The sequence below is a fragment of the uncultured Shewanella sp. genome, assembly GCF_947501225.1.
GTDB lineage: Bacteria > Pseudomonadota > Gammaproteobacteria > Enterobacterales > Shewanellaceae > Shewanella.
Window position 1 is genome coordinate 288357 of record NZ_CANMUW010000004.1, and the last position, 57671, is coordinate 346027.

Sequence of the window (57671 nt, forward strand, 5' to 3'; positions counted from 1 at the left end):
AGCTAAAGACTAATTCTAAAATTCATTCAATTATTTCATTAACTCCCATTAAGCTTTAATCTGCGATTTCGACGACCAGACAGTCACTCCCTCTCAGCTGATAACAGCATAAACGCTTAACCACTGCTCAATGCATATGACAAACTTGCTATAGAGTGAACTCCGCATTCAATTTTGCCGATTTACCGAAAACTCAAACTTCGCTTTTATTATGAAACTCGACACAAGCAAATTTGATTAGAGCACGGCAAAATGATATTGGGTTGGAGAGCTATATTGAGGTAGTACTGAGGTCAGCCCGATTTAGGTGGGATTATGATTTGATTTGTGTCCACATTGGTCGTCTCTATGCCATACTTAAGAGCTACCAATGCTTGCTGTACAAAGAGCCTTTTGAGCACAACATAAAATACAATGTTAAAGTTGAACCCTGAGACAAGGTAACACTGATGGTAACACTTTAATTTTTCATCCATGACAGAGCGTTTAATAACAACAAGAAAGCCATTAGGTTCGAGCCCCGCCGCCTCCACCAATTCAGAAAAAAGGCCAACCTTAACGGGTTGGCCTTTTTTTATCTCATCAATAGAGTGTGGGAAATTGCAGTTAATATCTGGCAGCAATCAACAAATCATGAGTGAACCAGCCAGCTAAATGAAAGAGTACAGCCAACTTCCCAGCCTATAGATGTCATAGATGAAATAACAGAGAAACAGGAAGGCGCATAGCTGAAATAGTTTGTCTCTCCAGTCAATTTTCAGCAGAAAATCTTCGACATCTTCTCCTATAGACTCCTGTGCTCTGCCTGTAGCCTCCCCCATTTCATCGACTGATGCTTTTTCCTCGGCCTTTGACTCCCCTGTCGCTTTCAGGGCGAGGTTATCTCTTCTTAACTTTTCATTCTCCAACTGCAGAAGGTTCATCTTTCTCCTCTGCAGCGAATACCCAAGGATACCAGCGGCCGGAACAGAGACTAGCGTGATAACAAACCAGATGATTTCAGTATTCATATCTATCGCTTCATGTTAACCAGAGGCGTAATTTGGTGACTAATCTTATGTGAGTGGCACGCTATCTTTCTCGCACACGCTTAACACAAAAGACGTCGCTACTGTCTATAAACGGGAGAGCCGCATATTTGATTAAGCTGAAATACTGCTTACCCTTCGATACCTTCCATTCTCAAAAAGATACAGAATATATTTTAATTTAGTATAGAGCTCTAAAATAAATATACGCGTTAAACCAAGCTGTTCTGTAAAAAAATCAGCTTCCTCTTGCACGATACACTCTAGCTGTACCCGGTAACTCTGTCGCCCCCATAAATCCGGCAGCCCCTACGATATAAAGCTAAAAATACCGAGGTAGAGTGACAAGCTGATGCTATTCTGCGAGATTGATATAAAGACCGCACGCCAGAGGCTGCGCTAAAACTATCAGATAGCCATATAAGGAGATATGCATGACACAGTTAATACTTGGAATGGGGCTGTTTATCGCCATCCACCTACTCCCCAGCCAGATATCCTTCAGACAGAACTTAATAGATAAAATGGGAAGAGTTCCCTATCTGGCGCTGTTTTCGCTCATTTCGGTTATCGGATTTATCTTGATTGTTAACGGCTTTGGCATGACCTCAAAAGAGCAGCTCTGGCAGCCACAAACGTTCGCGCGTCCATTGGCTCACGCCATCATGCCACTGGTGTTTATTCTGCTTATTTCCGCCTATCTCAACACACATATCCGCGCCAAACTCAAACACCCAATGCTGATAGCCACCAGCTTATGGGCCCTGGTTCACCTGCTGGCAAACGGCGATCTGGCCTCCGCCATTCTCTTCGGTGGCTTCCTCCTCTATGCTTTGGCCGATATGTTACTGGTAAAGCCCAGAGAGAGCTTAGTACCAAAGGGGCAACCTAAGGCTAAGTTCGATGTTATCGCAGTGGTGGTAGGAGTGATGGTCTATGCTTTGGTGCTGCGTGGCCACCAGACACTGTTTGGTGTCGCCGTGATCGGCAGTTAAACGGGGGCTACAGCCCTTTTATCGCTTGAATCCGACGACCTAAGTTCGGGGGGCTGTCGAAGTGATATGTAATCATATCGAACGCTCTAACAACCATCAGTCACGATCTGATAAACCGGTGCGGCCTTTGGGTCATCCTGGCTACAGCTGGCGGGGTTGATTGTACCGTAGGCTTGTTGGTACATGAAATAGCATTGCCCGGACTTAATATCGCTTTGACCGAAGCCAAAGTAGACCTTATCGACCCCCTCATACTCGAAGCCTATGCGATCGTCGCTATAGTTTAATCTCTTGGCGACATCGGTATTGTCCAGATAACCACATTTCAGACGGGTTTCGAATACCCCGTCACCATCCACATCAACATCGGTAAGGTCGCCGCGCCCGGATACCGGTTTGGCCCGATAACCGGGAAGTTTAGATAAGATATATATCTGCTTATTGGCTTCGATGACTGAAGCGCTGAACTGCTGTAGCACCGCATCCCTGGCATCGCCACTCAGACTGATAAATTTGGCGGAGGCCGTCACAGCCAGCAGCCCCAAGATCACAATAACAACAACCAGCTCAATGAGGGTAAATCCCCGTGCCGGTGAGAAGCGCTTCGAGTCCATCCAGGTAACCAACAAATTCCAGTATTTTCAGGTGGCTAGATTTTGCACATGATAACGGGAGAGTTCAAGCTAAACAGATGACGAGAAAAGTAAAGTCTGCTCTTGCTCTACTCTTTACCTTACTCAAGGCCGGATAAATTCACCATCATCTGTTTTTTGCCTTCGACTCTTCACCCGAGTGCCCCGCCAGTACAAGCAGCCCAGCAAAGATCCCGAGGTTTTTAATGAAGTTTTGCATCTCATGGGCAGCCTCTACGCCGCTGAAGTTCCAAAAATCGTGCAAACTGATATTTATCACCACCACAAGCAGTGCCAGCAGTATCGATACCAGCGCCGTATAGCGATCAATCAGCAGCGCGATGGCGGCAAGGATCTCAAATATTGCCGCCGCAGCCAGAAGTAGCGGGATCATGCTCATCCCGTGCTTCTCCATTAAGGCAACATGCATATCCCAGCTGACAAACTTCATTATGCCGGGCAGCAAGAAGTAGAGCGCTAATATCACCCGCCCCACAGTTACAAGCTTATGATTCATATTCTTTCTCTCAAGAGCCACTATCTGACAGCCTTACCATATTGATAACCTAAACAATACATTCAGTGCAAATGTGTTGGCCAGATCTCCTCACTCACAACCGTTAGCGCCACTTGAATATTGTTATGCACCGCATCTGTGTATTGGCTGACCTGTTATTCATCTCTCACTATGGCGCCGGTAGCGTTTGAGCACCTTAACGACCTGGCCTACTGCAGAATCAGGATGTAAGCAGGGAGTCTCTTTCGCTCAGGTGAACGGTGAAGCCAGCACGCAACAGACAGCCTTGATGCAAGACGCTGAAAAAGTTGAATTCTATGCTCATGCCTTCTCACTTAACGGTTTCAGGCTTGTGTCCGGACAGCTGCTCCGCTGAGGCGATAGTCTATACTGAAGTGTGATCGGCCTGGCCTAATACAAAGCGTCACATCAATTCTATTGAAGAGTTTTCAGGGATCTGTTTATGCTCAAGGAAAGTTTTATATTACTTGCTGTCCTTTATTGGAGCTGAATATGAACTATCAAGTTTCAAAGTGTTTTATCGGTACCTCCTTTCTCCTCCTCATCTCTCCCTGGGTAGATGCGGGCCAATGGCACCTACAGGTCGACAATGACTTTATCTTCAAGGACGACGGTAACTATACCAATGGCTTAGTCCTGGGTTGGGAGAGTGATCCTATGCAAAGCCTGAATGACAAAGCCCTCCCGATCCGTTGGCAAAGTTTAGCGAGCTTCAAGCAGAACGATGCACAGCGAGCCTGGGGAGTGAAACTCACACAGCAGATGTGGACTCCGGGTGATATCAAGAGTGAGGCTCCGCAACCCTACGATCGTCCCTACGCCGGTTACTTAGCGCTCGAGAGTCACACCGCAACCTATGGAGAGAGATGGGCCCAGAAAAACTGGTTATCTATTGGGGTACTGGGGCCCGCTTCCCTTACCGAACAGCTACAGAAAATGTTCCATAAGATCACACCATCATCAACCCCCAATGGTTGGCAACATCAGATTGAGAACCAGTTAACCCTTCAGCTTGCCTATGAGATCGATGCACTTATTGTACGCCAGAATGCATTTGATAATGCATTTATGGGTCAGACTCAATGGGAGCTTAGCGGGCTCAGCCATACACAAGTCGGTAATTTTCGCAGTGAAACCGATCTCGGGTTAACCCTCAGATGGGGGACAAACTTAGCGGAGTCATTTGGTCGCCTAAGCCTGCATAGTGGCCAGCTTGGCAACATCTCAGCCACGACTAAATCGGGGAGCTGGATGCTCTTCGCCCGCGCTTACCTGGGCTATCGGTTCAATGACCAGACAATAGACGGCTCCCTTCCCTATGACTCCCACGTTGAGGTTGAAAACAATCAGGCAGGGATCACCACAGGCTTCATCTGGACTCAGCCCTCATGGTCTCTTGCATGGAACTTTAATGCCTACACAAGAGAGCAACAGAGTAACCCCAACAATTGGCATGGCTACGGCACGCTGATCGTCACCTGGCGGTTTTAATCGTTAACTATAGTTATCCCCCACTACAGTGTAATTGCTGTGATTACACCGTTAGACTCAAATCGGTCGATTAAGGGGCTGAGTGCCGGTAAGTGCTTGCCCGCTTTTTCCACAAGAAAGGTCAACAAGCCCGCTTGAGTCCGCGTTATCATTCAGGGTATTGAAAAAATCGTATAAACTTTCGAGTATCGCCCCAAGCTCTGCACTCACCATCTGTGTGTCGCCCTGTGTCTCCTCCAGCTTCAACGACGTTTGATCGGCAAGGGCCATCAATTGCTTCTCCTGATCCTCCTCCAGGCCTAACCCAAAGAGCATCCCCTCCAACTGGTTGACCATATTGTGCATGATCTGCTGCGAATTTCTGTCGTGTACAAATAGACGCTCGGCCGTCAACTGCAACTGCTTCTCAGCAACGGCGATGACCTGAGTAAAGATAGCCTGCCTCTGCTCAACCATCTCCACACGTGTCTTTAGGTTAGCCAGATGAGCACCAGCAATGTCCATCAATACGGCGATATGATCCCTGAACCTTCCGCAGCGTTTCTCATCGTCCAGTGGCATATCTTTTATCAGCAAGACAATATGAGGTGCTCGGATAACGGTACGGATCCCAACACTTAAAATTCGATCCGAATGCTCGACAAATCTTGAGAGCACCTTGGCTTCCACACTGTCTTCGCCGCAACCTATATACTCTGCAGTTCCGATATCGACTCTCACCGCCGCATGCATCCCAAAACGCTTGAGAATTACCATGATAGCAAGGCCCACATCCTCAACCTTTTCAATGGATTGTACATCCCTGATAAACTTGACCACCTGCCCTAACTCACTACTGACGGTCATGGCCTCCATGGCGATCTCGGTCGCCTCTAACGCCGACTGCTCGGCATTAAACACCTCCATATGGCGCTCGATGCAGGCTTCAACCTTTGCATTGAGCACTTCAGGCTCGGCCGGTTTTACAATATATTCATCGGCTCCGGCTTCGAATCCGGCCAGGCGTTCCTCTACCGTATCCAGGGCTGAAACAAAAATTATGGGCAGATTGGCCGTTGCAGGCTCCTTCCTCAGAGCCACGCATACCTCATAACCGGTTAAGCCGGGCATATCGACATCGAGCAGTAACAGATCGGGAATCTCCTGTTTTACCATGGCCAGGCAGGTTTCACCGTTTTCGGCCTCTCGAACTTCGTACCTATCCTCCAGCATCCCCCTGAGCAAGATACGACTGACAGCTGTGTCGTCAACGACTAAGATATTAGAAACCCTCTTCATCTCACTAACTCCCTGTAAAATCATATTTAACTGCTTTCGTCTGTTAAACTTTATAAGAAAGCACTAAATTGAGTGTCATTGAAACTTGTCAGCAACGCCTATTCACCACAACTTAAATCTATCGCTGCGCGCTCCACTCTGTTTCTTCCCATCTCTTTGGCACGATATACGGCTTCATCGGCCCGAGCCAACAGCTGTTCGAAGTTCTCCTCATCGGGCCTGAGTTCAGCCACTCCGAAACTGCCGGTGACGTGGATCCCCACTGGCATCAATTGCTCAATTTTATCCCGCAACATTTCAGCCTTTGCCTCGGCACTGTCAATTGAGCAGTGCTCAAAGATGGCAACAAACTCCTCTCCCCCGAAGCGGGCTACTACATCTCCCTTGCGATTACTCTGCGCCAGAACATGAGCTACGGCCTGCAGCACGCCATCTCCGGCCTGATGACCAAACTGATCATTGACCTGCTTAAAATGATCTATGTCCATCATCAATATCGACAGTGAATTGTTATGTCTCACTGATTCGGCAATTTTTTGATTGGCGGCTTCGAGCAGAAAGTGACGGTTATATAACTGAGTCAGTTGATCATGAAGCGCCATATTACGTAATTCATCGCTCTTCTGTTTCAACATGATCTGGGTATAAACTCTTGCTGTCACGATAGCGGGACGAATAGGCTTAGTGATGTAATCGACCGCCCCAAGCTGCAAGCCATACTCCTCCTCATCGTCGCTGTCTCTCCCCGTGACAAATATGATAGGTATATGCTGTGTGAGGGGATTAGCCTTGAGCCTCTTACACACCTCATAGCCATCCATTTCAGGCATAACCACATCAAGCAGGATAAGATCGGGCTGTGGGGATGCCTGCGCCAGCTCGAGGCAACGTTGACCATTCATCGCAATTTTCAGTTGATAGTCTTTTTTCAAACAGCCGGCGAGCAGCTGAATGTTGGTTCGTGAATCATCCACTATTAAAATTGTCGGCAGGTCAGTCATTAACCAACTCCTTGGCGGGTTTCGAATTGCTGTCTAGCTGTAATTGTGTAAGTTGTCTTAATGTCTCTTTTGCTTCTGAATGCTCAAAATCGGCCAGTTGACCTAAAAGCCGATCACACAGGTTTTGCCCCACTGTATCTTTGGTAGCACACTGCAGGGCGGAGAAATCATCCACATCGATATAACTTCCATCATCGAGCATATTACCGATATCCTCCAGGACACGACTTAACTCCTCCCCGGTCATATAACTATCCTGCTGTGACTGAGAAGGGCAGTTATCCAGAAAATCTTCAATACAGCTCTTTAATTCCTTGTAGGCCTGAATTAAGGCCGGCATATCGAGCTTAACCGAATCGATATCAAAAACTTTTGCTGCAGATTCAATTCTCTCGGCCTCTTTTCGTAGCATCTCAGCCCCGACATTGGCCGCAACCCCTTTAACTGTATGAGCCGATAGCCTGATCTGTTCGATATCTTCATCTTCAGCTGCCAACTTGAGCGCTTCTATCCGGGCGGGAATATCTTCCATAAACAGAACAAGGATTGAGTTAAAGAGTGACGCCTTCCCCATGGCACGCTTCATCAACCCCTGCCTATCCCAGACCTCAACTTCACCCGCTTGCGGTAACTCCTCATCAAGTATAGGACTCTTTACTTCAATGGGAGGAGAAAGTGGTGTCGATTCATTCCCCAGGTTTTCATCTCGATTCAACTTAAGCCATTGATTTAACTTTAGCCGCAACTTATCTGAATCTATGGGTTTAGAGAGGTAATCACTCATCCCGGCATCCAGGCATTTCTCCTTATCTCCCATCATGGCGTTCGCTGTCATCGCCACGATAGGAATATCCAGATATTGCTCACCCGCCGCCCCGGCCCTGATCCGCCTGCTTGTCTCATAACCATCGAGCTCCGGCATTTGACAATCCATTAAAATAAGGGAGTATGGCTTGCTATCGGCCTGACTCAGCAGCTCCAAGGCCGACACTCCATTATCGGCAACATCAGCCGACAAACTGAAATCTTCTAAAATCCCCTTGGCCACCAGCTGATTAACATAGTTATCTTCGACCAGAAGGATATGAGAGTCTTCAGGCCATAATTGCGACTCCTCCCCGTTATCATGACTAAACGATTGAAGATAATGGTGTGTCACCAGAGGCTGCGCCTCTTGCAGAGCCAGCCCCCCTTCGGAAACTATCGCTAAGGCATCGAAGAGATCGGATGTCGTTGTGGGCTTAGGAAAGTAAGCACTGAAACCGAGCTCTGCGAAGAAGCCAGCGTCACCAATTTGTGACATGGAGGTCATCATCACCAGTTTAATGGCTTTGAATCTGGCATCGGCTTGCATTAATCGACCTAGTTGAGCCCCATCCATATCGGCCATCTGCATATCCAGAAAAGCGACATCAAATAGTTGCTTATCGGGGTCTTCAAAATAGGTTTCACAAACCTGAAGTGCCTGCGGGCCGCTGTTTGCTTCAACCACATTGGCCCCCCAATATTCGAGCTGTCCCCGGATCACCTCACGGTTAGTTTCATTGTCATCGACAACCAGTAAGTTTAGTGCCGATATATCAACCTTAGGGATCACCAGCTGAGAGTTTTCACTCCGTCTGAGCATCACCTCGAAGCGAAAACAGCTCCCTCTTCCCTCTTCACTCTCAACAGAAACCCCGCCTCCCATCAGGCGGCACACCTTATCGACAATAGCCAGCCCTAAGCCAGTCCCTCCGTACTTCCGGGTAGTAGAGGCATCCACCTGACTGAAGGAGTCAAACAATGAATCAATTTTATCCTTGGCAATGCCGATCCCTGTATCTGAAACCGAACATTTGAAACACCATAGTGCCTCATCATCACAGGGAACAAGCTCGGCCTTAATTACCACCTCCCCCTCAGTGGTAAACTTAATCGCATTACCCGTCAGGTTGGTCAGTGCTTGCCGCAGACGGCCGGGATCACCATTGACAATCGACTGCTCGACCCCTTTTACATCGAGAATAAGCTCAAGATTTTTATCCTGAGCCTGATGGGCCATGCCTTCGGCAAACTCCCCCAGCATCCCCCTTAGATTAAAATCTAAGTTTTCCAGCTCGAGCTTACCCGCATCTATCTTCGAATAATCGAGAATATCGTTGATAAGTGTCAGCAAAGATTGAGCACTGGACTGAGCGATACTCACCCTGCGACGCTGAAAATCTGATAACTTTGTATTGAGCAGCAACCCCAGCATCCCCAGCACACCGTTCATCGGGGTTCGTATCTCATGGCTCATACTGGCTAAAAACTCGCTCTTGGCTTTTACAGCCAGCTCAGCCTCCTCCTTAGCCTGCACCAACTCACTGCGAGTCCTCATGCTTTCGGTTACATCGCGAAAGCTCCAAACCCGGCCAAGTACCTCCCCCTTTGAGAGCATCGGGAGTGAAACACGTTCAAACACCCTGCCATCTTTAAACTCCAGGGTATCGAACAGCTCCAGCTCCGGCTCCCTGTAGAGCCGCTCAATCCCCTTTATAAATGACTCAGAATCGACAAGCTGAGAACTGGCATGATGGGCAAGTTCGGCGTCATCGCTCCCAATCAGGCTATCATCAGTTATTCTCCACAACTCCATGAAGCGAGCGTTGACCTGCAGAACCTTGCCTTTAATACTGGTAACCAGTATGCCGTTATCTGTAGATTCGAGTACCGAGTGCATCAAAGAGAGAGCTTCGGTCGCCTTGATCGATGCATTCATACGCTCGGTGATATCGGTACGAATTGCGATATAGCTATGGGGCTGCCCCTCTGCGTCTTTAAGTGGCACAACTGTAGTATCTACCCAATATAAAGAGCCATCTTTGGCACGATTACAGATCTCGGCGTTCCACACACCGCCATTTGAGATAACTTCATACATCTGCTTGAAAAAACCACGGGGGTGGTGACCCGAATTGAGAATTCGATGATTTTTGCCTATCAACTCCTGTGAAGAATAACCACTGATCTCAGAGAAGCGCTTATTTGCATAGGTAATTGTGCCCTTAAGATCTGTCACCGCGACAATGGAATGCTGATCGAGAGCAAATTTTTGTCCCTCCAGGCTATCCAAAGCCAATTTAGTCTGCTCGTTAGCCTTGTACAGCGCCTGTTCATGAGCCTTTTTCGAAACCATCATAGAGTTAAACGCATCGGTCAACTGACCAATTTCATCGTGACTCTCAAGCTTTATTTCGTCGACCTCGCTGCCGGAGGCCATCTTCAGACTCGCAGCCGCTAACACCTTAATCGGATGGGTGATCTTCCTGGTTATATAGATAGCCGATATGCTCACGACTAATGCTGTCAGCATAGTTAAAAACATGGTTATCTTGCCTAACCAATTGATTGCCGATAAAGCTTCATCCCTGTCTACCTCGCTGATAAGTAGCCAGGTCACATTGGCTAATTTGACCTCCTGATGGATGCCGATCACCTCCTGAGCATCGGGGCCAATATACTCTGAGGCCGACTCTTTTATGCTCGTTTCATCCAGACTCCTATTCAGGCTACTGCCATCATCAGCTCTGTGTTTGTCACGCCATAATTGAAATTGAAAAGTATCAATTTTTCTTTGAAGCACTTCACTCCAGTTATCTTTTATCGGTGTTCTCAATGTGCCGTCTTCGGCGACAAGGTAATGTGATAACGAGCTATCACTCTCTATGGCCGAACGAAGGAGGTTTAATATTTTCTCAAATTTCAACTGGATAACGAAAGCACCTATAGGTTCTCCAAACTCATCGAAGAGGCGTGTACTGATGAAGCCCGCAAGTGGCTCAGATGAAAATTGATACCGCTCCAAGCCTGAAAACCTGGCATCTCCGGATTCAAGGGTTTGACGTAAAGCCGCTGCAAATAGTGAGTCAGAGAGCTCGCTACTGAAGATATTTCTTCCCAGGTCCTCCTCTTTGGCTACTGTATATAGAATCTCACCCCGTTTATCGATCAGATACAGATCGCTGATATAGTCATATTGCAGGCTCTTAGTCAGAAGCTCATGCTGGTAGGTATCGACTATCAATGCCCAATCGGCAGATTTTACATACTCACCGGCACTTAATTGACTTCGGTCCAACCCGGCAATGAGTGACTGCAGTAAAAGTGAGTTATTGGGAGAGACCGACTCTACGCTCAAATCGACCATGCGATATTGAAACCAATTCTGAATGGCTTGTGTACTCAGCAAAGAGGACTGCCTCAGCTCCTTCTGTGACACCTCTAGCAGGCTCTGTTTAGCTTGCTCGTAGCTAAACCAGGAGACGCCCGCCAGAGGAAGTAGGGAGAGCATAAGAAACCACAAGATCAAACTAAGACTCAAAGAGCCATACTTACGTTGAATGAGGCTATCTTTCATGTTGGGCTTTTCGTCCATATTCACCTTTTAACTATCACTCTTGATTATTCTTATAACTTTCTTAATGAAAACAAGATTGAATTCAGCTTAGTAGAGGTGATGAAATAATTCACGAAAAATGGAAATAGAACAGAGACAAGGGAGAGGAGGCAGAAGATGGGAATAGGGGCATTGACACGTTAGATTGAATTACCACTCAAGTGAAGCTTGTGTGACAGGCTTGCCCTTAAGAGGAAACGGCAAGCCAGGTTGGAACCTTCAACAAATAAAGAAGCTCAACACCCTGAGTCGATGAGTTCAAAAATAACCGCATCTCCCTCTGCATTTATCCCCGAATATTGCAAATGGCACCCGGAATCGACAGAAAATCCTCTGGGCACAAAATTGACAAACCTGTCGGTACCATGAATAAATATGCCCCACTGACGAGTCACGACCGAGGACTCATCCTTGAGGTGCTCAGCATCTAATGCAAGAATCTGAGTAATACTTGCGTATACTTTTGTGCCGCTATCAACACTATCTTGGTTGCTTGTGCTGCCTTTTAGCGCCATAGGTAAAGCGGAGGGAATATGACCGTAGGTCAAAACTGCACTGCCTATATCGGCTCCCAGCTGAACATCGGCCACCGCCTGATGCTCTTTTCCCTGTAACGAAGCCTTAGAGTAGACCAGCTGATTGGCGCTTGAAACCGCCCACTTCATGCCATGTAATACCGAGCGGTGGGCATCGCTCTTTAAGTTGATAAACTTAGGCGCCGCGACCACCGATAAAATCCCCAGGATAACGATCACTATCACGAGCTCCACTAAGGTAAAACCTGAGTCTGTTGTTGACCTGACTGATGGACGTAACACTATGTCATCTTTTGCAGCTTCGTTGCTCATTGTTAGAAAAAACCTCTGTGGTCGAAACGCTGTAGAACAGGTCTATTTCTCTTGATGATCCCGGCGATAGAGGGCCCACTCCTCGACAACCTCACCGGAAGGCAACGTACAAAGTCCGTGCTGCCCATCGGCATCGTTGACGATCTCCAGCTCGCCCCCCTGTGCAATACAGTAATCGGAGGCCGGGTTACTCATGCTTGCCACACCCGCCTCTTTGTGAAGGGAGCATGCCGCGAGGGATAGGGAGATGATAAGCAGACCGACACAGATAACGACACCATCGACCGTCTTCTCGAATGAGAGCTTGCTAAAGAAAACAGGGGTCATATATTTCATAAAATAGCTCCGGATAACTTTAGATATTTGGATAAGAAGCGACTCGCTTCAATCTGAAAAAATTAAAAAGCGCCCCTAAGGACGCTTAAAAATAACGTTTATCGTTTAACACTCGACATATGAGTCAGGGCTTAGAAACGGTAGCCCACGGTAAACATCACAGTGCTGAAATCTTTATCGGCTACGGAGTAAGATACAGCTCCTGCATCTGTACCTCTGGCATCGAGAATCGAACCCGTTCCCTTCATATCACGGTCGCCGCTGTGGAAGGTGTAGTGCAGGTTGAAGTTCAGACCATTATCCATGTAGTAACCGACACCAATCATAGGCTTCACTACAGTACTGCTTGAAGCGTTAAGCCCCAGCTCGGCGCGATCGACATAGTCCTGACCCGGCGTGGCATTATTCAGGTCATAATTCCCCACAGATTTCAGCTTCGAAAATTCGGCACCGGCTTTAAGTGCAAGCTGTCCTGCGCCGACATCGAACTGGTAGCCAAGATATAGAGTATGTGCCTTGAAATCATTTCTTTCGCTACCGTTCACCTGAATCATCTCTACATCCGGTGCGCCAGGCATAACATCGGTTTCAAAGCTGGTATCTATGTTTTGACCCTTCTCACCACCGCTGTAGGTATAACCGAAAATAAAGTCGCTATAACCCGCTTCCAAGCCAACGGCTGCCTTAGTGCCCATGGCTTTGCTGTTCGATGCACCAACCATTGGGTTAAGGGTAAACTCACTCGCCGTTGCCGAAGCGGAAAGGGCAAGCATTGATGTTACGGCGCATGCTAATAGTACTTTTTTCATAATCAATCTCTCTGGTTCTCTGAATAAGATGGCTTCATGCCGGGTTGTTCACCTCGTGAGCCAGGCTAAAACAGCAGGCTATAGGTGAGTGACTAAGGTTATTTAGCTTCAAACAAAGAGAAACATTCCCCCCTGTTCGTTACGATGAGGTCATGATATAGAGGGAGGATTTACCAAACATCATTAAGAAAGTTGATGAATCTTAGAGACACATAGGGTGAAATCCAGCGCCTAATTGTTAGTAAAGGGTGAACATTCCTGCAAGCTAGTTACAGAGGAGATGAAGATGTCGGCACTGAGTTACTATTAAGGTTCTGTTTTTATGTGGCTCGGTTACTCTGACCTGTCAAACCTTAGTGATATAAAAAGAAAATCCTCTGCACTTTCAGTGCAGAGGATTATTAAAACGAGAATTACAATTGAAGCGTTATTGCTCAACGGCTCCAAGAATCGCCGGAATGACTTTATGAAAGAGTGAAATGGCCATACGCGGTGTCTCGGTCATAGGATAGGCTCCATTCATAGCAATGACAGTGCCGCTGGCTTTATCCATAGCGACAACCTGCCCATGAATACCTACCATTGCCAATATCGAGTAACCACCAACATTCAATAAGCGAAATTGATCCTTATACCAGCCATCGGCAAGGGAAGCCTCCTTACTGAGTTTCCATGCAGAGCGAACATTATCATCGCCCTGTAATAGGCCAGAGATAAAATCCGATGGGATCACTTGCTCTCCCAGGTAGTTCTTACCGTCATTCATCAACATCTTGCCTATACGGGCCATATCCTTAGTCGCGGCATTCAGTCCACCCGAAGCAACCGCGCCACCGACATGATCAGACATTAGATAGGCATCATTTTCTAAGCCCACTTTCTTCCAAATATTATCCTCAATCAGGTCTGCGAGTATTTTTCCTGTCGCTGCTTCAACCACCTTGCCTAAGACTTCTGTATTTACACATTGATAAGTATACTTTTTACCCATCTCGGTTTCTAACTGAGTCACCAGAGGGAAGTAATCAGTCACACCACGAGGGTAATCACCGGCAGTATCACCGTTATAGGACTGAGATAGTGTCATGCGGTCATCCCAGGATTTATGTTTGGAAACCTCCTGGATCACCGAAGTTCTCATGTCTGCAACTTCCTGTACGCTTGCCGTTTCCCATGCCGTACCTTTAAGCTCGGGCAGATAGTGGGTAACAGGTTTGCTCATATCCAGTTTTCCCTCACTAACGGCAATCGCGGCTACCATAGAGGTAAATGACTTTGTTATCGACATCATCAGATGAGTTGAGTGTTCATCCATGTTATTCCAATAATGTTCGTGCAACAGACGATCACCAGTGACCACGACCATAGAATGGTTTTTCAGGCGATCCCGCAGAAAAGTATTGAGATCCATCTGACCATCGATATCGCTGATCATAATCTTACTGAAATCGAGTTGCTTATCACTTTTTAATATTTCAGGAGACAAGACATCCTGCCCACTTCCCAGAAGGCCGTGGCTGATGCGATAACTATGGGTGAACTTATAGGCATGTGGAAAGGTAGATGCAGCATTCTCTCCTGAATCATAGTTTTCAACCGAGATCATATGCTGGGCTGCATTCTCTAAAAAAGAGGCATCTCGTCCCTGAAAATCTGCTGCTGTTGTGCCAAATGATACAAGCAAAGATAAAGCTAATAGTGTTTTATTCATAAATATCACCAAGATATATTCAAAATAATAATGACAAGCAAGTGGGTCAATTCAAAAGCATTAAGTTAAAATCGACCCAATGTCCCCCTGCTTAATTAACATGCTAAAAGTAATAGGAGATCCCAATTTCGAACTTGTTGTCATTGTCAATTTCACTCATAGGTGTGCCGATAATATTCATCCCGGCATCGGTGCGGGTATAGGTATGGCTCACCTCGGTCCACCATTTACCATCGGCGCTAATCGGCATACCGAAGCCGGTTTTGACCTTGAATATATCGGCTGAGATTTTCTCACCTTTGCCATTGGAGCTTGGCTCACCGTCCAGATGCATAAACTGAGGCTGAATGATGAGATACTTACCCAAGTCGTCAAGGGCGATGGAGCCAAACAGGTTAAGCTGATACCCGTTCAGATCGACCTTGCCCTGCTGATGCCCGGCCTCTCCCTTCACGTAGGCGACATTCGGGAAGATAGATAATGCATCCCAGGGCGTAGTTAACTTTGCAATGGCACCAAGGGCGACGATATCCGTGCTGACATCCTTATCGTCACTCTTCCACCCCTTCATATAGTCGACAGAGAAACCCGCTTGTGGCAGGAGTGAACTTGAAGTGTCCAGCACCTGGAAATATCGCAGACGCGAATTCTGCGCCTTCTTGCCGAATTCATTGTTCTTGGTGGCGGATGCATGCTCGACCAGGCCGATATAGTTATTCCCCTCAGAGAATGCACCTGCAATACCTAACATGCCGTTAAGCTTGCCTTCATTATCAACTGTGCCGTAGGCGAATGAGTTAACGGCGGTCAAGTCAGAGGGATCCGGTTGCTTATCGCCGGCAAGAGCCGCACCGGAGAAACCGAAAACCAGAGCAAGTGAGATAACTGTTTTCTTCATAATGGGTCCTCAAAATCATAGAAACTAAAATGGTTGACTGAGAGGGCCTGGAAGGCTAAACGAGATTGAAACAATTAACTTTCCGACACTCTGCTTTAATAGATATTCTAAGGATTAGCCTTGGGTAAACATCATTAAGAGAATTAGTAATGCTGGTGTGATAGAGATGAAACAGATGAAAAGCATGTAATTAAAATAACTAAGCAGCCAAAGAAAAAAACTAAGAGTTCAGACAATAAAAAAGCCCCGGAATCGTATCCAGGGCTTGCATGATTAGTGTGAACGTTTCCGAAAAGTTAGCTATTACTCATCACTACCGTTTTCTCATTTTCACCCGCTCTATCGGTTTGAAAATAGAGGGTAACCTTACCGTTATCTATCTCATAGAAGGTTGAGGTTACCGTTCCCATCAGTTCACCACGCCCTTTCCACAATACCGAGTGGCCCATAAAGTTCTGTACATCTGCCTTTGAAGCTGTTTTTGCCTCGTGCTTCATAAAGTTTTCGGCAGCATCCTGGCGTGCTATAGATTTAGCCGCAAAACTGGCGTCCACGATTTCAGGTTTTGGCTGATATAGAGAATGGTTAGCATGGGCCTGCCAGTCGCCATAACTAAAATTCACGCGACCACCATAGTTATTCTCAATATTAAGTACCTGATCTTCGCCGGCTACTACATAGGTAAAGAATGCGGTGTACTCAGGATACTTTTTAAATAACTTGACCACTTCGGCCGTCGTCTTAGTGTTATACACATCCCAGCTCAGGTAATATGAGGGAACCGCGTTGTCTGACAGGATCTCACCGTTGGCATTCTGTCTGGCTGTACCCTCGTCGGCCATGGTATTCATCAAGAAGACCTGACCTCCTTTACTCACGCCGCCATAGGGGATAAGGCCTGCCCAGGTCTGTATGATGCGATGCCCGCCGTCTGTATCGGTATGGTTAAGCATCAACAAGCCTTCGTAGTTGATTCCCATATAGTCGAAGTTTGAAGCCGCCCAGGCTTTACCCGCTTTCGCCTTAACGGCAAATGAGGTGCACTTAGCTGGCGCGGCTGGCTGATGCCCTTCGGCCTGAAGGAAGCCCATGCCACCACTACGCTGGCTCTCAAGGATAGCCTCATCGGACATGCCGACGGCTAAAATACGATTAGGGCTGATATCGAGAGAGGCTGACAACCCGGCGATATATTGAGCCGCATCGGGAGAGACCATTTTGAGTTTGGAAAAGACTTTCTTATCAGTAAATGACTGCTCCAGCTTTGAAAGGGATAAACCAGGTAACATCACCCCCAGAGTCGTATCGAACCTCTGTATCCCCGCCATTATCTGCTCATGAGCAACTTCACCTACATGCTGACCTAGCTCATAGGTGCTGCCGGTAAACTTAATTTCCCCTATCTGATCAGAATGCTGGATCAATTCGGCATTAACGCTGAACGATGTAGCTAATACAAGTGTGGAAAATATCAATGTTTTCATGTGTATTACTCTTTAATTAGATTGACTCATCAAGAGGCCAACTCGTTATGAATTAATTGGGAACAGGGTCAGAATATGCCTACAAACTACACTAAGCATCATTACAAAAAATTCAGAGTCTTAGTGAAACTTTGATAGGTAACAAGAGAGACGGAAAGATAGCGACAAAGCGAGAATTAACGAAAAATGCCAACCTGAGTCAGGCTGGCATCGATAAGGTATTAAAGCTGCGCAATACTAGCTTAAAGGTACCAAGGTTGCGGATGATTGCAGCTCAACCTTGACACACTTTTCACGTAGGGTTTGCAGCATAATATAGAGTACAGGCACAACGATAAGACCGATAAAGGTCGCCGATATCATGCCACCACAGGCCGCCCAGCCGATAGCCTGTTGTGCGGCATAACCCGCTCCATTGGAAAACATCAGTGGAACCAGCCCGAGAATAAAGCTCATCGCGGTCATCATTACCGCCCGGAAACGCAACTTGGTGGCTGTCACTGCGGCATCGACAATCCCATAACCCTGCTCTTCACGTAACTGCTTGGCAAATTCGACAATCAAAATCGCATTTCTCGCCGCCATTCCTACCATGAGGACCATAGCTATCTGGACATAGATATTGATATCGGCTCCCATGGCAAAGACAGTAAACAGAGTACCTAACAACGCTGTCGGAACACACAAGATGATACACAGGGCCTCAACCCAGGACTCATATTGCGCCACCAACAAGAGGTAGGTGAATAAGATAGCAAGCATAAAGGCGATAACCGCCGAGTCTCCCGCCGCTAACTCCTGTTTGGTAAGACCCGCCCACTCGATTTCATAGCCTTGTGGCAGAGCCTTCGCCGCCTCTTCAACGGCAGCGATCGCATCACCCGAGGCATAGCCGGGAGCCGGATAACCATTGATATTCACCGCCTGCATCAAGTTAAATTGCTGAATGACCTGGGGACCGAACACCGTTCTAGGAGTCACCAGGGAGCTGATATTAATAAGGTCACCGTTACTGTTTCTAACTGTCAGATAATTGAGATCTTCGATATTTTTACGATTCACCTGTTCGGCCTGAACGAATACATAGAAGTTTCGTCCCTGACGATTAAACTCTCCGGCATAGGCCCCGGCAAACTGCGCCTGAATGGTGTTGAACACCTGATCCATATTCAGACCCAACATCTTGATCTTCTCACGATCGATATCCAGCATCACATTGGGCGTATTAGCGTTGAAGGTAGTATAGGCCCCTACGACTCTGGGATCTTCATTAACCTTGGCAATAAAGGTATTGGCCGCCTCGGCGAGCTCGACGGGATCACGTCCCATCTTGTCCTTAAACATCAAGTCGAAGCCTGATACTAAACCCAACTCAGGAATAGCAGGTGGTGAGAAGGCAAAACCATACACCTCATTTTTAGCATCTATAGTAGCTTGAATTTGTGCCAGTACAGTCCATTGTTCCAACCCTTCCTGACTATTACGCAGCTCCAGTTCATCAAGCGAAATCAACAATAACCCGGCATTGGAGCCCGAAGTATTGGTCAACAGATTAAAACCTGACGCCGATAACACCGTTTTGACCCCCTCAATATGCTGAACATCTTCAGACAGCGACTTCAGTGCCCGATCGGTTCTATGCAGAGCGGCGCCATCTGGTAACATCACCACGGCAAACAAGGTGCCCTTGTCCTCTTCGGGCAGAAAACCAGTTGAGGTATTTGCTCCCAAAAAATAGATGGAACCGAGTAACCCCACAAAGATCACCCCAGCTAAAGCGAAGCGACGCCCCAGAAACTGAACCGTTGAACCGAAGCCGTCACGAGCTCTATCGACCCCACGGTTGAACACCCTGAATAACCAGATCTTCTTCGACTCACCGCGTTTCATCAATAAAACACACATCACAGGTGTCAAGACCAGTGCAACTATGGTGGAGATCACGACAGCAGCACTGATGGCAATACCAAACTGACCATATAAGATCCCTGTCATGCCCGGCATAAACAGAGTTGGCCCGAAAACAGATAACAACACCAACATGGAAGCGATGATGGGACCCGTGACCTCTTTCATCGAATTTAATACCGCATCTTTAACACTGAGCTCAAGATCTTCCTCCAATAATCGCTCGACGTTTTCAATCACAATAATTGCCGCATCGACTACGATACCGATAGCCAAGATCAAACCAAACATGCTGATGATGTTTATGGTCATGCCAGCCGCAAGCATTACGGCAAAGGTGCTGATTAAGGAGACCGGAATCGCAGCCGCCGTAATTAAGGTGACACGCCAACTCTGCAGGAACAGCAGAGTAATTAGCGTTACCAGAATAACTGCATCACGCAGGGTATTAAAAATATCGTCAATCGCCGCCTGGACTAAGACCGTACCATCATAGGGTATATCGATTTTCACCCCATCGGGTAAAGTTGCTGAACTCAGGTACTCTTTCACTGAACTCCCCACATCCATCGCATTCGATGTTGGCGAACGGTACATAAACACGGTGGAGGCAGCCTGATTGTTGTGGTAGGTATTAGCCAAATATTGAACCGAACCCAACTCGACTCTTGCGATATCTTTGACTTTGACGAGTCCATATTGATCCGAGCGAACGATCACCTCACTAAACTGCTCAGGCGATGAGAGTGAGCTTTCAACTTTGAATGTATACTCCCATGAGTGCACTCCTGCGCTGGGCTCTATACCGGAGCGACCAGCTGCCAAAATTTGGTTCTGCTCTAATAGCGCCGCCTGTACATCTTCTACTGCAATACCCAGCGCGCTCATCTTAGAGGGCTCCAGCCAGATACGCATCGAGTAGTTTTTCTCTCCGATAACCATCACCCGGGAGACTCCAGAGATACGCTGCAACCCCTCCTTAAGCATCACAGATGTCCAGTTCGACAGCTCGATGGCATCCATCTTTCCAGTGTCATCACGCACGCTAAAGGCCATCAACATGCCTGAAGAGACCTTCTCTACTGTCACCCCATAGCGTCGTGCCCCCTCTGGTAAACGGGACAGCGATTTATTGACCCGATTCTGCACTAAGGTCACCGCCCTGTCGGCATCGATACCTATCTCAAAACTGACCTCCAACGAATAGCTGCCATCATTACCGATATTTGATTTCATGTAGGTCATGCCTTCGACACCATTGACCTCTTTTTCGATGATCGATGCGACCGACTTCTGCATCACATCGGTTGAGCCTCCGTCCATGTTGACGTAAACCATCACAGTTGGGGGCGCCACATTAGGGTATTGACCCACAGGAAGCTGGGTGATGGCTATCAAGCCGATAATGCTCATAAACAGGGCGATGACAAGAGCGAAATTAGGACGATTGATAAAGAAACGACTCATAACTTACCCCTTAACCTCGACATCCATACCCGGGTACAGCTTCATGGTCGCGCTAGTGACCACCTGTTCGCCCTCATTTAACCCATGCAAAATTTCATTCATTCCATGAGTTCCCAGTGAAGTCACACGCTGAAGATGGAGCTTATTATCGACAACCAGATAGACAAACTTACCCGAACGGTCACTCAGGACTGCGCTCTGAGGCACGACAATGTTGCCCCTATCTACAATGTTAGATAACACCACTTTTGCAAACTGCCCATCGAGTAGATCGCCTTTGTTGTCGAAACGGTAACGGACCTTCAAGGTACCTTTACTCGGGTCTATGGCGCCATCTACGGCAAACAGCTGACCGTTTTGAGCATAAGCCTGATTATTCACCACCAGTTCGGCGGTTAAGTTATCTATGTTTTGAATGAAGTGATCGTTACTGGGGAGCTCGACGATGGCATCGATCATGGCATCATTAACTATGTAGCTGATTGACTCACCCCGAGATATGACCTGCCCCTCATCAACATACAGAGAGGTGATTTTTCCGCTGGTCTTGGCTCTGACCTTGGTTCTGTCCAGGTCAAGTTGGGCACGCTGTTCATTGGCTTTTGCCAATTCCAACTGTGCTTTGGCCGCTTCAAATGTTGCCTCCATCTTATCGAAGGTTGACTCGGCCAGGTCGCCATGTTCACGCACCTTGAGTCCACGTTCATAGGCTGACTTGGCCTCTTTAAGGTTAGCCTTAGCCAGCGAAACATTTGCCATTGCCTCTTTATGGTTAACCAGGTAATCAATTTCCTCCAACTCGATTAATATATCGCCCTCCACAACCGTTTGACCATTTCTCACCAGCTTCTTTTCCAGGTGACCGGTCGTTAAGGCGATGATCTGGACTCTTTCAGAAGCGGTTAAGGCTGTGCTATAGGTTTTTGTCTGAAATATAGGCTCATATTTAGTACTAGTGATATTAACTTGAGTCACCGGTAGCTGAGTTAGGTCGGGCTCAGAAGCTTGGGCGTTACAAAACAAGGCCGGGGACAGTGCAACGAGTGCGACTAGGGTGTGTTTCTTCATTATATCTCCTGGTAGAAAGAGGATGTTCTCCGCTTTCGATATCGGCAATAGCGCCTTAATCAGATAGTCATGGCCTATGGTTAAACTCCTATAGTCCTTATTACAGCTCCATCGCTCATGCCCTTCGGCCAGTCACATCCAGACTTTAATCATTGATTCATTGAATATTCAGCTTGATATTTCATCGATTTTTCAATGCTTGCGACATTAGAGAAAATGGAATCACCAAGCATCATTAGGAATGTTAATAAAGCAGTAAGGCTTCAACAGAGAAGCCGGCAGATAAAGGGTGGGAAGATAAAATGACGATACCGCTGTCGGATACAACCACCTAGCAGTAAAACAGTGAAAGAGAGGCTGAAATTTGATTGGTTGACAGAAAAGGAGGAGTTAGAACTGCTCTTGATAGTTATCTTCATAAGGGGGCCTGCCAACAGGCAAGCTATAGATACAATGACAAATCAAATAAACAGGAAGGGGCAACGAAGGGGCCATCCGTGGCTTCAGAGAGTCCTTAAACTGTTACTAAGCTGTTCCCTTAGCTAATTTATCTAAAATGGCAGGAATAACTTGCTGGAAAATGAGTATAGCCATGCGTGGAGGCTCCATTTCGCCGAAACCTGAGTTCATCGCAATAACCGTCTGGCTCTTCGGCTCGATAACCAATATCTGACCATGTATTCCGACCATGGCGATAAACTTATGCCCTCTGATATCGAGTACCCTGAATTGATTTTTATACCAACCCGATGCCAGTGCAGCCTCCTTACCTTGTTGCCAGGCAAAACGAACCTTATCATCACCTTGAAAGAGTGCATCGATAAACTCAACGGGAATAACGCGTTCGCCTTTTTGGTTAACCCCTTTATTGGCGATGACCTCACCCACCTTGGCCAGATCCCGGGTTGTCATATTCAGCCCTCCAGACGCCACAACCTCACCGTTACGGTTGCTCATCCATTTGGCAGGTTGCTCTGCACCTATCTTGCTCCAGATTTGCGATTCGAGCAGTTCGGCTAATGGCCGCCCCTGCACCTTCTCAACCACTTTCCCCAGCAGCTCGGTATTCACATCCAGATAGTCATAAACCTTGCCTATAGGTTTTTTATTACTCAACGTTTTGGCGTAATCCATCACTCCGCGCATATCCGGATACTTACTGTCACCATTCCAATCTTGTGCCTCAGTCATGCGGTCATCCCACAGCTTGCCTTCGCTGAAGGTAACCCCTATGCCTGAGCGCATGTCGGCAACCTCTTGAACCGTCGCATCCTCAAACCCCGTACCTTTCAACCCGGGAAGGTAATGGATAATGCCTCTGTCCATATCCAGCTTCCCCTGCGCCACGGCAATAGAGGCCAGCAGGGAGGTAAAAGATTTAGTTACTGACATCTGCAGATGCGTCTGTTCGGCGCCATAGCCATTCCAGAAGTGCTGATGGACTAAGCTCCCTTTGCTCAGCACCACCATAGAGTGGTTTTTCACCCTATCTCTGAGCAGCACCTCTAAGCTGTGCTCACCGTCGAGATCGGCACCAATCAATTGCAATAATGGTTGAGAATTTTCAGGCCACTGGCGAGCTTTAACATCAACAGGCAATGAAACTTCCATGTGAGGAGTAAACCGGTAGGCATTGGGGAATGTCGCCGCGGCGTGAGCGCCATGATCCCAGTTATCCTGAGTGACGCCAAAAGCGGTCGATTGCTGAACGAATGCGTCATCAACGGGCTTAAACTCCACCGCTTGTGCCTGATGAGTCAAGGCAAAGGGAAGTGCTAACAAGAGTAAGGATGCTATTGTCTTCATGTGAATGCTCCTGAAAAGTAACCGGGTAACCCAGCTTTAAATCACGACACGATTTAAATCAGGCTACAATCTTTATGAGCCACACTATGCCGAGTCGCACTTCACTATAAAACTCGCTTCCTCATAGTGATTTCTAGTAATAGAATGTATCCACTCGTTTGATAAACGGGTAATATTAGAGTCACTTTTAAATCGCTATGAGACTAAGATGACAGCAAAATTATCACCTAAGGCTAAGGCAGAACTTGGCAGCTTAATGGTCAATACTTCAGAGCTGGTTAATCTGTTGTCGTTACTCCCAAAAGAGCAGCTGAGTGACTATCCGTTACTGCAGAAGGAGCTTGTCAGCAAGCACCCCGGTGTCAGAGATTACAACAAGGCGATTAAAGATAAGCAGTTCTCCAAAGAGGAGTACAGAGACCGCATCTTCGCTAAATTAGATCTCTTCGCTTATGAAATGGCTGTCGCCCTCAATACCGACTACTTAATCGAGCGGGTCAATTTACTGGTGGGAGCGGATATCGACAAGATCGATGAGCTTGAGATGAGTGAGATTGGCGCAGATGTGCTGCAGCGGATCTTAAATGATCTGAGTAATCACGTTCGCAAGCAGGTTCAACCTAAAGGCGATCACCCATTTTTGGCCGAGAGAGGCAGAATCGATCATAAATTCTGGCGGCACTCAGATAAGGCGTTCGATGCTTACTATGAAGGTTATAACACCCAGGCGGCGCTGGATGCCTGGTGCCAGCTAAACCTGAATACCCGTTGCCCGCAAAGTTTTATTCGCTGGCTTAAAGCCTACGGCGATCCCCGTGAGCTCAGTGAATGGTGTAACTACGTCGCCAGCTAGCTCCACCGGACGATAAATCAGCGTTGAGCCTAGTCTGGCTCAGTGCTGAATAATCTTTTCACGTTACAGATACCGGCGTCACTCAACGCTTTTCAACTCCCGCTTCTGTTGCAACTTGATTAGCAGTTTGCACACACACCACCACCAAACCACCCTATAATATTGATAATTAACGGCTTTAATGTTTGGCACACCCTCTGCATTACTCTCTCCACACAGAGATGATGGATATTAGGGATGCCCGATGAAAACAGCATACTGCTCGATAGTTACCACCTTCTTACTACTCAGTCATGGAACCTCCTGGGCGGCAGAGTTTGCCGCCTGCCCGACTCAAGCATTTATCATACAAACCCCCTCCTCTGTACCCATCTCTTATGGTGTGGAGTTGGCAACGGGAAGCTATGTCATACTGTCAAACGACATGAATCGGCTTAAAGCCTATAACGGAGTGGGGTTTAATTACCATGATAACTATATCTATGGCTGGGATTACCAAAGCAGTACCTTAGGCAAGACTGGCGATGATTACATAATCACGCCTTTAAACATCACCAAAGATGCCTCGGCCGCCGCAGCCGGCAACTTCTTCGTGGGTGATATCGCCATCGATGAAAATGTTTGGTATGGCTATAAAAAAAATAGAGGACTATTTAAGATCCCACTCGATGACCCGAATAACTACTCGATGTCACTGGTACCCGGAAGCACAACCAATGCCACCTATAAAATTACCGACTTTGCCTTTCACCCCAGTGATGGCTATATCTATGCAGTGACAAATGGGGCTACAGGTAGCCTGCTGCGGATAGATCCCTCAGATGGCTCGGCGAACAACTTAGGAGTTGTCGTTACCTCTGCCGGTTCAAATTTTACTTTCGGCGCCCAGTTCTTCGCTCCTGACGGAACACTCTATCTCAGTAATAACAGCGACGGAAAGATCTATCGCCTCAACGTCGATGAGGCTAACCCCAATGCAGATATTTTTGCCTACGGCCCCTCATCTTCAAGCAATGATGGTGCCCGCTGCGCCCTGGCCGAAGTTCCCGTCGGGGGAAATGTAGACTTCGGTGATGCACCGGACTCTTACGGCACCTACATGAGCTCCAATGGTGCCAGGCACTCGATTATTGACAATTTCTATCTGGGGTCGCTCGTCGACAATGAAGCCAATGGGTACCCGACTCCGCTATCGGATGATAGCAGTGACGGAATAGACGATGAAGATGGCATCAGCTTTCCTACCGGCTTTGAATTGGGAGAGTCGGCGATAATATTGGCAACTGCCACGGGCACCGGCGGTTATCTCAATGCCTGGTTCGATTGGAATCAAGATGGCAGTTTTGACAGTGACGAAAAGGCGATTTCCGGGTACCCACTCTCACCCGGAAGTAATAGCGTGAGTATAGATGTGCCAACCTGGGGGAAAGCGGGCCTCTCCTGGGCTAGATTCCGATACAGCAGCCTGGCGGATATCGGTCCCACCGGAGGAGTTGGCGACGGTGAGGTGGAAGATCATCAGATCTCCATAACCGAAACCGGTGTCACGATTAATTACTACCCCTCATCATCAAGCTACACCTCGGTTGCCTATGAGGACCTCTACCCCGATCAGGAAGATTACGATATGAACGATGTCATCTTTCATCTCAGGCTGATCGAATATGTTAAGAGTGAACAGGTGATAAGAGTCGAATTCGAGGCTCAGCTTGCCGCCATGGGCGCCGCCTACCATAACGGATTTGCGATACAGCTACCCGGTGTAGCCATGGACAAGGTTAAAGAAGACTCCATCGAGTGGAGCATAGATGAGGTCGCCCAGACAAGTTCCCCATTGGAGTCCGGACAAACCAATGCCGTATTTATCTTTACCCAGGACCTGTGGGATCATGTCAGCCTTTCAAATGGTTGTCGCTTCCTGAGAACCGAGCCGGGTTGCGGCACCAGCTACCGCACAACCTGGAAGATGAGAGTTCCTTTCGAAACTACGATTGCCCAATCACAGATGCCTGAGTTTCCCTATGACCCCTTTATCTTTGCCACTCCGGGTACAGATCACGGCTTAGCGGCCAAGAACGTCGTCGGTGAACTGCCGGGACGCAAGCTGGAGATCCACCTCAAGAACAAGGCGCCGACCGATAAATTTGCCACCGCTTACTTCGGTTCCAGAGAGGATAGGTCCGACCCCGATGCGGGCCAATACTTTCTCAATGAAAATGGTATGAGCTGGGCTATCGAGATCCCGACGAGCTGGCAGCACCCTCTCGAAAGAGAGAGGTTAGATATTACCTATTCGGAATTTCTTAACTTTGCTGCGGACAAAACGGGGAACACTAACCCCTACTGGTACCTCAACGCTAACCCATCACTGATTTTCCAGGATTAGCCGGAACAGGATAAAGGAGCAGATCATGGAGTTTATAATGAAGCAAAACATCACCCGGCGCAGCATCTGTATTTTATGCCGCACGGTAATCAACTCACCTAGGGTCATAATCATGGCTATGGCCATCTTAGTCTCAGCCTGCGGCGGAGGCGGTGACGATGGAACGGAAATCACTGATACCCCGGCAAGTACTACAGCAACGACTGGCACCACAACGGACACTACAACTACGCCCCCTCCGGCCACGGTTACTCCGGATCCTGAACCGGTACCAGATCCAAGCTCACTGGACGACCTGATTGTCGATGCCGACAATACCATGCAGGCCGCTTTCGAGCTGACGATCGAGATAGATATTGCCTCACAGAAACGTGCATACTTCTCTCTGTGCGATAATTTCAGTGGCAGCAACAAAAATAACTACGTGGTAAATTTCGAATCTTGTCAGTACCGTGGGCCTACTACTGACGGTAAACTCAATACCGAGATAAAGATTGCCAATCATAATGGGCAACTGATAGCCGTACTGTGGTACTACGATGGCATGGCTGCTCACTATCAAATTTGGCAGTATGATAAGCAAGCCCAGGTACAGCGACTCACGATAAACCAGGCGCGATGAACAACCTCGATGAGTTACATCCACAGCTCCCATGATTGAGCCCGTACATGTCAGGGCTCAGAAAAATATTCAATATGACTCCCCACCCGGCATGAACACCTCGGATAGCTGAATGTGGCTATCCGATCGCTGGGCCACTACAGACAAAACAGTACCTGCGCTAAGTTCTGAATACTCATGAAAACACAGAGTTATCTTTCACCACGCCCCCACTTAACCAAAGATAAAACCAGCCAAAGCTTGCGTTTTTTAAAGAAAGCATATTAAACCCCCTTTCGCAACAACAAAAACACAACAAAACTGCAACACAAAAGCAACACCAATAATAAGCAGTAAAAACAAAAATAATCCTGAGGACAATTTAATGAATAAAAACAAGCTAATTACCGCTATGTCGGTAGCGCTAAGTTTACTGAGCACAACGGCCCTGGCAGAGGGAATTAACGCCCAGCTAACGATGAGCCAAACTGAATATAAGAGCAGCGACGATGTCACGGTGACGGTGACCTTAACCAATGAAGAGCCGGTTCCGGTTAAGATATTAAAATGGTATACCGCCGCCGAAGGGGTAGAGGAATCTCTGTTTAATGTCACCGCCAACGGGGAGTCACGCCAATACTTAGGTGCCCATTACAAACGCCAGGCTCCGACTAAGAGTGACTATATCAAGCTCAAAGCCGGTGAAAGCGTCTCCTACGATGTCGAACTTTCCTCACTCTATGACATGTCGGCCAGCGCAAATTACGAGATAAGCTACGATGTCAGCTCTATACAACTGTTTGCTCCCAACCCGGGACAGGCAAAAAAACTGGCACGACTGGGAATTGATGGTATCCACTCCGACCCAGAAAGCTTTTATCTGGAAGGGCGAGAGCTCAAGTCCGGCACCAACAAGGGGAAACCGGGAACCGGTGACGGTGGTGGTTCGGTTGACGGCGTCAGCTTCAGCGGACGCTGCAGCAACTCACAGCAAAGTGATATCTTAGCGGGCTTAGACGCCGCAAAGGAGATGTCGGCGGACGCCAGGCAACACCTGTCAGGCAACAATACTGCTTCTGTGCGCTACAGTACCTGGTTTGGCGATTACAACTCATCACGATGGAACACTGTAAGCAATAACTTCAACAAGATAGACGATGCGCTTAATAATGAGCCTCTGACATTCGATTGTAGCTGCAAGAAGAAGTACTTCGCCTACGTCTACCCCACTCAACCTTATACTATCTACATGTGTAGTGCCTTCTGGTCTGCACCCGTAACGGGAACCGACTCTAAAGGTGGAACCATTATCCACGAAACAAGTCATTTCAATGTCGTAGCGGGTACCGATGATATGGTTTATGGTCAGAGCGGGGCTCAAGCATTAGCCGACAGCGATCCGGATCAGGCGATTCAAAATGCCGACAGTCACGAATACTTTGCGGAAAATACACCAAACCTGAACTAATCTGAAAAGATAGAATTAACCTTGTCTTTGGGCGGTTAATACCGCCCCTTTTTTGGGACAATCGGATCGGTGAGTAATACACGTATCAAAATAATCACCACTCTACTCCTGTTGATAATCTCTATGATACAGGTTAAAGCCGAGGAGCCTATGCTGCCGGAATGTTCCCTGAGCCAGACCTCAAAAAGTTCGATACTGCATTTTTCCATTTCAAACAGGGGCAGCGACATCTGGCACTTACTGAAATGGCATAGCCCATTCGATGCATGGTTCAGTGAGTTTATCGAGCTCACTCAGGAAGGAAGAGCGGTGCTCTACGAGGGAGCTATGGCCAAACGTGGGAGGCCAGATGAAGAGGACTACCTTACTATTGAACCTGGTGGAGTGGCGGAGATTGAACTTGATCTGAGGGAAGCTTTTCAACTTGATTCGGGGAAATATCGTGTGGCACTTAAGCCACTGCAGCTGTTGTTAGAACGAGGGTCGATAACGCCAGCGCCACAAAAAGTGCCGTTAAATAAAGCTGAACATTACAAGGTGTTTGAACTGCACTGCAAGGATATTTACATAGATATTAAATATTGAGAACAACCGGTTTGGTGTCTTATTCATACTATCCGGTGCACTCGAGGGGCTCCTGCCAGAAGCTATAGCCATGCTTTCCCTGTCGCTTAACCTCATACATGGCCCTGTCCGCATACTCACACACGGTAATAAACTCATCACCTGATTGATATAGGCAGATCCCGATACTCAAGCCTATTGACACCTGTTTTCCGTCCAGTTGTACGGGGCATTGATATCGCTGCAGAAGCCTTTTGGCCAAATCAGTTAGAAGTCCGATATCTGAGCTCGGGTGCAAAATAACAAACTCATCGCCTCCCATGCGAGCAAGGGGGACATCTTCTCCCACGGTGGAGCGGAGTAAATCAGCCACATGGATTAACAGTAGATCCCCGAATCGATGCCCATGTTTATCATTGATAGCCTTAAACCCATCGAGATCGATAAAAAACATGGCACCACAGTCAACCTGCCCGCAGAGACGATGCTGACAAAACGCTTTCTCCAGTGCCTTTCGATTCAACAGGTGTGTTAGCGGGTCGTTATGGGCCAATTCGGCCAGGCTCAATTCGTATCGTTTCTCCTGAGTGATATCGATATGGGTTCCCATGATCCTCAGCGGCTCGCCTTTGGGGCCATATTCGATAATTCGGCCTCTGTCTGACACCCAACTCACACTGCCATCTTTATGGATCATGCGATGCACGGCTTGATAGGTATCCACCTTACCTTGAACATGGTCGTCAAATGCGGCGATCACCCACTCTCTGTCTTCCGGATGCAGGTTGCCTTTCCAACTATCTATATGAGCCGCTAGCTCCTGCTCACTGTAACCTAAGAGGTCACCCCACTCCCGGTTAAAAATTGTCAGTTCACCGGTGGGAATGTATTGCTCCCACAAGCATAGACCTGTCCCATCGAGTGCCGCAGACAGCTTCTCCTCCGCACTCTCTTTTAGGGCTGTAAGTTTCAGGTTCTCACGCTTTAAGTCGGCTATCTCCTGCTTTAGCTGTGCTATGGTTTGCTTGTGTTCCATATCCTCAACCCGGCTCTTTTCCTATCAAAACAAACAAAATGTAGCAAGAATGTAAACAGAGCTAGTTTAACGGAATCACACTCTCTGGTGAAGATTATGCTGAAAATAAAATGCATCTTATATCCAACTTTACTCAGAGCCGGTGGCAACGTCATAAGCGGGTGTGATTGAGGTTTAATCGATATTAGACTTATAGATTCGAGATTCGAGATTCGAAGAACATAAGAGATAACAAAGGTGAAATATGCAACCTCTCAATATGGACTTTTCTAAACGAGTCGTTGTCGACTCAAATACCTTAGACTGGCTTTCCAGCCCTCAAAAGGGAGTCAGCCGCAAACCTCTTGCAAGGGAAAATCAGGAGAGCGGCCACGCCACCAGCATAGTCAGGTATCAGGCCGGAGCACATTTCAGCGCCCATAACCATCCGATGGGCGAGGAGATATTTGTCTTAGAGGGCACCTTCTCCGATGACGATGGTGACTATCCTCAGGGAACCTATATTCGTAATCCGCCGGGTAGCTCACACCGTCCATTCAGTACTGACGGTTGCACACTGTTTGTTAAACTCAATCAATTCGACCCCAAGGACATGAAACGAGTACGTGTCGATACCAATATCCAACCATGGCAACCGGGAGTTGGCGGACTCAAGGTCATGGAGTTGCATGATTTTGAAGGGCAACATACCGCATTGGTAAAATGGTCTGCTGATGAGGCTTTTCAATCTCACCGCCATTTCGGCGGGGAGGAGATATTAGTACTGTGCGGACAGATTAATGATGAACATGGCAGCTACCCGGCAAATACCTGGATGCGTAGCCCCCATCTGAGCGTGCATCAACCGTTTGTAAGCAGGGAAACAATCATTCTGGTTAAAGTCGGGCATTTACCGGCTTGAGGAACAGCTGATGACAGCACAAGCTACCCCATCAGCTTAAACGTCTGTTCACAGAGCGATCTCAACCTCTCCAGCAGGCTGGGTGATGGGTGCGATAGCTTTTGAGATTGCGCTTTGTGATCGATTCGTCTGCGGTACTCATCTCTGATCGCACGACGCTCTTCAGCCCGATTAGCCACCAGCGCAAAGCGTTTACGCTGTTTGAGTGTCATGGTGGCCATAAAACTTCGAAATGGTCTCTTGGGCATTTTCGCTGACAGATCTGTTTTTGGCGTACTGCACATATGAACTCCTCAAGCCGTTCGGTTTGTCTCACAAACCGAGTCTTGCCATGCAGCGTAGAGAGTGAGCACAAAAAAAGCTGAGCCACTCATATGGTAAGGCTGCATTAGTATAGGAGACCGCACAGGATTGAAAAAAATTTCATCAAGATAGCGGTAATTGAACAGGTACAGGAGAAGTTACAGACAGGGAGCTAACTGTATTTGAACAGTTTTTAACAAATGTTACTCAGACACCGCAAGTTTAGCGATGAGATCAGACTTAACCATCTCCAGGGCAGACAGCGCAAGCCGGGGGTCTATATCATTACTCTCAAACAGATAGATAAGGTCGACAGCCAACTGAACGTCTACTGGCGCATCATCAATCGATGAGCCGCTACTCTTACCGGCATTTTCTTCTTTTGACATAATATGCAGCTCTTCTGTTCACTGTTTCATAATGGGATATTGAAGCTGTAGCGCCAAAGGGGAACGATAGCGCATTGAAAGCGGATATTTTAAGTATTTAAGCCACCGACGACAAGTATCTCCACAGGTTTGATGGCCGAGAGGTTAGCTGTCACTTTGGAGTGTGATAACCATAACAGCGAACTTTCATCTGTTGTGAAGGCTAAAACTCATCTCTGCCAATTTGTGAATAACCTCTCCTATCGAGATTGTGAAACGCCGAAAGCGCCTGAGGACAGGTCAGATTCAACCAGATAGCTACAGGAAGATCTCTGAAAACAGTTTCTGAAAACTGGTAATAGTCAGGGTCTAAACCCAACTCCCTCATTAAAGGCGGCCCCGAAACATTATCACCAAAGGCATAATCCACTCTCCCCTTAGCAAGGAGTTGTATTCCCTGCCTTGTGGTCTCGACGCTGAAGATATCCATGCCGGCCTGAGTCATCTCCAGACCTATACCATCACGTTCAAGCGCCCTGAAGTAGGCCACTCGCTTACCGGCCAACTCACCGAGGTTTTTCCATGAAAATGATGTGGTTTCCCATCGCCGATATAACCCCAGTTTTATCGGCTCATTCGCCAACTTAACCAGAATATGTTCATCGGCTGGTTTTTGCGGCGGGTAAAAGCTGGCACACCACTCCCCTTCCCGGACCATTCGGTGAGCCCGCGCGGCAGAAAGAAACTGGGGTTCTACCCGCACGGCACCATCTAATGCATCGGTTAATAACTTAAAAGCAAGACCATTGCCAACTGAATTTTTCGAAGTAAAAGGGGCATAGTCCATGGCTATAACCTCAAGCGCCCGAACATCCTCCCCTTCTGACTTGGACTCTTCGGCTTGAAGCATATATGAGGAAAAACAGAGTATGGCACAAACGGCTCGAAGCATTCTTTCTCCAGCGGCTAATAATCATCCAGATAACTTATTAAATTTATTGGAATTGTATATGAGATTGCCAGCGTTATTGGTAACAGGTGACAAAACACAACTTAAGTATGAGGCTTAAACCCGAATTTCTCGAACATTTGCGAACCACAGATATGTAAAAAAGGGCAGCTATGACGTAATTTTTGTCAAAATCCGTTTCATCCCCCCCTAAGCTAAGGATATACTCCTAGCAATATCTGAATATATAAGATCACCTTAATGACTACCGAAACTCAAAAAATTGATTTTTCCAATATCAATAAGACCACCGCAAAATCCTTCAATGAACAGAAGAATTTGATCAAGCGACTATTCAAAGGCAACACGGTGCTTTGCGAAACCTGTAATCAACCGCTTAAGTTGATAGTGCCTACAGAGAACGGAACCGATAAAAAGTACGGAGTATTCTGCAACAAGCATTGTACAGATATCGAACTGGAGATAGAGCTGCTGTAACCAAGCTGCTATAGCAGGCGTGTTATGTATGCCTGAATGAGATAGTCGTGATGTCACCGATACAGGCTTCACTATATCTGTGTTCGGGCCGTGGATAAGGTGCAGCACACCGCATATGCCACTCACCCGCCGTTTATCTCCGTCGCCTCTTAGTTTCCTGCAACCTACTCTCACCTCTCAATGGCTCAGTAATAGGGGGAGAGCTCATCAGATCAACTCTATATTGGAGAAACGCTATACAATGGCCTATTGTAAAATAGCTCCACCCCGATTAGATATCAGATATGTCAGCGTAAACCACCGGGCGACAAACTAGTTATTTAATGCGGTTGCTTTAAGGAGGGACAGGTGAAAATCAGCCAAAGACTAAGTCAGATAGACAAGATGGTAAACAGTCACTATGACCATATTTGGGATTGTTGCTGTGATCACGGGCTACTTGGGGCCAGACTCCTTCAAAGAGGCGCCGCCGGCACCATACATTTCGTCGATGTCGTCGAAGAGCTGATGGTCGAAGTCGAGAAAAAACTCAGCCGCTTCTTCCCCTCTCATCAGTTTAACGAGTCGACTGAACCTGCAGATGAAATACAGCCAAGTCATTGGCAAGTACACTGTATCGATGTCGCCCATCTGCCGCTCTGTGACTATGAAGATGGGGAATCACACCTGATCATCATCGCAGGCGTAGGCGGTGAACTACTCATAGAGTTAATCGACGCTATTATGGCAAACTCACCCAACAGACATCTCGAGTTTATCCTCTGCCCGGTTCATCATAACTACAAGTTGAGGCAACACTTAGCCAAGATGAAGCTGGGGCTTCTCGATGAGTGCCTTATTCAGGAGAACAGACGTTTCTATGAGGTAATGCACCTGTCTACCGCCAGCGAACACCCCATTGTGAATGTTGGTTCCATCATGTGGAACCTCTCTCAGGATGCGGATAAGCAATATCTGCACAAAACAATATTGCATTATCAGCGCATGCAAAAAAATGCCGGCACAGATACCGAGATGCTTAGGCAGATCGTCGATGACTACCGCGACCTGGAAAAGCAGATAAAATAGCGCCCCAAGGGAGCAGCGCAATCCAGAGCTCCCTTTACCTCAAGGTGATAATGTGACAAGGGATGAGTCCTGAAGAGGAATTCCCGGCACAATCTTCTGCGCTCTGAGGTATACTCGCTACCCATTTTATCCCTTGTGATAGCAGATACTCTCATGCGCCTATTAAGATCGACGATTCACCCCGATATTCAAACACTCGAAGGCAAACAGTTTCACCGTAAAGCCGCCCGAGGCATCATCTTAGATGGTGACAACATCTTAATGCTCTACACAGAGCGTTATCATGATTACAGCATCCCCGGTGGTGGCATCGATAACGGCGAGGAGATTGAAGCCGCCCTGCTCAGAGAGTTAGAGGAGGAGACCGGGGCGCAACACATCGAAGTGATGAGTGAGTTTGGCTTATACCAGGAGTACCGCCCCTGGTATAAAGAGGAGTACGATATAGTGCATATGGAGTCGTACTGCTATGTGTGTAACATCCATCCAGAGCTGGGTGAGACACGACTTGAGGAGCATGAGATACAAAACGGCATGGAGCCGGTATGGATCAATATTCATGAGGCGATAGCCCATAACGAACATACTATGGCAAACAGCCCAAAGAAAGGGATGTCTATCGAACGTGAAACCTTCCTGCTGAAGTTGATTGTAGAGGAGCTGCTCTGAAGCGGCGCTGCGCTTAATACCCCGTAGGAAGAGCGATAATGCCTCTATCGCTCTCCACTTGTCAGTAGTTCTGGTTAGTGCTGTTAACTCATTCTTATAAGCTGATTTTTATGAACTAGCTCTTATCGGCTAGAAGCTTACAAACAGATTGATAATCATCGCATTGATGATATCGATGAAAAAACCACACACCAAGGGCACGATAATAAAGGCTCTGTGAGCCGCCCCATATTGCTGAGATACCGCCGTCATATTCACGATCGCCGTCGCCGTAGACCCTAAAGTCACCCCGCCAAAGCCGGAGCAGATAACCGCCGCTTCATAATCTTTACCCATGGCCCGAAATACAATAAAGACCGTAAACAGCACAGACAGCAGCACCTGTATCGACATCACGACAGAGATATAAAACAGACTACCCTCAAGCTCCCAAATCTTCAGACTCATCAAGGCCATCGTTAAGAACATGCCTAAACAGATATCCTGAATTAATGATAACCCCCTGGAAGCCTCCTCGACATAGGTAAGATCTCTCTCCTTGTTACGACTGAGAAGTGCCCGACCTAGATTGCCGATAATAATGCCGGCGAGCAGGCAGGCGACAAACATAGGTAACTTAAGCCCGGCTTCCTGCATCGCCAGATCGATGAAGTAACCGATAATGAGCGTCACGTTTAACCATAGCCAGGCCCTGAGCACGCCAAAGTAGTCGACCTGAATATGGTTTGAACTGCTCTTATGGCTGGCACCGATATCGAGCTCCTCATCCAGATTGGGTTTGATGTGGTGACGCTTCATCAGATAAGCCGCAATCGGCCCGCCGATAACACATGCAGAGATTAGCCCCAATGTATTGGATGCGATACCCAACTCACTGGCATTGCTTATACCCAACTCCTCGACAAAGGTGGGGGTCCAGGCCATTGCCGTGCCGACTCCACCAATCAACGAGATAGAGCCTGACATCAAACCTGCTTTGGGATCTAAACCAAATAAGCTGGCAACAGTCACTCCGGTAAAGTTTTGCAGAAAAATAAACACACTGGAGAGCAGCAACAGGATCAGCAGGGGTTTCCCCCCCTTAAGCAGAGTAGCGAAATCGGCCTTCAAACCAATTCCGGCGAAAAAGTAGAGCAGTAAAATATCCCTGACATCCAGATTAAACTCTATCTGCAAACCAAAAGCATAGTAGAGGATCCCCACAACCGCTGCACAGGCAAAACCACCAACCACTGGTTCCGGAATACTGTACTTACGCAAAAGTTCATACCGGGAGATGATCCCTTTACCGATAAATAGCGCTATGATAGCCAGGGTAAAGGAGACAAAATCTTTAATCTCAAGGATGTGGGCTTCCATTTTACCGCTCCTTTGAATCGAATTGTCAATTTACAAAACTATAACATCTGAACTTGCCATAAATCTAAACTTTCAGCAGGTTATCACTCTTTTTACCGCTGATACCTCAATCAGAACCATGAATCAAATAAAAAGCAGGTCCCATTGAGGCTCAGTCCGGTTACCATCTGAATAAAGGCTATCTGAACTACCTGTTTAAAAACGGACTATCATCCACAAAAGACAAAATAGTCAATTAAAAACAATGAGTAATAATAGCTGATAAAACTGTGCGCCAGAACAAAGATAATCTCATTGAGTATACCTACAATCCCCGTCAGTAATAGTATTAGTGGATTTGTAAATCATATGGATTCGTTTCAGTGGGATGGGCACTTCGTTACAGGGCTGGATGATGTTGACAGTCAACACCACCAGCTTGTCGATCTGATTAATCGGTTCGGGCATATGCTCGCCAGTAATAAGATGCAATTAGGTGACATCGACCAGGTACTCGGTGAACTATGGAGCTATACCAAGCATCACTTTCAGGATGAAGAAGCCCTGATGCAACTAAAAGGGGTAGATGAGCGACATGTAAAGGTACAAAAGGAAGCCCATCACTATTTTCTCACTGAGATGGAGTCTATTCAGAGCTCAATCTCTATCGACGACCCTGCTACCCTGAAATACCTTCTGGACTTTCTGACCCAATGGTTGGCCTACCATATATTAGGCGCCGATCAGAATATGGCCAGACAGATAGCCGCTATCGATTCTGGATTAACCGCTGCGCAGGCATATGATAGAGAGGAATCTCAGGCAGACAGTGCCACCGCTCCGCTGCTTAAGGCGCTCAACGGCCTGTTTAAACAGGTATCGGAGCGTAACAAACAGCTTATGGAGTTTAACCACTCCCTGGAGGAGAAGGTTCAGCAACGCACCCAAGAACTGCTCGATGCCAATGCCCACCTGGAAAAGCTCTCGGTTACCGATGCCTTAACCGGCTTACCCAACCGACGCTTCGCCATGGAAAAGCTCACTCAGCTTTGGCTGGAGTCCGGTAAAAACCGGCAACCTCTGGCATGCATGATGATAGATGCGGACCATTTCAAGACCGTTAACGACACCTATGGTCACGACGCCGGAGACAGGGTGTTATGCGAATTATCCAGAGAGTTACAGCACGCATTGCGAACCGATGATATTGTTTGCCGGCTGGGGGGAGATGAATTTATCATCATCTGCCCTGCAACCGATATTGACGGCATCAGGTACATTGCCAATCAGGTTCACGATAAGGTCGCCTCTATGAGAGTATCCTTCGGTAACGGCTATTGGCCGGGCAGCGTCAGTGTCGGAATCGCTTCAAAAACGGTTCAGATGAAACATTTTAATGAGCTGATAAAGTTAGCTGATGATGGCGTATATCTGGCTAAACAAGCCGGGAAAAACTGTGTCAGGAGCGCTCAGTAAACCACTTTTGCGCGACTTATCGTCTGTCTTACAGATAATAGTCGCGCCTACTCTCCCACTTCGCGCGTCACTTCACTCTCTTGGCTCAGCACCCATGATTCCCCCTCGGATTTTGCAATGATCACGGTTCCGCAGGCATCACTGAATACATTGACCGATGTTCTCAACATATCCAGTATTCTGTCTGTGACCAGCAGCAAGCCTATCGCTTCGAGGGGCAGGCCTATCGCCCCTAAAATAACCGTAATCGCCACCAGGCTGGCAGCCGGAATACCCGCGACTCCGATAGAGGTGAGTAGCGCCACTATCACTATGGTAAATTGAGTTATGAAACCCAACTCCAGGCCATAGGCTTGAGCGATAAACATTGCGGCGACACACTCATAAAGCGCCGTGCCATCCATGTTGACCGTCGCCCCCAAAGGCAGGACAAAACTGGCGGTTTTTCTCGACACCCCGGCCCGCTTCTGTATGCACTGCATGGTTAAAGGTAGTGTCGCCGATGAGGAGGCCGTCGAGAACGCCATTAACATCGCCGGAGACATTGCCACGACCTGTTTTAGCGGGCTCACCCGGCCAACAAATTTAAGCAGCAGGGGAAGAATGATAAATGAGTGTAACGCCAGAGAGATGATCACCGTGAACAGGAAGACCAGCATAGGCTCAAAAGCACTGAAACCGGTCGCGCTCACGGTCTTTGCAATCAATGCAAATATGCCCAGTGGCGCAAACTTAAGCACAAACTGAGTAATAAGCACCATGGTCTGCGCAACCCCTTTCCAAAAGTCACGCAGCACCTCTCCCCTGCGCCCCTCGACACGTCCCATGAAGAAGCCAAACAGTAAGCTAAAGAAGATAAGGCCCAACATCTGACCTTCGCTCGCCGCCTCAACAATGTTAGTCGGGATCATTCTGACGAAGATCTCAACCAGATCTTTACTGCCCCGCCCCTCAACCTGACTCAGGGTCGACGCAACCTCGGCGCTGTTGGTATTAAGGTTAAGCAGATCGCCCGCCGCTCGTCCATCGATAATTCCGGGTAGAGTAATATTAACCAGAGTCAATCCGATCAAGATGGCCAGCAGGCTGGTCATGGTGTAGTAGGCCATCGTTTTTAGCCCGAGTCGCCCCAGACTGTCACCATGGTTTAAACCTGCCATACTGGAGATAATGGATGACATGATCAGCGGTACAATGACCATCTTGAGCGCATTGAGAAACATAGTGCCGATGAAATCATAAATCTCATATATCGCGCTCTCGGGGACAGTCAGGATACCCACTAAGATAGCCGATAAGATGGCGAGCAAGATCTGCCAATGTAGCTTCATCAGGTTTATCTCCACCGGACAGAATAATATCTGTACACTAATCCTAGACAAGAATTGAATATTCAACCAAATACCTTCAACTTTAGCGCTGAAGTTGTTTTACGGGCTTTAGTGGTAAGTTGGCGTCTCTTCTGTGGCTATAGGTTCAGATCTGGCTTAACTGCAATCGGTATAACCGCTTCATTCAAAAGCTGGAGACAAAAAAGGCGCCCTTAGGCGCCTTTGTTACAAAACCAGTCTGAGTCAAACAGACATATCTTGCTGTTTACTTCGCGTACTCAACGGCAATCTGAGCCGCCAGCTTAGCGTTATTAAACACAAGCTCAATGTTTGCCTTCAGGCTGGTACCCTCTGTTTTCTCTGCAACCTTGGCCAGCAGGAATGGGGTAGACTCTTTACCGGAGATCCCTTTGCTGTCCATCTCGGCTACGGCGTCGAGGATAACCTTATCTATCATGCCGCGATCGAGCTGATACTCTTCCGGGATAGGATTAGCAACAACAACGCCACCTTTTAATCCCATCTCCCACTTGGCTTTCATCGCGCTGGCGATCTGTCCGGCATTGTCGAGTCTGTAATCGACCCCGAAATCGCTCTCACGGGTATAGAAAGCGGGTAGTGTATCGGTTTGATGGCCGATAACGGGAACCCCCTGAGTCTCCAGATACTCCATCGTCAGACCGATATCCAGAATAGATTTCGCGCCTGCGCAGATCACAGCCACATCTGTATTGGCCAACTCTTGAAGATCTGCCGAGATATCAAATGTCTGCTGTGCACCACGGTGAACACCACCGATACCACCTGTGGCAAATACCTTGATACCCGCCATCTGCGCCAGGATCATGGTCGAGGCAACCGTCGTCGCGCCATCGACCTGCTTAGCTACAATAAAGGGGATATCGCGGCGGCTGGTCTTGATGACATCTAAACCCGCCTTACCTAAATACTCTATCTCCTCATGGGTCATGCCGACCTTCAAACGCCCTTTCAAGATGGCAATCGTCGCAGGAATCGCACCATTATCACGAATTATCTGCTCAACCTTCAGAGCCGTTTCTACGTTTTGCGGATAAGGCATCCCGTGTGAAATGATAGTAGACTCCAGTGCAACAACTGGCTTGCCAGCTGCAATTGCCTCTGCGACTTCAGGGTTTATATCCAGGTACTGCTCTAACATGTTAACTCCTTGATAATTCGGTTTACTGAAATTTCTGACATATTTGGATTGATGGTCGCAAGGTGTGACAAGGCCACAACGGCTGCGGCCATGGCAAACTTGGTTGAATGCTCTATGCTCCACTCCTGGATCCAGCCATGAGCCAGACCCGCAAGGAAGGCATCACCGGCTCCATTGGCATTGACCATAGCGACAGGTATGGCGGGAATAAGTGCTTGAGACCCTTCATCACTGTAAAACACACCATCACTGCCCAGGCTGAGGAAAATTCGCTTAACCCCCTGGTTATGGAACCAGTTCGCTAAACCGGGTAACTCGCTGTAATCTTCGATGGTGAGACCACTAAGCTGCTCAGCCTCTTTAAGATTGGGCTTCAGAGTGTGTACTGAACTTAAAAATGGCTTAATCTTCTCAGCCTTAACACAGGAGACGGTATCCACAAAAATGGGTCTGTCGGAGAAGTTATTTAGCAGATACTCCAATGACTCGGCGGAAAGGTTGGCATCCAGAATGATGAGGTCTGCACGCCTTAACAGCTCCTCCTTCTCCTTAAGCACCTCGACACTCAAACGCTCTAAGATAGCCATGTCATTGATAGCAACATGCATATCACTGTCGCCATCGAGCACCGATAGATAGGTAGAGGTATTTACATCATTGAGCTGCAAACAACCCTTCATGTCAATACCGGCTTGCTGGCATTGGCTCACGATCATCTGCCCATAGGTATCTTTACCTACGGCACTGATCAACCGCGTTTCAGATCCTAACCTTGCTAAATTTTCGGCAATATTACGCCCGACCCCTCCGGGAGAACAGCTCACACTGCCGGGGTTTGAATCACCGATCTTCAATGAGTTCAGTGGTCGGCCAAGAATATCCATATTGGCCCCACCTATGACTACCGCATAACGGGACTCGGCTAAAATATAGCCTTTGCCACGAATGACGCCTTTATTGGTGAGGTTCATGATATGCCCTGCAACGGCGGAACGGCTTATTCCTAACTTATCGGCTAAGCTCTGTTGCGCAATGAGTGGGTCTTGTTTAAGTAGTGCCAGTATCTCTAGTTCGCGTTCTGTCATCTTTATCATCCAGGTTACACGCCAAACAAACATTTGTTTGGATACCAAACTTAAGTTTAAGCTTAAAGCTAAAATATGCCCAAAAAAGATAAAGTTCAAGTAAAAAATGTGACTGCCTGGTGAAAAGTGTGAAGCAGCAATAGTTCAGCCAAGGCTAAATTATTACGGCATCACACTAAATGGACAGAAGGTTTTAACAAGGACAAGTCGAAGAGAGGAGAGCTAGATTGTAGTTTTTAGGTTGTAGTTTGTAGATTAGAGATTAGAGAGTTCTGAGCTCTGCTTAATATGCTCGATCCCCGCAGCTCTGAACTTGTGAATCATGCCCCTGGAACATGTGCGACTAGAGCCGCTCCTACATGGGGCACTTTCACTCGTAGCTCGTAGCTCGTAGCTCGTAGCTCGTAGCTCGTAGCTCGTAGCTTACAGCTTATGATATTTAGTGACGAAGCGATCCAACTGGTTACCGAAAGCTTGCTTTTCACTGGCACCGATAGCTGCCGGACCTCCGGTTTGAACGCCACTGGCACGCATGGTATCCATAAAATCCCGCATATTCAGAATCGACTTTATGTTCTGCTCTGTATAGAGCTCACCACGAGGGTTCAAGGCAACGCCCCCCTTATCGATCACTTCCGAAGCAAGTGGTATATCGGCCGTGATCACCAGGTCCCCGGCATCTAGTCGCTTCACAATTTCATCATCGGCCACATCGAAGCCCGAAGAGACAGTCACCATCTTAATATAGCGGGAGGGTGGGATGCGCATCGAATGATTTGCAACTAAGGTGACCTCAATTTTCGCCCTGTCCGCCACCCTGAATAAGATCTCTTTAATGACACCAGGGCACGCATCTGCATCGACCCAAATCTTCATACTTATCTCCAAATAACAAATTCTAATTATCGAGGTTAACGGCCAAAATGACAAAGCCGCCGAAATCGAGTCGATAACGGCGGCTTTATAACCAATCGATTACCTGTCGGTTTACACTTCGCTTGGCATAACCTTCTTAACAAAGCAGGTTAAGATAACGATACGAGTACCGTTAACACGCCCCTCGATATGCTCCGGGTTGTTGGTCAAAGAGATACCACGAACCGTCGTACCTCGCTTAGCCGTAAATGTAGTGCCTTTCACGTTAAGATCTTTAATGATGACGACGTTATCACCCGCCTCTAAGATTGCACCATTGCTATCTTTGTGAGGTACAAAGTCTTCATCGACCTCTTCAATTCCCGCTTCCGCCCATGCCAGCATATCTTCATCGAGATAAAGCATATCGAGCAGATCACGTGCCCATGCTTCTTCACTTATCTGTTTCAACATACGGTAAGCCATAACCTGCACCGCAGGTACCTGACTCCACATGCTGTCATTCAGACAACGCCAGTGGTTCATATCGATAGTTGCAGGGGCTTTGATCTGACCAGTACAAGTGTCACAAATCATGATACGCGCATCACCGTAACCCTTTGACTCAGGTAGCTCATAGGCACCTAAGTTTGATTCGCTACCACAAAGCTCACACTTACCGCCGCAGCGGTTTAATAGTTCTTTAGTCATCTCTTTCTCTTCCAGCCATACGGGTCAAAATAATCGGCGGCACTATAACATAATGAGCCGATTCACGACAGAGAGCCCCTCCGGGCTATACACGCTTCATGACGCGTATCAACATTTTCCACCTTATCTCCCGGCAGAAAAGGGTCGCTTGCCGATTAGTTACACAACCTATCCTCCCTGACACCACTCAAGATGAGACACAGTCAGATTTCAGTTTGAAGATTGAATAATAATGACTTCACTGCTACACCTAAAATACTGCGAAGGGTGCACAGGGAGGTCATATGCTCATTCTGACGAGAAAGACAAACACGTCTGTCATTATTACCAATATCTATGATAAAAATGGAAACCAGTTGAAAGACATAGAGATTAATATCTATCCCGATAACAGAATCGGAATAGATGCGGATAGTTCTATCGATATCTATCGCAGTGAAATTCTTCAGCTCGATGAGTAGCTATGCATAGAGCAGGCATATCACTCTGGCAATAGTGCTAAACCGGAGCCAGTTATTGAAAGGCACAAGCTAGCTCCTTCACAGGAAAAAGTGTCCTTCACTCTCAGGGGAGCAACTGCTGAATGTGAAGCCCCTTGGGCTTACACTAACTATAATTAACTCATAGTCAGCTTACAGTTTATGGTTTATTACTGGATACCCGGCAATGAAGTTAACCACACAAGAGAAAAAATTGATTCAACGCTCTTTTCTGGTGTTGAATCAGTCAAACAAGAGCTTTGCGACCTGCTTTTATGATTGCTTATTCGAGTTAGCACCACTTATCAAACCCATGTTTAAGAGTGAGCGCCGAATTTTTGAACAGCACTTCCATGAATTGATAAGCACCGCGGTGAATAAAATTGAAAACTTCGATGATATTCAACCTATACTGCTGAAGTTAGGCCAGAAACATAAAGAGTACGGAGTCAAAAAGGAGCAATTTGGTATAGTCAAAACGGCGTTGATATTATCAGTTCAGTACCAATTGAAATCCGGCTCAAACTCGGCAATCGAGCAAGCTTGGTCAAATTATTATGACCAAATTGCTGAAGTCATGATTGAGGGACTATCCGAACAGGCGACAAGCCCGAATACAGCGGCTCCTGGCGACAATAGCTAAAACAGAAGTCTGGAGTGGAGAGTCATTAAGTCAGTTCACATGAAGCAAGCCGATACACTTAATAATCGATTATTCATCAGTGAAAGTTGTGATAACTTAGCTAAAGCAGTTTAGTAAAACTAGCCTACTTGTATTATGTCGCAGAGTGACACCAGTTCTCATAAATGCTGACACAAACGCAAATACAAAATCTCTCACAAGGATCTGTTATGCCCGGCGACAGGAAAAAAATCTTAGTACTTTTTGCACACCCGGCTCAGGAACGTTCAGAGGTCAACAAGCCACTTTTTACAGCCTGTTTGCAACACTGTGATGTGACAGCCATCGATCTCTATCGGGAATATCCAACGTTTCATATCAATATAGATAAAGAGCAGCAGAGGCTGAAGGAACATGATGTCCTCATCTTTATGTTTCCCCTCTATTGGTACTCTACCCCGGCAATCTTGAAACAATGGCAAGATCTGGTGCTTGAATACGGCTTTGCCTATGGCGCCGACGGTCATGCTTTAAAGGGAAAAACATTTTTGTGCGCCGCTACTGCCGGTGGTTCGGAGACGGCCTACCAGAAAGAGGGCTACAACCATTTCAGCATCCGTGAACTGCTTCAGCCGCTGGAGCAGACGGCATCGTTGACCGGAATGAACTACCTCGCCCCCTTCGTGCTGTTTAGCTCAAGAAATGCGGTGGAGGAGGATCGCGTTAATGCCCATGTTGAGCAGTTTCGTCATCTGTTGACCGCACTGGCCGATAACACCCTGGATATCGAGGCCGCAAGCTCAATGCCCGTGTTGCCCGCAAATATTTCAGACTTAATTAACGCTCACCCCCATGATTAAGAATAAGGGTTTCTAATGACAGCTTATTTTATCCAGGCTTTTATCTACCTTTGCGCCGCCGTTATCGCTGTGCCACTGGCCAAACGCTTTGGGCTGGGCTCTGTACTGGGTTATCTGGTGGCGGGAGTCGTTATCGGCCCCATCATCGGCCTGGTTGGCAGCGAAACGAATACTCTGCAGCATTTTGCAGAGTTTGGCGTAGTCATGATGCTATTCCTTGTGGGTCTGGAGCTGGAGCCACGAATGCTCTGGGATATGCGTAATAAACTTATTGGCTTAGGCGGCCTGCAAATAGGTTTAACGACAGCTATCATCGGTGCAGCCGGGCTCTACTTCGGCTTAAGCTGGAGCATCGCCCTGACAGTCGGTCTTATCTTCGCGCTGTCATCGACCGCCATTGTACTTCAGACCTTTAACGAGAAAGCTCTCTCAAAAACCGAAGGTGGTAAAAATGCCTTCTCGGTACTCCTGTTTCAGGATATCGCCGTCATCCCTATGCTGGCACTGCTTCCACTACTGGCGCTTCCCGAGTTGGTGGAACAGGCTCAAAACGCAGTTGGCCAAGCCGCACAGCAACACGAAGAGCTCTCTTTAGTCGCCGATCTGCCAGGGTGGGCCTATGGCGTTGTCGTCATGTTGGCAATTGCTGCGGTCGTTGTCGGCGGACATTATCTCAGCCGCCCTCTGTTTCGTTATGTCGCAAGCTCCGGGCTTAGGGAGATATTCACCGCGACGGCCCTGATGCTGGTTATCGGAATCGCAGCATTGATGAGTCTTGTCGGCCTATCGCCTGCTCTGGGTACATTTTTAGCCGGTGTGGTACTGGCAAACAGTGAGTTCAGGCATGAGTTAGAATCTAATATCGAACCATTTAAGGGACTATTGCTGGGGCTGTTTTTTATCACTGTTGGCGCAGGCATCGACTTTGACGTGTTGGCCGATAACATAGCCCCAGTAATAGGAATCACGGCCGGGGTGATACTGGTTAAGGCTCTGGTGTTATTCGTTTTGGCGCTCATCTTCAAAATCAAAAATAGCGATCGTTGGCTATTTGCCTTGAGCCTTGCCCAAGCCGGTGAGTTTGGTTTCGTCCTGCTAAGCTACACGGTGCAAAATCACGTGATCCCATCGGATTTGGCTCAAATGTTATCTCTGGTCGTTGCCCTCTCCATGTTTCTTACACCGGGGCTGTTTATCTTCTTCGACAAGGTAATTTTACCCAGGTATGAACAGTCTGAAAATGACAGGGAAGCCGATGAGATCACCGAAAAGGGCACAGTTATTATCGCGGGAATTGGTCGCTTCGGTCAGATGGTGAACCGCTTCCTGCGCGCCAACAAGATCCAAACAGTGGTGTTGGATCATCAGATATCTCAAGTTGAGATTCTAAAGAAAATTAACGTTAAGAGCTTCTATGGTGATGCAACCCAGCCCGATCTGTTACATACCGCCGGAATCGAACAAGCCACCATGCTGGTTATCGCCATCGATAACAATGAGCGCGCGGTAGAGCTGACAAAATATGTAAAGCATACCTACCCTAAGGTGAAGGTGTTTGCCCGGGCATTTGACAGAGGCCACCACTTCGAGCTTAAACATGCGGGCGCAGACTTTATCATAAGTGAAACCTACCACTCGGCTCTGGAACTGGGTAAAGAGGCTTTGATCTCCCTGGGCGTACATCCCTTTAAGGCGGAGCAGAAGAAAGCCACACTACGTGAGCTGGAGCTTTGCTATAAAGACTCGCTGTTTGAGTCATGGAAGAGGAAAACCGAGGACAGCAAATACACCGCCCACTTCAGGGAGCTGTTTATTGAGCTCGAAAATGCGATAGCTAAAGCGATGAAGAGCGAACATTTCGATGAGCAAGCTAAGGTAGAACGTGGATGGACACCACCGCCGAAAGGCTATGAAAAGGAGATGGACAGAACAAAGTAACACACCTTCTCTGTAGTACCACACATAAAAAAACCACCGTACTGACGGTGGTTTTTATTATGTGTCAGAGATATAGCAGACTAGTGTCTTAGAAGGCGAGAAACAGATCTCCTCAATTTAGACAAGTTTCATCTCTTGCACTATCTCATGAGCGATTTCAGGAGTCGTACTCACTGGCTTCTCATGAAGATCTGCTTTTAACTGGCCCTTTCTGTGCTTAAGCGCTGCGTCAAGCTTCTTAGCCGCAGTCGCAATAGCCGGATACATCACATCATTAGTGCCTGATGCAGAGATTCGGCTACCTTCATAATTTGTACGCAGCTCAACCTGAAATTCGCCATGGTCCTTAGAGATAATGATATCCAGCGAGATTAACGTAGGGAAATGAGTGGCGATTTTGGAAAACTTTTCGTTCACATGCTCTTTGATTGAATCGGTAACATCGACGTGGTGACCAGAAAGATTTATTTTCATAGGTTTTCCTTTTAAGAATTACTTCAATAATAGAACTTGGGGCTGCTGATTAGAAACACAAGGGGCAAACAGAATATTTTACACAACATATTTCCCCTTCAACTCTTCCTCTGCTTCCTGCTCACTCAGACTTACACCAGCTCTGTATCCATCTTAACTATTACAAAGACTTTGCACAAACCAACACCAGTTCCCCACACTGTGTCCTCAATAAGTACTTTCAAACTAGTTGTATTAATATGTACTCCTGATATTTGATAAAAGCAAGTAACGGCTATATTCAATGTCCAAAATTAAGGCAAATCTAAGATAATCGTTATAAAAAGCATCAAAGTGATGCTTTTTCACTGCAGACTAAGCAACAAACGCATCACGATTCGGGTTAAACACTCTGTTTCATCTGCCGGCAGAGTGAATAACAGCCCATTTCACCAGGTCTGTTTTGATTATTCCTGCTATCTATGAGCTTTGGCTCTCATCACAGTCATCTTTACATTTTAAATACGAATGAAAATAGTTATCATCCACTTAAAATTGAGATAGAATCAGTTCAGTTTTCTGCCATCCCGACACGGGCTCCCGCTTCTCCATCTGGAACGAATTATTGTGGTACTTCTAAATATAGACTGGCGAACGCTTATCAGTTCGCAACCTGTAAACATCATCTCTCGCACCTTTGCTGCAATATTTGCAGGTTATTTAGTCGCAGCCACCGCCTGCGCTTTGTTGGCACTTATCATGCCCCTTCCCTCAGCCCAAAGTGCACTCACAGCAACGATGCTCTCATTTAGTTTTTATGCTGCAGCTGCTATCTGGGCATTTAGTGTCAGCACAAGCTGGCAAGCCTGGCGTGATCTGCTCCTCCTCAGCGCCCTCTTTTACATCACTATTTTGTGGGTTCAATAAGCAATGAAAGAGACATTTTTTCGCTCAATGACCTGGTTACACACCTGGGTTGGTCTGTTGGTATGCTGGTTACTTTTATTGGTGTTCTTTGCAGGAACCCTCAGCTACTACCGCTATGAGATCTCCCTCTGGACTAAACCGGAAATTCACAGTGACGTCTTTCAGTCCTATAAAGCAGAGAACTTAACTCAGCAGCTTAGAGAGGGGCAGAGCTATCTGTCTCAGCATGCCGCTGGTGCAAAGGACTGGCGGATTAGCTTTCCTACCGAACGTAAGCCTTATCTCAGCTACGGCTGGCAGACACAACCCAAGCCCGGAGAGCGAAGGGGGCAATTTATCGAACATATCGTCCGCAAAGACGGTCGAGGCATGGTCACCGACATACGTGAGTCCCGAGGTGGTAACTTCTTCTATCGGTTGCATTTCGATCTCCACTATATGCCGGCAAAGATCGCCCGCTGGATTGTCGGTTTTTGCACTATGTTCATGTTGCTGGCTCTACTCAGTGGCATTGTGATCCATAAACGCATCTTCAAGGACTTTTTCAGTTTCAGGCGCAATAAGGGGGGGCGTTCCTGGCTCGATGCCCACAATGTAAGCTCAGTACTCGCACTCCCCTATCATCTGATGATCACCTATACCGGCCTTATCACTTTGATGTTGATGTATATGCCCTGGGGAGTGATCACGGCCTATGAAGGAGACGGTCGTGCATTTCGTGCCGAACTCAAGCCCGGACGAGTGCAGGTTGCAGCAGCTAAGGTTCCGGCGAAATTAATTCAGCTCGATACCCTGCTGCCCCGGGTGACGGAAAACTGGGGGGACACGCCGATTAAACAGGTGGTGATCACCCATATCGATGATAAGAATAGCCGCATCAGCTTCTATAAGAATACCGGGCAGTCGGTGACAGATCTGCGTATACCTCTGGTATTCAGCGGTGCATCCGGCAAGCAGCTTAGCCAATCCCCCGATGCGCCCTCTGCAGCTCACGCCACCCACGATACCTTGATGTCACTACACACGGCTCGCTTTGCCGAGCCCTTATTAAGGGGCTTATTCTTTATCTGTGGCCTAATGGGCTGTGCCATGATTGCCACCGGAACCCTGTTATGGGCGGTCAAGATCCGCCAGAAGCAGCAAAAATGTATCAAGCAGGGCAACAAGCCAAGCTTGGGTCTGCGTCTGGTAGAGGGGCTAAACCTCACCTTTATTGCCGGACTGCCTCTGGCAACCTGCGCTTTTTTCTATGCTAACCGCATCCTGCCCCCCTCCATGCTTGACCGGGCGCAGCGGGAGGTTGACAGCTTCTTTGCCGTTATCTGTATGATCGCAATACTGGCCTGTTTCGATCGTAGCCTGACAACCTGGCGCAAATTACTGGGACTCTCAGCGCTGGGCTTCATGTCGATTCCACTTCTTAACTGGGCGACCTCGAGCCAACACCTGCTTCAAAATATTGCCAGCCATCAGTGGGCATTAGCCGGCTTCGATCTTCTCTGCCTCATGGTTGGAACAGCGTTATGGTTTGCAGGACGAAAGTTATCACACAAGCAGGCTCAGCAACCTGAACGGGTTGCGGCAAGGGCTGCACGCCCAAATAATGGCAGGCAGCTCTCTGCAGCCTCTGTAAAGGCCCCCTCTGAACTGAAACCGTCAACTAAGGAGGGAGCGTAACATGATGATCTCTAACTCTGTGACTATCAGCATCCTCAACTTCAGCTACCTGGCATTCGGATGCCTCTCCTTAGCCATGTTCTCCCATTTCCGGGATGCTTTTAAACGTTCACCCAGCCAGATTCAGAGCCGGATACTGTACTGGTCCGGTTGGATAATTCTCGGTGCCAGCTACTACGTCGGCGTGAGTTATCAAGGGCTTGCCTATGGCAGCATTATGTTTACCGGGATCATATCTCTGGCAGCCTTATTAGTGATCTTAACCTTAAGCTATCGAGCCCGGCATCTGCCCCACCTTATGACGGCCTCCGGTATTCTGGGAGCACTGTTGATGTTCATCGTTTAACACCAGCTTGCGGGAGACGGGGCTGCTCCAGGTGAAACCGAAGCGGCCAAAACGTCGTTTTTTTAAGCGGTTCAGCTGAAATTCAGCTTAGCTGTCATAAAATCTAAGCCCAATACCATTACTTTCATGAGGCTGAGATGCATATTAATTCGAATTCGCTAAATACGAGCCCGGCTACACAGGTTACCGCATCTAAGCCATCGCTCTTCAGTCCCGCCCAACCTCAGAGCGATTCCCCCCTCAGCAGGGCTCAGCCTTCAGGACATCCAAAGAGTGACAGCGTAACGATCTCAGACAGGGCAGCGCAGCTTTCATCTCAGGCTCAACCAAGCCCTAAAGAGGCTGAGACTCTTCCGGCAACACCAAACCTACCTAATGAAGATGAGAAACTGGAAAACTATATCGAATACAGAAAAGCCAGGGCACAATATCAAATTTACTCAGATATGGCCGCTATAGCGACAGGCAAGAGCAAAGGGGTGTCTGCATCGACAGCCTATTACCTTTCAAATAACGATGATGCTCGCGCCGCCGTAGTAAACAGTAAGGCCCAACAGCAACAGGTTTCGGCTATGCAGACCTATGCCAATACGGCTCAGGCTATCGATGAGTGGTACTAACGGTAGCGGTAAAGCAGAGCATTAACCCGGGGTAATAAATCTCCCCTTAATTCCATATAAAAAATGCCGCTAACAGCGGCATTTTTTGTTACGGACAATTTCTTCCCCTGCACGGCTTTTCCGGCTTATCGTTTCCGCCGCCATCAGCCCCTCCTCCACCAGCGGAAGCGCCACAATCTGTGCCAAGGTACAAAGATGCCTCTCTGGCCTGGACAAGACCATAGCCGTAATAGTCATCCCGGCCGGTAACCCCTAAATCTTCCGCACTTGCCCTGAGGGCATCTCTGATATCGGTATTGGTACAAGCAAGGTGGTGACTCCAGACCAGAGCAGCCACACCGGCGACATGGGGAGTCGCCATGGATGTACCATCGAAATAGGCGTAGTTACTGGCTAGCAGTGAAACAGTTGCGGAACTGCCCAGCAACCCAAGCATCACCTCACCGTCGGCTTTCGAGACTCCAACCGAAGGGATATGAGTTACAACCTCGCCCAGTGTACCGCTGAGAGAACCGGAAACATTGTTGTAGATAATTGCAGCGATCCCTCCACCATCCTCACAGGCCAGAACCTTATCTGAAAAAGCGATATTGCCTCCGCGTTGAATCAAGCACACCGCTCCTGCAGCATCGTTACACTGTGAGTCGCCTAACCCACAATCTATCAGGACACCACTTTCGGTTCCCAAAGGGGAACCACCCATCCCTATGGCACTGTATTCAGCTCCCGCAACCAACGTTGTAGTAGCTAAGCCTGTCTCCATAGGAACGGGTGATAAAACATGAACCCCGGGCGCCGCCAGCTCAACCTGACTGGTTCTTTGAGAAAAGCTAGCATGCTGTTTATTTTCATCTACTGCAGCCACAGATATCACATCGCGATAAGAGGCCGGGTAGGAGTGGCGCGTATTACCGTCGTTTCCGGCGGCGGCGATGCTCAGCACACCTCGCTCGTGTGCCGCTGTAAATGCCCTCTCTTCGGTACGGCTCTTAAAGCTACCTCCAAGGCTCATATTGATCACATTGGCCCCGTTATCCTCACAGACACCCAGGGCTGCAACGAGAGAAGATGAGTAGGCCCAGCCACTGGCATCGAACACCTTTACGATAAACAGGTTCAACTTATCATTTGGCGTGATCCCCAAAACCCCCACACTGTTATTCAGCGCCGCTATGGTTCCGGCGACATGCGTACCATGGTGCACCTCGTCGACAAACCAGTCACCGGCTCCGCCATCATCTGACGCACCGTTAACTGTACCTGAACCAGGCAGATCTTCATGACTACGCTGGTAACCGGAATCTATGATGCAAACCGTCATATTACCTGCAGCGCTATCACTTAGCTGATCAGCCTGTACCATGGGGATGCCATAGGGAATAGTCTGAGACAGAAGGTAACGTTTCGCATCCGGCTCGATATATTCGATATTGGGATTGTGTTGTAAGCCCTTCAGGGCATTGGATGGAATGGTAAAAGCGGCGGCGTCATACTCATGCAACTCGAGTTGTTGCCTGGCCCCGATAGCGCTGAGTTGCGCTGCTCCCTTCGCCCCGGCGCCAGGTTTAAACTTTACGATATAACGCTGTTCCCCGGCAGCAAGGCCTCCGGAAACAATAGCCAGGCAGAGTATACAGAGCACAATCATAACTTTAGTAGAATTAGTCACAAGCAGCCCCTCAACTTTAAACGTATCAACATTAGCCCTAGCTATTAAATGATCCGGTTGTTGAGTGTTTCGGCCATGCTTCCTTAGCGCGTTCGATACCTTTCTCTACCTTCCACAACCCCTTTATTGATCACTTTTGTGCTTTCGACCCTATAGCGGTTAAGTATGGTTGCAAATCGATAGAAAATCGCTTTTAGGATATAAAAGTCTAAATTTCTCTCTACATATACAGCTTGGCTATAATAAAATGAATACCATCGACGAAGAACAACACCAAGCAAGCAACTGTTTAATTTGATAAAATTAACAAAGTGTTACTGCTGAACATAAAAAAGGCGCTATTAGCGCCTTTAAACTACTGCAGACAAACCGGGACGCTAATTTTCGATGAAATCATCCTCAAAGTTCGTTTCCCAGTACTTGTAGCCCTGAACCGTAGCCTGAGCTGCAGCTCCCATCAGGTTCACCTGATAGGTTTTTACACCACTGAGATCCACCGATTGATTAGCAGATGCCTGACCACCACTCCCCTCATACTCTGCGCTGGCTTCTGCCTGGGCCTGTCCCTCGAAGCCGGCATCCTTAAAACGTTTAACGGCCGCCTTATCCATAAATGCCTGTACGAAGGCGACCTGCTTCCAGCCGATACCGGCTCCCACACCGCCTGTAGCGAAACGATAGTATGATTCTCCACCCGGCTCATTAAGTACGCACACTCCACCTCCGGTAGATAGGGCAAACAGATAGCTGTTACTGCCTGTACATACAACATAGGCGACGGAGTCAGCCACAGCCGAAGCCGCACCTTTATGCTCGCTATAGATCTCTTTCAATGCGGCCTGAGTTTCCAGACGCGCATTTTTCTTTTTCGCTTCGGGTGTATTCCCCGTTGCGCAGCCAAGGAGTAAAGCGGGTAAAAGTAGTAATGCTAATTTGCACATTTTCATCAGGCTACCTTATGTATTGTCATGAAATGAAAGAGAATATCCACTATCCCCATGGGCGTTATCTGTCTCGGCGATAAAACAACCAGATGCCCCCCTAAACCACCTGGCTCACTAATAGAGCGCTCTTTGAGTGACCTAAGTACCTTATTATCAGGCTAAAAAATATATGAGAAGGTTAACATCGGTCCATGAAAGCCGTAATGGAGCTTAAGCGTTGAGTTATCCTCTTCGATATCCGCCGATACTTTATAATATTTATATGAGAGTTCTGTGGCAAAACTATCCTTGAGCGTGTACTCGACGCCAATACTCAAGTCGACCAACCGACCTCTGATATTATCCAGACTCAGATAGAAATATTGAGCCTGAGTCCCCAGCCGCCAACCATCGGCAAACCGGTAGTTTGCAACGATACCGATATCCGGCAGTGGTGCGGTCACATCGGTGAATACTATATGCTCGGAGTCAGGATTCACTGTTCCGCAATTATTATCGACACACGCAGCGATATCCCCGGTAAAACCCAGCTCAAACCACATGACATGCAGACCGGCTGTCAGCAGCAGATCCCATTCATCATCGCTGTAAAAGTCATAACCATAACCGAGGCGGGCGATATCGACATTGAATGTTGTGGTGAGCTCACTACCCGACTGCACTAGATATTTATCGCCGCTCTCCGGGTGCTCATATTCGAAGGGGGTGGTGACATTCAGATTTGTGGCGTCACGGTGTAACCGCTTCCAATCCAGGTATACCACATGATTGCCATTAAACCAGTACGCCAGGGCAAAAAATGGGAGAAACTCACTTTCAACCAACTTGAGATCTGATTCAAAATCCAGCTCAAATGTTTTATCAGTCAAGGGACTGGTCACCTCTATACCCGAGTCAGATGTCGAATAGAAACCGCCCACGGCAAAGCGTAATCGGCTCTCATCGGCAGAAATCAGGAAAGAGATACATAGCAGAGTACAAAATAGTACTCCCCTGATGGCAACAGAGAAAAGGGAGCCTTGTGCTTCGGTATGCAAACTCTTCATCTTTAACCTCCGATAACTTGAACTAACTCTAGCAGTGATTTTATTACCCGGGCATAAAAGCGCCATTGTCCTTAAGTAAAAGTCCAATGAATCAGATGGGTGAAGTCACATAGATAGGGTTGGAGCATTGCACTCCCGGAGATAAAAATGGGGGTTAAAAGCCTGGGAACTGCTCGGCCGGTAACCCCCTAAAGGTGCTTGTTGCAGGCGTGGTGAACGCCTACCTGACACAAAGTTTTACTTAATATCCTCGGCCATCCCATCGGAAGAGATAGGTAACGCCTTTAAGGGTTTAATGGGTTGTTGAATCAACTCCTGTTTCAGATATGAGATAGCTTTATCTAATTGAGCATCACCGCCGGTGAATGTGGCATAGGGTAGATTATCGACCTCTATATCCGGGCTCACGCCCCGCCCTTCCAGTACCCAGCGTCCGTCCATCGCATATTGAGGATACTCGGCCACGCGCGCCATCCCTTTATCTGTCAATGCATTACGCCCGGATAACCAGACTCCCGCTCCCGCCGTTTGCTTTCCGATCAAAGGGGCAATTCCCAATGCCTTGATGCCGGCAGAGAAGGTTTCACCGTCAGAATATGTCAGCTGATCGGTCAGTACCACTAAGTGTCCACGGAAGGTCTGCTGCATGTTGGCATTAGGCGTACCACGGGTGGGCTGCCAAAATGCCCAGGTGCGACGCAGCAGTTTTTCTATGATCCAACTATCTATGTTGCCGCCACGATTACGGCGCACATCGATAATCAGCCCCTCTTTCTCAAAGTTGGCATAAAACTCACGCGCAAAGCTGGCAATATCACCACTCCCCATGGCATAGAGGTGCAGGTAGCCTATCTTACCTTCACTGCCTTGAGTCACCTTACTGCTATTTTGGTTGACCCAATCTAAGTACCTGAGCTTGGCATCGGCGCGTGTATCGACCGGCATCACAATCGTCTTGTGCTGCTTACTGCCTCGCTTAAGCTTAAGCAATACCTGCTTGTTAGATTGATTTCTTAAGAAGCGGGTCACATCGGCAACATTGGTGACCGACTTTCCATTGATCTCCACAATGAGATCACCCACTTGCGCATCGACCTCGACTCTGGCCAGCGGCGATGATTGAGCCGGCAGCTCAGGATCATTCTGATAGATATGAGATATCTTGACACCTGACGCTGTCTGTTCGAGACGGGCGCCCAGGCTTGATGCCTTGGCCATCTTACTGTCTTTAGGAAGATCGCCCCCACGTACCTGAGAGTGAAGTGAGTCCAGCTCCCCCATCATCTGCTTGAAGATATCATTCAGCTCATGCCTGTCGGTTAATCTGTCGACCAATGGCTGATACTTAGCCTTGGTTTTCTGCCAATCCAGGCCTCGCATCTTCTTATCAAAGAAGGAATCTCTGTGCATCAACCAGGCATCTTCAAACATCTGTTGCCATTCGAGTCGAGGCTCGATAGCGAGTTGCCACTGCTGGGTCTGTACCTTGGCATTTTTTAACTCTTTTGGCAGCTTATCACCCGCATCGACGATCAACATCTCTTTGCCACCGTCGCTGTGCTTACGGATAAATATTTTCTTACCGTCGGCAGAGAGCGCGTACTCCCCCACATCTTTGGCGAATGTTTCTACCTTAGGACTCAGAGGATCAAACTTTACAATTTTCAGTTCAGGCTTACTCTTGCTCCCCGATGCCCTGTCCAGCAGATATAAACTGTCATCTTTAACACTCAGGTGTGAATAATTTCCTGAGGCAACAGGCACCTGCCATAAACGTTGATTAAGCCCTTTCCAGTCCACCTCGACCTCGGCTGCGTCTTTATCTGATTTTTTATCAGTTTCCACCGACATGAGTTCATTCGGTTGACGGAACGCAAAGCTGGCATCTTTGTCGAGTGCGATGGCGAAAATTTCGCTGCGCTTATCGAACATGGGCCCCATGTTACGGTCGCCCCAGGGTGAGGTCGGTGTCGCCGTAAACTGGCGATTAGATAAGAAATATAACCATTTACCGTCGCTACTGAAGGCGGGAGAGTATGATTCATACTTATCGCTGGTTAAGGTCTCACTTCGCTTATCATCCAATGAGTAGAGTACGATCTGAGGTCTGGGCTTACCCAATTCAGATTTGGTAACGGCGATAAAGCGGCTATCACCGGACCAAACCACATCGGCATAAGGGCCTAGCCCTTCACCTTGCGTGATGATCTTCTTACTGCGGTTTTTCTTCAGATCTAACAACCAAAGGTTACCATCGTAATCATCCGAGGCGATATATCGGCCATCGGGCGAGATACTCAATGACATTCTGAGAGTCTTACCATCTTTGGTTAACTGCTTTGCTCCCTGAGCGCCATCGGCCGGAAAGCGCCAGATCTCCTGCTCACCTGAGGCGTCGCTGATACCATAGACCCAGCGCCCGTCGGGGCTCATTACCGCCCCCCGAATACGACTGCTTCCGGGAAGGGCTATCTCGACAAGGCGTGAACCGTCGGTACCGGCGATGGCCACATGGCTTCTGGCAGTGATCACTACCTTATCGCCTTTCGGCGACATGGTGGTCGATGTAGCGTAGGTCATAGGGGTATTCACCCAATGCTCACGACGTTGGGAGAAGTCAGAGACAAGGTCGATATCCATAACCTCAGTTTGATTAGATGCTATGTCGAACAACTTGATATCGGCACCTTGCTGAAAGACAATACGCCCACTATCTAACCTTGCCCCCCGGA

The 57671-nt window shown here is 47.8% G+C and carries 50 protein-coding genes (1 of these 50 only partly in view); 20 read left to right on the top strand and 30 right to left on the bottom strand.

Annotation, left to right across the window (positions count from 1 at the left end):
* Positions 1-650 precede the first annotated feature (650 nt).
* Positions 651-1010 carry a hypothetical protein gene (locus Q1B47_RS08580; RefSeq protein WP_299791699.1) on the bottom strand — a complete coding sequence of 120 codons (360 nt, stop codon included), beginning with the start codon at positions 1008-1010 and terminating at the stop codon, positions 651-653.
* Positions 1011-1462: 452 nt separating this feature from the next.
* Between Q1B47_RS08580 and Q1B47_RS08585 the strand changes: the two genes are divergently transcribed.
* On the top strand, positions 1463-2023 hold the full coding sequence (locus Q1B47_RS08585) for an NnrU family protein (protein ID WP_299791702.1): 561 nt from the start codon (positions 1463-1465) through the stop codon (positions 2021-2023).
* 86 nt (positions 2024-2109) lie between these two features.
* On the opposite strand, the gene Q1B47_RS08590 is transcribed toward Q1B47_RS08585, so the two are convergent.
* The gene (locus Q1B47_RS08590; RefSeq protein WP_299791705.1) at positions 2110-2637 is read right to left on the bottom strand and encodes a type II secretion system protein; all 528 of its coding nucleotides are present in this window, start codon (positions 2635-2637) and stop codon (positions 2110-2112) included.
* A gap of 145 nt (positions 2638-2782) precedes the next feature.
* Positions 2783-3172, bottom strand: a complete 390-nt coding sequence (locus Q1B47_RS08595; RefSeq protein WP_299791708.1) for a DoxX family protein — start codon at positions 3170-3172, stop codon at positions 2783-2785.
* 187 nt (positions 3173-3359) lie between these two features.
* On the opposite strand from Q1B47_RS08595, the gene Q1B47_RS08600 reads away from it, so the two are divergent.
* Together Q1B47_RS08600 and Q1B47_RS08605 are read left to right on the top strand one after the other, a co-directional pair.
* Positions 3360-3548, top strand: a complete 189-nt coding sequence (locus tag Q1B47_RS08600) for a hypothetical protein (RefSeq protein WP_299791711.1) — start codon at positions 3360-3362, stop codon at positions 3546-3548.
* 137 nt (positions 3549-3685) lie between these two features.
* Entirely contained in the window at positions 3686-4684 is a 999-nt protein-coding gene (locus Q1B47_RS08605) for a lipid A deacylase LpxR family protein (protein WP_299791714.1), read from the top strand.
* 57 nt (positions 4685-4741) lie between these two features.
* Here Q1B47_RS08605 and Q1B47_RS08610 read toward each other — a convergent pair whose 3' ends face one another.
* From Q1B47_RS08610 to Q1B47_RS08665, 12 genes are all read right to left on the bottom strand, one after another.
* Positions 4742-5962, bottom strand: coding sequence for a response regulator (locus tag Q1B47_RS08610; RefSeq protein ID WP_299791717.1), 1221 nt, complete (start codon positions 5960-5962; stop codon positions 4742-4744).
* Between the two features lie 98 nt (positions 5963-6060).
* Positions 6061-6963, bottom strand: coding sequence for a diguanylate cyclase (locus Q1B47_RS08615; RefSeq protein ID WP_299791720.1), 903 nt, complete (start codon positions 6961-6963; stop codon positions 6061-6063).
* Entirely contained in the window at positions 6956-11362 is a 4407-nt protein-coding gene (locus Q1B47_RS08620; protein WP_299791723.1) for a response regulator, read from the bottom strand. Before Q1B47_RS08620 ends, Q1B47_RS08615 begins: the two co-directional genes overlap by 8 nt.
* Positions 11363-11619: 257 nt before the next feature.
* Positions 11620-12231, bottom strand: coding sequence for a type II secretion system protein (locus Q1B47_RS08625; RefSeq protein ID WP_299791726.1), 612 nt, complete (start codon positions 12229-12231; stop codon positions 11620-11622).
* A gap of 42 nt (positions 12232-12273) precedes the next feature.
* The gene (locus Q1B47_RS08630; RefSeq protein ID WP_299791729.1) at positions 12274-12567 is read right to left on the bottom strand and encodes a DUF333 domain-containing protein; all 294 of its coding nucleotides are present in this window, start codon (positions 12565-12567) and stop codon (positions 12274-12276) included.
* A gap of 131 nt (positions 12568-12698) precedes the next feature.
* Positions 12699-13376: a hypothetical protein gene (locus tag Q1B47_RS08635; protein WP_299791732.1), complete on the bottom strand. Its 678-nt coding sequence runs from the start codon at positions 13374-13376 to the stop codon at positions 12699-12701.
* A gap of 427 nt (positions 13377-13803) precedes the next feature.
* A complete protein-coding gene (locus Q1B47_RS08640; protein ID WP_299791735.1) occupies positions 13804-15087 on the bottom strand; it encodes a serine hydrolase domain-containing protein in 1284 nt (427 codons plus the stop codon).
* Positions 15088-15190: 103 nt separating this feature from the next.
* Complete coding sequence (locus tag Q1B47_RS08645) at positions 15191-15985, bottom strand: hypothetical protein (RefSeq protein WP_299791738.1); 795 nt, start codon at positions 15983-15985, stop codon at positions 15191-15193.
* 296 nt (positions 15986-16281) lie between these two features.
* The gene (locus Q1B47_RS08650) at positions 16282-17469 is read right to left on the bottom strand and encodes a C45 family autoproteolytic acyltransferase/hydolase (RefSeq protein WP_299791741.1); all 1188 of its coding nucleotides are present in this window, start codon (positions 17467-17469) and stop codon (positions 16282-16284) included.
* A gap of 237 nt (positions 17470-17706) precedes the next feature.
* On the bottom strand, positions 17707-20844 hold the full coding sequence (locus Q1B47_RS08655) for an efflux RND transporter permease subunit (protein WP_299791744.1): 3138 nt from the start codon (positions 20842-20844) through the stop codon (positions 17707-17709).
* A gap of 3 nt (positions 20845-20847) precedes the next feature.
* On the bottom strand, positions 20848-21912 hold the full coding sequence (locus tag Q1B47_RS08660; RefSeq protein WP_299791747.1) for an efflux RND transporter periplasmic adaptor subunit: 1065 nt from the start codon (positions 21910-21912) through the stop codon (positions 20848-20850).
* Positions 21913-22437: 525 nt separating this feature from the next.
* Positions 22438-23718 (bottom strand): serine hydrolase domain-containing protein, encoded by a 1281-nt coding sequence (locus Q1B47_RS08665; protein WP_299791750.1) that lies wholly within the window; start codon positions 23716-23718, stop codon positions 22438-22440.
* Positions 23719-23926: 208 nt separating this feature from the next.
* Here Q1B47_RS08665 and Q1B47_RS08670 point away from each other — a divergent pair, with 208 nt between their 5' ends.
* The 5 genes from Q1B47_RS08670 to Q1B47_RS08690 all read left to right on the top strand — a co-directional run bounded on the left by Q1B47_RS08670 (position 23927) and on the right by Q1B47_RS08690 (position 29611).
* Positions 23927-24571, top strand: a complete 645-nt coding sequence (locus tag Q1B47_RS08670; protein ID WP_299791753.1) for a hypothetical protein — start codon at positions 23927-23929, stop codon at positions 24569-24571.
* 244 nt (positions 24572-24815) lie between these two features.
* On the top strand, positions 24816-26957 hold the full coding sequence (locus Q1B47_RS08675) for an LruC domain-containing protein (RefSeq protein ID WP_299791756.1): 2142 nt from the start codon (positions 24816-24818) through the stop codon (positions 26955-26957).
* Positions 26958-26994: 37 nt separating this feature from the next.
* Positions 26995-27579, top strand: coding sequence for a hypothetical protein (locus tag Q1B47_RS08680; protein WP_299791759.1), 585 nt, complete (start codon positions 26995-26997; stop codon positions 27577-27579).
* A gap of 364 nt (positions 27580-27943) precedes the next feature.
* A complete protein-coding gene (locus Q1B47_RS08685; protein ID WP_299791762.1) occupies positions 27944-29026 on the top strand; it encodes a M35 family metallo-endopeptidase in 1083 nt (360 codons plus the stop codon).
* 69 nt (positions 29027-29095) lie between these two features.
* A complete protein-coding gene (locus tag Q1B47_RS08690; RefSeq protein ID WP_299791765.1) occupies positions 29096-29611 on the top strand; it encodes a hypothetical protein in 516 nt (171 codons plus the stop codon).
* A gap of 28 nt (positions 29612-29639) precedes the next feature.
* Here the strand turns inward: Q1B47_RS08690 and Q1B47_RS08695 are convergent, their stop codons facing one another.
* Positions 29640-30626: a sensor domain-containing diguanylate cyclase gene (locus Q1B47_RS08695; protein ID WP_299791768.1), complete on the bottom strand. Its 987-nt coding sequence runs from the start codon at positions 30624-30626 to the stop codon at positions 29640-29642.
* Between the two features lie 244 nt (positions 30627-30870).
* Here Q1B47_RS08695 and Q1B47_RS08700 point away from each other — a divergent pair, with 244 nt between their 5' ends.
* On the top strand, positions 30871-31527 hold the full coding sequence (locus Q1B47_RS08700; protein WP_299791771.1) for a cupin domain-containing protein: 657 nt from the start codon (positions 30871-30873) through the stop codon (positions 31525-31527).
* A 23-nt stretch (positions 31528-31550) separates the two neighbouring features.
* On the opposite strand, the gene Q1B47_RS08705 is transcribed toward Q1B47_RS08700, so the two are convergent.
* The 3 genes from Q1B47_RS08705 to Q1B47_RS08715 form a co-directional block, all read right to left on the bottom strand.
* The gene (locus Q1B47_RS08705) at positions 31551-31811 is read right to left on the bottom strand and encodes a hypothetical protein (protein WP_299791774.1); all 261 of its coding nucleotides are present in this window, start codon (positions 31809-31811) and stop codon (positions 31551-31553) included.
* 222 nt (positions 31812-32033) lie between these two features.
* Positions 32034-32219 carry a pleiotropic regulatory protein RsmS gene (gene rsmS / locus Q1B47_RS08710; protein WP_299791777.1) on the bottom strand — a complete coding sequence of 62 codons (186 nt, stop codon included), beginning with the start codon at positions 32217-32219 and terminating at the stop codon, positions 32034-32036.
* Between the two features lie 202 nt (positions 32220-32421).
* The gene (locus Q1B47_RS08715) at positions 32422-33150 is read right to left on the bottom strand and encodes a hypothetical protein (RefSeq protein WP_299791780.1); all 729 of its coding nucleotides are present in this window, start codon (positions 33148-33150) and stop codon (positions 32422-32424) included.
* 258 nt (positions 33151-33408) lie between these two features.
* On the opposite strand from Q1B47_RS08715, the gene Q1B47_RS08720 reads away from it, so the two are divergent.
* The 3 genes from Q1B47_RS08720 (at position 33409) to Q1B47_RS08730 (ending at position 35382) form a co-directional block, all read left to right on the top strand.
* A complete protein-coding gene (locus tag Q1B47_RS08720; RefSeq protein WP_299791783.1) occupies positions 33409-33645 on the top strand; it encodes a hypothetical protein in 237 nt (78 codons plus the stop codon).
* Between the two features lie 348 nt (positions 33646-33993).
* Positions 33994-34713: a tRNA (adenine(22)-N(1))-methyltransferase TrmK gene (locus Q1B47_RS08725; RefSeq protein WP_299791786.1), complete on the top strand. Its 720-nt coding sequence runs from the start codon at positions 33994-33996 to the stop codon at positions 34711-34713.
* A 153-nt stretch (positions 34714-34866) separates the two neighbouring features.
* The gene (locus Q1B47_RS08730; protein WP_299791789.1) at positions 34867-35382 is read left to right on the top strand and encodes an NUDIX hydrolase; all 516 of its coding nucleotides are present in this window, start codon (positions 34867-34869) and stop codon (positions 35380-35382) included.
* Positions 35383-35511: 129 nt separating this feature from the next.
* On the opposite strand, the gene gltS is transcribed toward Q1B47_RS08730, so the two are convergent.
* Positions 35512-36741 carry a sodium/glutamate symporter gene (gene gltS / locus Q1B47_RS08735; protein WP_299791792.1) on the bottom strand — a complete coding sequence of 410 codons (1230 nt, stop codon included), beginning with the start codon at positions 36739-36741 and terminating at the stop codon, positions 35512-35514.
* A 348-nt stretch (positions 36742-37089) separates the two neighbouring features.
* Between gltS and Q1B47_RS08740 the strand changes: the two genes are divergently transcribed.
* Positions 37090-38196, top strand: coding sequence for a GGDEF domain-containing protein (locus tag Q1B47_RS08740; protein WP_299791795.1), 1107 nt, complete (start codon positions 37090-37092; stop codon positions 38194-38196).
* Positions 38197-38243: 47 nt separating this feature from the next.
* Here the strand turns inward: Q1B47_RS08740 and Q1B47_RS08745 are convergent, their stop codons facing one another.
* The 5 genes from Q1B47_RS08745 to Q1B47_RS08765 form a co-directional block, all read right to left on the bottom strand.
* Entirely contained in the window at positions 38244-39527 is a 1284-nt protein-coding gene (locus Q1B47_RS08745; RefSeq protein WP_299791798.1) for a dicarboxylate/amino acid:cation symporter, read from the bottom strand.
* A 265-nt stretch (positions 39528-39792) separates the two neighbouring features.
* On the bottom strand, positions 39793-40707 hold the full coding sequence (locus Q1B47_RS08750; RefSeq protein ID WP_299791801.1) for a pseudouridine-5'-phosphate glycosidase: 915 nt from the start codon (positions 40705-40707) through the stop codon (positions 39793-39795).
* On the bottom strand, positions 40701-41792 hold the full coding sequence (locus Q1B47_RS08755; RefSeq protein WP_299791805.1) for a PfkB family carbohydrate kinase: 1092 nt from the start codon (positions 41790-41792) through the stop codon (positions 40701-40703). Before Q1B47_RS08755 ends, Q1B47_RS08750 begins: the two co-directional genes overlap by 7 nt.
* A 423-nt stretch (positions 41793-42215) precedes the next feature.
* Complete coding sequence (locus Q1B47_RS08760) at positions 42216-42668, bottom strand: YaiI/YqxD family protein (protein ID WP_299791808.1); 453 nt, start codon at positions 42666-42668, stop codon at positions 42216-42218.
* A gap of 111 nt (positions 42669-42779) precedes the next feature.
* Entirely contained in the window at positions 42780-43358 is a 579-nt protein-coding gene (locus tag Q1B47_RS08765) for an alkylphosphonate utilization protein (RefSeq protein ID WP_299791811.1), read from the bottom strand.
* 284 nt (positions 43359-43642) lie between these two features.
* Here Q1B47_RS08765 and Q1B47_RS08770 point away from each other — a divergent pair, with 284 nt between their 5' ends.
* The 4 genes from Q1B47_RS08770 to Q1B47_RS08785 all read left to right on the top strand — a co-directional run bounded on the left by Q1B47_RS08770 (position 43643) and on the right by Q1B47_RS08785 (position 47257).
* A complete protein-coding gene (locus Q1B47_RS08770) occupies positions 43643-43819 on the top strand; it encodes a carbon storage regulator (RefSeq protein WP_299791814.1) in 177 nt (58 codons plus the stop codon).
* 205 nt (positions 43820-44024) lie between these two features.
* Positions 44025-44480, top strand: a complete 456-nt coding sequence (locus Q1B47_RS08775) for a globin domain-containing protein (RefSeq protein ID WP_299791817.1) — start codon at positions 44025-44027, stop codon at positions 44478-44480.
* Positions 44481-44689: 209 nt separating this feature from the next.
* Positions 44690-45319, top strand: a complete 630-nt coding sequence (locus Q1B47_RS08780) for an NAD(P)H-dependent oxidoreductase (protein ID WP_299791820.1) — start codon at positions 44690-44692, stop codon at positions 45317-45319.
* A 15-nt stretch (positions 45320-45334) separates the two neighbouring features.
* On the top strand, positions 45335-47257 hold the full coding sequence (locus Q1B47_RS08785; RefSeq protein WP_299791823.1) for a monovalent cation:proton antiporter-2 (CPA2) family protein: 1923 nt from the start codon (positions 45335-45337) through the stop codon (positions 47255-47257).
* A gap of 117 nt (positions 47258-47374) precedes the next feature.
* Here Q1B47_RS08785 and raiA read toward each other — a convergent pair whose 3' ends face one another.
* Positions 47375-47731, bottom strand: a complete 357-nt coding sequence (gene raiA / locus Q1B47_RS08790) for a ribosome-associated translation inhibitor RaiA (RefSeq protein WP_299791826.1) — start codon at positions 47729-47731, stop codon at positions 47375-47377.
* 909 nt (positions 47732-48640) lie between these two features.
* On the opposite strand from raiA, the gene Q1B47_RS08795 reads away from it, so the two are divergent.
* The 3 genes from Q1B47_RS08795 to Q1B47_RS08805 all read left to right on the top strand — a co-directional run bounded on the left by Q1B47_RS08795 (position 48641) and on the right by Q1B47_RS08805 (position 51280).
* On the top strand, positions 48641-50314 hold the full coding sequence (locus Q1B47_RS08795) for a PepSY-associated TM helix domain-containing protein (RefSeq protein ID WP_299791829.1): 1674 nt from the start codon (positions 48641-48643) through the stop codon (positions 50312-50314).
* Positions 50315-50318: 4 nt separating this feature from the next.
* A complete protein-coding gene (locus Q1B47_RS08800; protein WP_299791937.1) occupies positions 50319-50660 on the top strand; it encodes a DUF3325 domain-containing protein in 342 nt (113 codons plus the stop codon).
* Between the two features lie 137 nt (positions 50661-50797).
* Positions 50798-51280, top strand: a complete 483-nt coding sequence (locus tag Q1B47_RS08805) for a hypothetical protein (RefSeq protein WP_299791832.1) — start codon at positions 50798-50800, stop codon at positions 51278-51280.
* Positions 51281-51368: 88 nt separating this feature from the next.
* Here Q1B47_RS08805 and Q1B47_RS08810 read toward each other — a convergent pair whose 3' ends face one another.
* The 4 genes from Q1B47_RS08810 to Q1B47_RS08825 all read right to left on the bottom strand — a co-directional run.
* Positions 51369-52949, bottom strand: coding sequence for a S8 family serine peptidase (locus Q1B47_RS08810; protein WP_299791835.1), 1581 nt, complete (start codon positions 52947-52949; stop codon positions 51369-51371).
* A 377-nt stretch (positions 52950-53326) separates the two neighbouring features.
* Positions 53327-53896, bottom strand: a complete 570-nt coding sequence (locus Q1B47_RS08815; protein WP_299791838.1) for a hypothetical protein — start codon at positions 53894-53896, stop codon at positions 53327-53329.
* Between the two features lie 155 nt (positions 53897-54051).
* Positions 54052-54939 carry a hypothetical protein gene (locus tag Q1B47_RS08820; protein ID WP_299791841.1) on the bottom strand — a complete coding sequence of 296 codons (888 nt, stop codon included), beginning with the start codon at positions 54937-54939 and terminating at the stop codon, positions 54052-54054.
* Between the two features lie 237 nt (positions 54940-55176).
* Positions 55177-57671, bottom strand: the 3' portion of a protein-coding gene (locus Q1B47_RS08825; RefSeq protein ID WP_299791844.1) for a S41 family peptidase. The gene runs 784 nt beyond the window's last position; 2495 of the gene's 3279 nt are visible here — the last part of the coding sequence; its start codon lies beyond the right edge, outside the window — the gene reads right to left on this strand; it ends in the stop codon at positions 55177-55179.

What these genes read in the sequence shown, in the direction of transcription:
- Q1B47_RS08685 (WP_299791762.1), top strand. Translation starts at nt 27,944, where the DNA reads ATGAATAAAAACAAGCTAATTACCGCTATGTCGGTAGCGCTAAGTTTA.
- Q1B47_RS08775 (WP_299791817.1), top strand. Translation starts at nt 44,025, where the DNA reads ATGAAGTTAACCACACAAGAGAAAAAATTGATTCAACGCTCTTTTCTG.
- Q1B47_RS08700 (WP_299791771.1), top strand. Translation starts at nt 30,871, where the DNA reads ATGCAACCTCTCAATATGGACTTTTCTAAACGAGTCGTTGTCGACTCA.
- Q1B47_RS08620 (WP_299791723.1), bottom strand. Translation starts at nt 11,362, where the DNA reads ATGGACGAAAAGCCCAACATGAAAGATAGCCTCATTCAACGTAAGTAT.
- Q1B47_RS08720 (WP_299791783.1), top strand. Translation starts at nt 33,409, where the DNA reads ATGACTACCGAAACTCAAAAAATTGATTTTTCCAATATCAATAAGACC.
- Q1B47_RS08630 (WP_299791729.1), bottom strand. Translation starts at nt 12,567, where the DNA reads ATGAAATATATGACCCCTGTTTTCTTTAGCAAGCTCTCATTCGAGAAG.
- Q1B47_RS08615 (WP_299791720.1), bottom strand. Translation starts at nt 6,963, where the DNA reads ATGACTGACCTGCCGACAATTTTAATAGTGGATGATTCACGAACCAAC.
- Q1B47_RS08730 (WP_299791789.1), top strand. Translation starts at nt 34,867, where the DNA reads ATGCGCCTATTAAGATCGACGATTCACCCCGATATTCAAACACTCGAA.
- Q1B47_RS08605 (WP_299791714.1), top strand. Translation starts at nt 3,686, where the DNA reads ATGAACTATCAAGTTTCAAAGTGTTTTATCGGTACCTCCTTTCTCCTC.
- Q1B47_RS08680 (WP_299791759.1), top strand. Translation starts at nt 26,995, where the DNA reads ATGAAGCAAAACATCACCCGGCGCAGCATCTGTATTTTATGCCGCACG.
- Q1B47_RS08665 (WP_299791750.1), bottom strand. Translation starts at nt 23,718, where the DNA reads ATGAAGACAATAGCATCCTTACTCTTGTTAGCACTTCCCTTTGCCTTG.
- Q1B47_RS08590 (WP_299791705.1), bottom strand. Translation starts at nt 2,637, where the DNA reads ATGGACTCGAAGCGCTTCTCACCGGCACGGGGATTTACCCTCATTGAG.
- Q1B47_RS08740 (WP_299791795.1), top strand. Translation starts at nt 37,090, where the DNA reads ATGGATTCGTTTCAGTGGGATGGGCACTTCGTTACAGGGCTGGATGAT.
- Q1B47_RS08715 (WP_299791780.1), bottom strand. Translation starts at nt 33,150, where the DNA reads ATGCTTCGAGCCGTTTGTGCCATACTCTGTTTTTCCTCATATATGCTT.
- raiA (WP_299791826.1), bottom strand. Translation starts at nt 47,731, where the DNA reads ATGAAAATAAATCTTTCTGGTCACCACGTCGATGTTACCGATTCAATC.
- Q1B47_RS08675 (WP_299791756.1), top strand. Translation starts at nt 24,816, where the DNA reads ATGAAAACAGCATACTGCTCGATAGTTACCACCTTCTTACTACTCAGT.
- rsmS (WP_299791777.1), bottom strand. Translation starts at nt 32,219, where the DNA reads ATGTCAAAAGAAGAAAATGCCGGTAAGAGTAGCGGCTCATCGATTGAT.
- Q1B47_RS08610 (WP_299791717.1), bottom strand. Translation starts at nt 5,962, where the DNA reads ATGAAGAGGGTTTCTAATATCTTAGTCGTTGACGACACAGCTGTCAGT.
- Q1B47_RS08645 (WP_299791738.1), bottom strand. Translation starts at nt 15,985, where the DNA reads ATGAAGAAAACAGTTATCTCACTTGCTCTGGTTTTCGGTTTCTCCGGT.
- Q1B47_RS08765 (WP_299791811.1), bottom strand. Translation starts at nt 43,358, where the DNA reads ATGACTAAAGAACTATTAAACCGCTGCGGCGGTAAGTGTGAGCTTTGT.
- Q1B47_RS08635 (WP_299791732.1), bottom strand. Translation starts at nt 13,376, where the DNA reads ATGAAAAAAGTACTATTAGCATGCGCCGTAACATCAATGCTTGCCCTT.
- Q1B47_RS08625 (WP_299791726.1), bottom strand. Translation starts at nt 12,231, where the DNA reads ATGAGCAACGAAGCTGCAAAAGATGACATAGTGTTACGTCCATCAGTC.
- Q1B47_RS08640 (WP_299791735.1), bottom strand. Translation starts at nt 15,087, where the DNA reads ATGAATAAAACACTATTAGCTTTATCTTTGCTTGTATCATTTGGCACA.
- Q1B47_RS08750 (WP_299791801.1), bottom strand. Translation starts at nt 40,707, where the DNA reads ATGTTAGAGCAGTACCTGGATATAAACCCTGAAGTCGCAGAGGCAATT.
- Q1B47_RS08670 (WP_299791753.1), top strand. Translation starts at nt 23,927, where the DNA reads ATGACAGCAAAATTATCACCTAAGGCTAAGGCAGAACTTGGCAGCTTA.
- Q1B47_RS08755 (WP_299791805.1), bottom strand. Translation starts at nt 41,792, where the DNA reads ATGACAGAACGCGAACTAGAGATACTGGCACTACTTAAACAAGACCCA.
- Q1B47_RS08820 (WP_299791841.1), bottom strand. Translation starts at nt 54,939, where the DNA reads ATGAAGAGTTTGCATACCGAAGCACAAGGCTCCCTTTTCTCTGTTGCC.
- Q1B47_RS08805 (WP_299791832.1), top strand. Translation starts at nt 50,798, where the DNA reads ATGCATATTAATTCGAATTCGCTAAATACGAGCCCGGCTACACAGGTT.
- Q1B47_RS08785 (WP_299791823.1), top strand. Translation starts at nt 45,335, where the DNA reads ATGACAGCTTATTTTATCCAGGCTTTTATCTACCTTTGCGCCGCCGTT.
- Q1B47_RS08760 (WP_299791808.1), bottom strand. Translation starts at nt 42,668, where the DNA reads ATGAAGATTTGGGTCGATGCAGATGCGTGCCCTGGTGTCATTAAAGAG.
- Q1B47_RS08650 (WP_299791741.1), bottom strand. Translation starts at nt 17,469, where the DNA reads ATGAAAACATTGATATTTTCCACACTTGTATTAGCTACATCGTTCAGC.
- gltS (WP_299791792.1), bottom strand. Translation starts at nt 36,741, where the DNA reads ATGGAAGCCCACATCCTTGAGATTAAAGATTTTGTCTCCTTTACCCTG.
- Q1B47_RS08580 (WP_299791699.1), bottom strand. Translation starts at nt 1,010, where the DNA reads ATGAATACTGAAATCATCTGGTTTGTTATCACGCTAGTCTCTGTTCCG.
- Q1B47_RS08595 (WP_299791708.1), bottom strand. Translation starts at nt 3,172, where the DNA reads ATGAATCATAAGCTTGTAACTGTGGGGCGGGTGATATTAGCGCTCTAC.
- Q1B47_RS08705 (WP_299791774.1), bottom strand. Translation starts at nt 31,811, where the DNA reads ATGTGCAGTACGCCAAAAACAGATCTGTCAGCGAAAATGCCCAAGAGA.
- Q1B47_RS08585 (WP_299791702.1), top strand. Translation starts at nt 1,463, where the DNA reads ATGACACAGTTAATACTTGGAATGGGGCTGTTTATCGCCATCCACCTA.
- Q1B47_RS08695 (WP_299791768.1), bottom strand. Translation starts at nt 30,626, where the DNA reads ATGGAACACAAGCAAACCATAGCACAGCTAAAGCAGGAGATAGCCGAC.
- Q1B47_RS08660 (WP_299791747.1), bottom strand. Translation starts at nt 21,912, where the DNA reads ATGAAGAAACACACCCTAGTCGCACTCGTTGCACTGTCCCCGGCCTTG.
- Q1B47_RS08780 (WP_299791820.1), top strand. Translation starts at nt 44,690, where the DNA reads ATGCCCGGCGACAGGAAAAAAATCTTAGTACTTTTTGCACACCCGGCT.
- Q1B47_RS08795 (WP_299791829.1), top strand. Translation starts at nt 48,641, where the DNA reads ATGAAAGAGACATTTTTTCGCTCAATGACCTGGTTACACACCTGGGTT.
- Q1B47_RS08770 (WP_299791814.1), top strand. Translation starts at nt 43,643, where the DNA reads ATGCTCATTCTGACGAGAAAGACAAACACGTCTGTCATTATTACCAAT.
- Q1B47_RS08745 (WP_299791798.1), bottom strand. Translation starts at nt 39,527, where the DNA reads ATGAAGCTACATTGGCAGATCTTGCTCGCCATCTTATCGGCTATCTTA.
- Q1B47_RS08655 (WP_299791744.1), bottom strand. Translation starts at nt 20,844, where the DNA reads ATGAGTCGTTTCTTTATCAATCGTCCTAATTTCGCTCTTGTCATCGCC.
- Q1B47_RS08800 (WP_299791937.1), top strand. Translation starts at nt 50,319, where the DNA reads ATGATCTCTAACTCTGTGACTATCAGCATCCTCAACTTCAGCTACCTG.
- Q1B47_RS08815 (WP_299791838.1), bottom strand. Translation starts at nt 53,896, where the DNA reads ATGAAAATGTGCAAATTAGCATTACTACTTTTACCCGCTTTACTCCTT.